This is a genomic window from Streptomyces sp. NPDC101227, assembly GCF_044767545.1.
In the GTDB taxonomy this organism is placed as follows: domain Bacteria; phylum Actinomycetota; class Actinomycetes; order Streptomycetales; family Streptomycetaceae; genus Streptomyces.
Window position 1 is genome coordinate 168,403 of sequence record NZ_JBIWOD010000014.1, and the last position, 56,667, is coordinate 225,069.

Here is a 56,667-nt window from a genome sequence, read left to right on the forward strand (position 1 = left end):
CTCGGCGAGCACCGCCATCTCATAGCCGACCAGGCCCAGTTCGCCGGTGCTGTCGGCGAGGACGCCCAGGCAGCTGCCGTCCCGGATCGCGGAGACCAGCAGAAAGCCGCGGCCCATCTCGATCATGATGAGCTTCACGCCGTCGAACTCGTAACGGCGCGAGGCGCTGCGCGCCAGGCTCGAGAGCCCGGAGACCACGGCCGCCAGATGGTCGGCGTCGGTACGGCCCAGGCCCTCCGACACCGCGATCAGCAGGCCGTCCGACGAGACCGCCACGGCGTCGCGCACCCCGTCCGTCTTGCGGACGAAGCTGGCCAGCAGCCAGTTGAAGGTCTGGGAATCGTTGTGGAGATCGACGCTCACTTCTGCTCACCCTTCTGTGCGGCCCCCGCCGCCCGCTCCGGCTGCCGGTCCCGGCCCGGCTCCCCGGCCTGCCCCTTCTCCTTCTCCCGCGCCTTCTCCCCCGCCTTTTCCCGCTCCTTCTCCTTCTCCCTCTCCTTCTCCATCTCCACGCTGATCCCGCCGCGCATATGGGCGCTGCGGAGCGTGGCGAGCATCCCGGACACCTCGTCGGGGCTGCGGTCCGGCGTCGGGGCGGCCTCCTGCTGCCAGCGCGGCGGCCCGGCCTCGTTCACCGCGGACTGGATGGAGCTGCGCCTGGCGCGCTTGACCAGACCGTTGCGGGTACGCGCGGCGGAGGAGCCGCGCGGTCCGGCGGGCGCACCCGGCTCGGCGCCGGTGGCCGTACGGGGGCGGGGCGGCGCCTCGGCGGACCCGGTGCTCCCGGATCCGGATCCCGGCCCGGTAGCCCCGGCCCTCTCCCCCTTCCCCGCCTCACCGGCGCCCTCGGCCTTCCCGGCCGCCTCGTCCGGCACCACGGGCTCCCCCTTCTCTCCTGCGCCCTTCTTCCCTGCCTCCTTGTCCCCTGCGCCCTTGTCCCCTGCGCCCTTCTCTCCTGCGGCCGGCTTCTTCCGTACGTCCGGCGCCTGGGGTACGGCCGGTGCCGCGGCCGAGTCCGCGAGGAGGGTGGCGGGGATGAGCACCCGGGCGACGGTGCCGGCGGCCGGCGCCTCGCCGAGCCGTACCTCGATGCCGCATTTACGGGCCAGCGCGCCGACGACGAAGTGGCCCAGGAACCGGGTGGGTTCGGCCATGAAGCTGGCGCTGCCGGAGAGCCGGACATTGGCCTCGGCCATCGCCTGGGTGCCCATGCCGGTGCCGTGGTCGACGATCGCGACGAGATAGCCCGCGCTGGTGCGGCGGCCCTCGATCTCCACCTCGGTGTCCGGCGACGAGAAGCTCAGCGCGTTCTCGACCAGCTCGGCGAGCAGATGGGCGATCTCGGAGACGACCGTGCCGCTGACGAACCCGGCATCGACCCGGCGCAGCTTGACCCGGCGGTACTCCTCGACCTCGGAGAGCGCCGCGCGGATGACATCGGTGACGGACAGCGGGGTGGCCCAGGTGCGCGGGCTCGCCTCGCCGGCGAGGACCAGCAGGCTCTCGGCGTTACGGCGCATCCGGGTGGCGAGGTGGTCCAGCTCGAAGAGGTTGGCGAGGGTGGCGGGGTCGGCGTCCTCGTGCTCCAGCTTGTTGATGAAGCTGATCTGACGACGTACCAGGTTCTGGTTGCGACGGCCGAGGTTGACCAGCGACTCGGTGGCGTTGCGGCGCAGTACGGCCTGCTCGGTGGCCAGGTCGTAGGCCACCTTCTGCATCTGGTCGAAGGCGTCGGCCATCATCCGGACCTCGGTGCCGGCGCCGCGCGGGACGGCGAGCGGGCCGAGCGGTGCGGGCCGGCCGGACTCGGCCTGGACCCGGGCGACGGCGGCGGGCAGCCGGGTGGTGGCCGCGTCGCGGGCCTGCCGGGTGAGGGCGCCCAGCGGTCCGGAGACCGAGCGGGCGGCGCCGACGGCGAGCCCGCCGAGGGCCAGTACCGAGCCGAGGGCCAACAGTCCGAAGAGCACCAGGGTGCGGGTGGCGTCGTCCTGGAGGACGTGCGCACGGTCCTTGATGTCCTTGCCCAGGGCGCTCTGGACGGTGCGCAGCCCGTTGAGGGTGGCGGTCGCCGAGTCGTACCAGGCGGTCGGCGGCACCTCGCCGGCGCGGGGCAGCCGGCCGCGGCCGGCCACGATGTCCTTCTCGTATCCGAAGACCTGCTGGGCGGCCGGGGTCGTCAGCGCGCCCTCGAGCTCGCGTCGCTGCCGGGCGTCGGCCCACTGGGGGTAGGCGTCCAGGGCGGAGAGCCGTCCGGACCGGGCGGTCATGAAGCGGGTGTAGTCGTCGCCGTGGAACCGTCCGGCGTGCAGCGAACCGAGCACGACGGCGCGCTCCTGGCCGAGGAACTCCTTTGCGCTGCCCAGGACTTGGAGGGCCTGGTAGTCGGAGCGCAGGGCGCCGTCGCGGACCTCGACGAGGCCCAGGCCGAGGCGGTTCAGGGCGACATTGGTGTCGGTGTAGTAGTCGTACGTCCGGGTGACCTCGCCGGAGCCGTTGTCGGCGGCGGCGCGGATGCCCTGGAGGGCATTGACCCGCACCAGGGCGCCGCGTACGGCGTCGGCGGCCCTGTCCTGACGGCCCGCCAGCTCGCGGTCCACCTTCTTGCGCGCGGCGTCGGTGAGCTCCCGCTGGGCGTGCATGCGGCCGCGGAACTCCCGGATGCCGCCGACATAACCAGTGGTCAGGCCGCGTTCCTTCTGATGTTCATGGATGAAGCCCTGGAGGGCCTCGGAGAGATGGGCGTCCTCGGCGGTGGTGCCGGCGTTGTCGTAGTCGCCCACCTGCCGGGCCGCGGAGAAGCCCAGCAGCGCCAGGAGGATCACCAGGGACACGGCGAGGATGCGGATGAGCTTGGCGCGGATGGTGCGGGGCGCCACGACGGTGGCCGTGAACGCCGTTCGGAAGCGCTGGGACCTGGCTTCCGTGGTCTGAGTTTCCACGTCCTGATCTTTCGGAGGGGATCTTTCGGGATGCAGAAGTCGATCTGCATCCGTGTCAACGACCCTCCAGTGGGCCAGTCACCCGATGATCGGCCTATATCCCGGGCGCGCCTCGGCCTCGTCGACATCTGCCCTGGTCCTATGCCAGAACCGACTCCAGGGTTGGATTCGCGTTCTTGTGACCACTTGTCGACATCACCGGTCCGTACCGACCGTGATGTCCATCGCACTGTCAGTTCCTTTTCGGGGCGCGGGAACTGACGACACGCCACCCTCTTTGCACCAGATGTGTCACGAACCCCCCGTGCGGCGGCTATCCACTTGGCACACCCTCCGCATCATGCACGACGATAGGGGGCGGAACACGGAAAGACGGAACACCACCGCGGGTGAGAGGAGGCGTCAATGGGATCGGTGCGCAAGGCGAGTGCCTGGCTTGGCCTCGTCGACGACAACGATGACGAGCGCTACTACGACGACGACTACGCCGAGGGACCTGGGTCCGCCGCCCCGGCCGGCGACTCCTGGGTGACCGACCCCCGGGTCCAGGTGGCCGACCGGACCGCGCACGACCAGGGCACCCGTATCGCCACCGTCACCCCGGAAGGCTTCGGCGACGCCCGCGGCATCGGCGAGCTCTTCCGCTCCGGCGTCCCGGTGATCGTCAACCTGACGGCCATGGACCCCGGCGACGCCAAGCGCGTGGTGGACTTCGCGGCCGGCCTGATCTTCGGCCTGCGCGGCTCGATCGACCGGGTGGCCACCCGGGTGTTCCTGCTCACCCCGCCCGACTACAAGGTGGTCAGCGGGGGGCAGGAGGGGCACCGCAACGGGGGGTTCTTCAACCAGAGCTGAGCGGGTGGTGGTGTTACCGGCCGACGGTCCGCCGGAGGTGATCCGGTGGCGGGCATTCCGGCCGGTGGGTGTTCCGGGGCCGGGGGTCCGGGGGTCGCTCCCCGGACGTGCGGCAACCAGAGCTGAGCGCGGTGGTGGTGTTCCGGCCGGGGGTCCGCGCTCCCGGGGCCGCGCTCCCGGCCCGGGGACCTGTGACGCCTGGGCTTGCGACGCCGCGGACTTGAGGCCGGAGGACTTGAGGTCTGCGGACTCGGTGGCGGCGGACTCGGTGGCGGCGGACTCGACGTCCGGGGAACTCGGAGTCCGGGGAACTCGGGGGCCGGGGCCGGGAACAAGCCCCGGCCCCGCCGCGTTGTGGCCCCGCAGGGGGCGCTCGCGTCCCTTAGGGGATGCGTTCGACGGCCCCCAGGGGAACCCGGGCCGCCTACCGGAAGGCGTCCAGCCCGGTGAGCGCCTTGCCCAGCACCAGCTGATGCATTTCGACGGTGCCCTCGTAGGTCAGCACCGATTCGAGATTGGTCGCATGCCGCATCACGGGGTACTCCAGCGAGATCCCGTTGGCGCCCAGGATCGTCCGGGCGGTGCGGCAGATCTCGATGGCCTCGCGGACGTTGTTGAGCTTGCCGAAGCTGATCTGCTCGGGGCGCAGCCGCCCCGCGTCCATCCGCAGCCCGAGGTGATGGGCCAGCAGAATCCCCTTGTGCAGCTCCACCGCCATATCGGCCAGCTTGGCCTGGGTGAGCTGGAAGCCGCCGATGGGCTTGCCGAACTGCTCGCGGGTGCGGGAGTAGTCGAGCGCCGCCTCGAAACAGGCGCGCGCGGCGCCCATCGAGCCCCAGACGATCCCGTAGCGGGCGTGGCTGAGGCAGCGCAGCGGGCCGCCGAGGCCCTGGGCTTCCGGCAGTACGGCATCGGCCGGCAGCCGTACGTCGTCCATGACGAGCTCGCTGGTGACCGAGGCACGCAGGGACCACTTGTGCGTGATCTCGGGCGCCGAGAAGCCGGGGGTGTCGGTGGGGACGGCGAACCCGCGGATGCCGTCGTCGGTCTGGGCCCAGACCACGGCGACCCCGGCCACCGAGCCATTGGTGATCCACATCTTGCGCCCGTTGAGCACCCAGTCGCCGCCGTCCTTCTTGGCGTACGTCCGCATGCTCGCCGGGTCCGAGCCATGGTCGGGCTCGGTCAGGCCGAAGCAGCCGATGACCTCGCCGGCCGCCATCCGCGGCAGCCACTGCCGCTTCTGCTCCTCGGACCCGAAGCGCCAGATCGCGTACATGGCGAGCGAGCCCTGGACGGAGACCAGCGAGCGGATGCCGGAGTCGGCGGCCTCCAGTTCCAGGCAGGCCAGGCCGTACTGGACCGCGGAGGCGCCCGCGCAGCCGTAGCCGGTCAGGGACATGCCCAGTGCGCCGAGGGAGCCCAGTTCGCGGGCGAGGTCTCGGATGCCGGGCAGTTCGCCGCGCTCGTACCAGTCGGCGATATGGGGCAGGACGCGGTCGGCCGCCCACTGGCGGACGGTGCCGCGGACGGCGCGGTCCTCGTCGGTGAGCAGGTCGTCGATGCCCAGCGGGTCGGCGGGGTCGAACGGCGGGAGCTTCGAGGACAGCGGTGCGGACATGCGGGGCCTCCGGCAGGTTCAGCGCTCGCGCGTAAAACTAGCAGTGGTAGTTATTGCCTGTCCGACGGTACGGCCCACGGCGCCGCCCAGCAAGGGTCGGCGCCGTGCGGCGGGGGGCGGGGCGAAGGAGTCGCCGGGGCGGTCAGCCGGTGGAGCCGGCGGGAGCCGGTGCGCTGTCGCAGCCGGGGCCCGTCGCCTGCTCGCCCGCGGCGGCCTCGCCCTCGGCGCGCTCGGTGGATTCCGCGGCCCGGCGGGGCAGCCGCAGCGCGATCCCGGCGCCGACCAGCAGCAGTACGGCGCTGGCGACGAGGGTGACATGCAGCCCGTGGACGAAGGAGTCGCGGGCGGCCTCGCGCAGCGCGGACCTGGCGGAGTGGCCGAGGCCCGCGGCCACCTTGTACGCCTCGCCGAGCGAATGCGACGCCGCGGCGGAGGCACGGGCGGGCACGCCGTCGACATGGCCGAGGCCGGGCGCGTAGGCGGCGTTCATGACGCTGCCGAGCAGGGCGACGCCGATGCCCGCGCCGAGCTGGTAGGAGGTCTCCCCCAGGGCCGCGGCGCCGCCCGACTGCTCGGCGGGCGCCTCGCTGAGCATCGACTCGTAGGCGCCGAACAGCGTGGACTGGAAGCCGAAGCCGAGCAGGACGAAGCCGAGGGATAGCAGCCAGGGGCGGTCGTGGTCGCTCATCATCGTCAGACACAGCACCGCGACGGCGGTCAGGGTGAAGCCGAGCGAGACCATGGCCCGCGGGCCCAGCGCCTGCAGCATCTTCGAGCCGGTGAGTCCGGCGGCCATGGCGGAGAACACCAGCGGCAGCATCCGTACGCCGGTCTCCAGGGGCGTCAGCCCGAGCACGAGCTGGAGGTACTGGACGGCGATCAGCTGGAGGCCCACCAGGGCGAGCATGGCCAGCACGATGCAGCCGACGGAGGTGCCGAAGGCGGGGCGGGCGAAGAGCCGCATGTCGATCAGCGGATGCTCGCGGCGGTGCTGGCGGCGGACGAAGAGGATCAGCAGCAGGGCGCCGACGAGGATCGGGCCGAGCGTGGTCGCGCTCAGGACGGCCGTGCCGCCGCCGATGCGCTTGACGCCGAGGACGATGCCCAGCACGCCGAAGGCCGCGATGACCGCGCCGACCACGTCCCAGGGGCCGTTGCGCTCACCCCGCGACTCCGGCAGCAGCCAGCGCCCTATCAGCAGCATCGCGGCCATCATCGGGATGTTGATGAGGAAGACCGAGCCCCACCAGAAGTTCTCGACGAGGAAGCCGCCCAGGACCGGGCCGACGGCGGCGCCGACCGCGGCCACCGCGCTCCACACTCCGATGGCGACCGCGCGTTCGCGCCGGTCGGGGAAGACCTGGCGCAGGATCGACAGCGTCGCGGGCATGATCATCGCGCCGCCGATGCCGAGCAGCGCGCGGGCCGCCATCAGGATCTGCGGGTTGGGCGCCAGCGCCGCGGCGGCGGAGGCCACGCCGAAGAGCCCGTAGCCGAGGAGGAGGATGCGCCGGCGGCCGACGCGGTCGCCGAGCGTGCCGAAGAGGATCAGCAGGGACGCCGCTATCAGCGGATAGACATCGACGATCCACAGGAGCTCCACCGGGCCCGGCCGCAGGTCCTCCGTCACGGAGGGCACCGCCACGTACAGGATCGTGGTGTCCAGCGCGACGAAGAGCAGGCTGACGCAGAGCACGATCAGCACGGTCCAGCGGTTCGCGCCAGCGCGTGTAAGCCGGGTAACACCAGCCGTCCGTCCACTGCCGGACGCGGTCGTCCCGGACATGCAGTTCCTCCTGTCATGCTCTCGCGGCCGTGGATCAGGGCGCGAAAACGCCCCGGGGAAACCGGCGGCACGGGCGAGTTGAGTCGTCAGACTACGCGAGTCACCCAGCGTGCCGCGTGGCCCACCTCACGGTGAGACGCTCATCGCAGCGCCCGGCGTTCCCCCGGTGTTTGCCCGTCCGCCGCCGATGGTCGTTCTTCGGCCACCCGGATCATCATCGATAATCGTCCGAATGAACGATCTTGCCTCCGCCGCAGTTCCCGGCCGGATCCGGGCCGCCGCCTTACAGGCCGCGCTGCGCCGTGCCGCGCCGGCGCTCGCGGCGTACGCGGCGGTCCGGCTGCTGGGCGTGGCCTTGCTCGCCGTCTGGTCGGCGGCGAACGGCAAGGACTGGCACACGCTGCTGACGGCCCGCTGGGACTCGCTCTGGTACACCCGGGTCGCCGAGCAGGGCTACGGCTACGCCGTCCATCTGGCCAACGGCGATGTGCACTCCAACCTGGCGTTCTTCCCGCTGCTGCCCTGGCTCGAGCGCGGCCTTTCGGCCGTCTCCCCGCTGTCGGCCGCCGACGCGGGACTGGCGGTCGCCTGGCTCGCCTCCCTGGCCGCCGCCTGGGCGCTGTACGCGACGGGTGAGCGGCTGCACGGTCCGCGGGCCGGCGTGGCGCTGGCCGCGCTGTGGGCCGCGCTGCCGGTCGGCATCGTGCAGTCGATGGCGTACTCGGAGTCGCTGTTCACCGCGCTCGCGGCCTGGGGCGTGTACGCCGTGCTGACCGGCCGCTGGGTGTGGGCGGGCCTGCTGGCCTCGCTGGCCGGGCTGACCCGGCCGGTGGGCGCCGCGGTCGTCGCGGCCGTGTGGGTCGCCGCCGCGGTGGCGGTGTGGAACGGGCGGGCCGGCGGGGTACGGCTGCGCACGACGCTGCGTACCCACCCGGGCATGGCGGCGGGCGTGCTGCTCGCGCCGCTGGGCTGGTGCGGCTACTTCCTGTGGGTGGGCGCGCGGCAGGGCAGCCTCACCGGCTATCTGGACGTCCAGGGCGGCTGGGGCAACGGCTTCGACGGCGGCCTCGCCTTCGCCCGCTTCCTGTGGCAGCTGCCGCCCTTCGCCGGGCTCGGCCTGCTGGCCGGCGTCGCGCTGGTGGTCTGGCTGTACGTGCGCGGCGTACGGCAGGGCCAGCCGGTGCCGCTGGCCGTCTACGGCGGGGTCGTCCTGCTGCTGGCGCTGACCGCCAAGGGCTACTTCGGCTCCAAGCCGCGGCTGATGATGCCCGCCTACCCGCTGCTGCTGCCGCTGGCGGCGGGGCTCGCGAAGTGGCGGCCGGTGCGGTCCTGGCTGGTCGTCGGGCTGGTCGCGGCGGGGTCGGCGGTCTACGGGGCGTTCTGGCTGAACGGGTCCGGCCCGCCGTGAGCGGCGGGGCGCGGGGCGACCGCAGCGGGACCGGAAGATCTTCCTCCGTGAAGTCCGCGGAAGGGAAACTTCCCGCGACGCCCGGGGAAATCGACGATAAACTCCTCCGGAGAAAAACAGATAAGCACGCGTAGTGACGACACGCGGACGCCCGGAGGTGAATCGGAAACGCGTCGAATTCTCTTCCAAATCCCGGCGTCGACGCTCGGCTTGAGACCCATTCCACATCACATCGTCATTACAAAGCGCACAGTTTGACCAAGCGCCTACATCACACGCGGTAACGTCGATTGAGTGCGTACCGATGACAAGCTCGACCAGATGGAGGAGCGCCCGACCGACCGCGTTCAACCACCCCAGATGACCCGGACCCGCCTGTGGCTGTTCGGCGGCACGCTGGCGGTGTACATCGCGATCGTGGTCGCAGTGCTGGTCTCTTCATGGCTGGTCACCTTCGACTGGCAGGTCATGTTCTTCCGGCCCTACAAGCAGTGGCCGGAGATCCATGCCTTCCTCGACTACTTCGTGGTCCTGGGCCAGCGCGGCCCGACCGCGGTGGCGGTGGCGGCCTGGCTGGGCTGGCGCTGCTGGCGCCAGCGCAATCTCCACCCGCTGCTGGTGCTGGGCGCCTCGCTGCTGCTGCTGAACATCACGGTGGGCGCCGCCAAGCTCGGAATGGGCCGGCTCGGCCCGCACTACGCGACGACGGTCGGCGCCACGGAGATGTGGCTGGGCGGCGATATATTCCCGTCGGGTCACACCGCGAACGCCGTCGTCACCTGGGGCGTCCTGGCCTACCTGGCGACCACTCCGCTGCGCCGCCGCACCCTGTCGGTGATCGCCGCGCTGGGCGCGCTGGGCGTCGGCATGACCACCGTCTACCTCGGTACGCACTGGGTCAGCGATGTGCTGCTCGGCTGGGCCGCGGGCCTGCTGGTGCTGCTGGCGATGCCGTGGCTGGAGCCCGGGGTCACCTGGGTGGAGGACCGCCTCATGGGCATCATCCTGCGGCTGTGGCTGCGGCTGCGCCCCGATTCGCTGCGCGGTCCCCTGCCGGTGGGCGCGCTGGCCCCCGGGGTCTCCCGTCAGCGCGTCGCCCCCGAGGGCGAGGTACTGGTACGCGAAACCATCGGAGCAGCCGCCGGTGCGGGCGGCCGCACCGGCACCCGCCCCCAGGACGGCTGGCCGCACCACCCCGCGCGTCCGTACACGATCCGTTCCGAGCGCTCCCCGGTCACGCCCGCGGGCAGCCGGCGGCCGCCGCACGCCGACCGCGTCCCGCGCACCACGCCGCTGAGCCCGACCTCCGGGCGCGGCCGCAACGGGACCGGCTGACCGCCCCGCAGGCCACGGGGCCGGTACGCACACCCGCTGCCCCGTGACGAAGGCCCCGGCCGCTCCTCCGAGCGGCCGGGGCCTTCGTCGTGGAAACGCGCCGTCAGCCCCGCCAGCTGCGATGCACCTGGCCGTCCTTGACCTCGAAATTGAGCCGGCCGACGAGGTATTCCATGGTGATGATCGCGCCCGGCGCCAGCGACCGGACGGTGGTCCAGCCGCGCTCCCTGGCGCGCTCCTCGGCGTCCTGTCGGTCGAGGCCGACATAGGCCTCTATGTCGTCCTGGGGTTCGTTCGGAAGATCGGGTAGCGGTGCCATGACAGCCACCGTAGGCGTCCGTAACGATGGGCGGAAGGCCCGTCCGGCGCACATCCCGGTGTCCGCCCGGTACTTCATTGGTCACACTTGTGTCACAGCGAAGGCCGCCGCGTTTGCAGTAACGTCCGTCACCCGTACGTGCCGGGTGATGGCGCAACCGGGTGGAAAACAAAGCGGCCGGAATTCCGCCTTGATCGACGGCAAATCGGGGTACGGTCACCACGTCCTGGGGGATGGGCCGGCGTCCCGAATTCCCGCCGCACCGGACGAGGATTCCGTATACCCGACGCCTTTTACCGGCCGCCGGGAAATCGCCCGACGAGACACAGTCCACACACATTTCCCGCACATCGCCCGCCGCCGGGCCGTGCGGGGTGGGGTGCCGCGGGGCGGTGCGCCGTTTCCCCGCCCGTCCGCCGGCTCTCCCGGTCCCTGAGCGCCGTGCTCGCCCGTCGACCGGCTCCGCCTCCCGGCGAGCCGCGTGGCGGCGCTCGGCCGCCGCGGACGGCCACGGTCCGCGGGGCGCGGCGGCCGGCCGGATCAGCCCGCCGCGCCGAGGGCCCCGACCAGCCAGGCGTGCGCGGCCCCCATCGTCGGGTACGCGCCGCCGGTCGCCTCGTCGACATGGCGCCAGTACGCCGCCATCCGCGGGTCCTCGCCCGCCCGTACGGTCCCGCGCAGCCCGGCGCGGAAGGCGTCGCAGTCCCGCGCCCCGTAGGCGCGGGCGTGCGCCGCCACGAAGGCGTCCAGCTCGGCGCCGGGTGCGGGCGGACGGCCGGCGCCGGCGGCCGCGGCGGCGAGCGCATAGGCCTCGCCCAGGCCCTGGTAGAGGGCGACGGTGTCCGTACGGTCCGGGAGCGCGGCCGCGGCCCGGGCCCGGTCGCAGCGCCCGGCGGCGCTCATCCGGGCCCGGGTCGTGAAGGCGTACAGCCGGGCGTAGCCGACCGCCCGGGCGGGATCGGGGTCGGCGGGCGGGGCGGGCACCGCTTCGTCGAGGATGCCCGCCAGCAGGGGCGGCGGCAGCTCGCGGGGCAGCAGGCGGCGCCAGAAGCGGACCGGCGCCTCGCTGGTCGGCGGCTGCGGCACGGCGCCCAGCAGCCGCAGCAGCCCCGGGCGTTCGGCCGCCGGGGCCTCGGTGACCGCGCGCAGGGCGGCCTCCCGCCAGCGCAGTGCGGCCAGCCGGCCGCCCACGTCCCGGAGCCGTTCGGCCAGGGCGGCTTCCAGTGAGCCGCCCCCGAGGGCGTCGGCGACGGCGGGCAGCGACAGCCCGAAGGCCCGCAGATCCCGGATCCGGTGCAGCCGCTCCAGCGCCTCGGGGGCGTAGCGCCGATGGCCGCCGCCGCTGCGCCCGGCGTCCGGCAGCAGCCCCTCCTCGGAGTAGTGCCGCACGGTCTTGACGGTCACCCCGGCGCGGCGCGCCAGCTCCCCGATCGTCAGCAACTGCGGCCGCCCGGCCGCCCGTTCCCGCTCGCTGCGCTCCATCCGCCTCACGTTAGCCGCCGCCGTCAGGCGCCGTGCATCGGCCGGCGTACGTCAGGCGCCGTACGTCAGGCGTCCTCTTCCGGGCCCGCGACCCGTATCGCCAGGTCGTTGTCGAGGGTGTAGTACGGGCCGACCCGGACCTGCGCGGCGGCGGCCTGCACCGGGAGCGCGGGATAGCTGAAGACCTGTTTCTTGTCCGGTACGTCGTCCAGGAGGCGGGCGATGCGCACCGGCCGGGCGCCCTCGGCCGGGCGCAGCCACAGGTCCCACGGTTCGCTGCCGCGCCGCCAGCTGCCGGCCAGCTCCTCGTAGGGCAGCGTGAAGGTGAAGTCCGGGCCCTCGACGGCCAGCGGGACGGTGACGGTGGCCGGGGCGGCGCCCGGGGACCGCGGGGAGCGCCGGGCGCGGGCCTCGGCCTGGGCGCCGGCCGCCGGGGCGGCGCCGTAGAGGCGGCCGGAGACCGTCATGCCGTCGGGCGTCACCAGGATGTCACCGGCCTCGGCGTGCGGGCCGCGCAGCCAGCTGCGCAGCGCGAGGTTGTCGTACTTGGTGGCGTAGGGGATGCGCACGCCGAGCCGGCCGATGCCCGCCAGCGGGCGGCGGTCCACCAGGGAGCGCAGGTCGTTGACGCCCGGCAGCAGGCGTCGGGGGTCGCGGCCGTCGCCCAGGTCGGCGTAGGCGTTCCAGCGGCCCTCGGCGAGCGCGACGGTGCTGGGCAGCACCGCGCGCAGCCGCCCGGCGCCGTTCGGCCCGAGCGGCAGGCGGACCTCGTCGTCCGCGCCGTCGCCGCCGCGCAGCCGCAGCACCAGGGCGGCGTTCCAGGAGGTGTGGGTGTCCGCGGGGGCGTTCAGGTCGAAGGTGAGGCCGCCTGCGGAGTCGGCGATGCAGTCGGCCCGCAGCTCCACCGGGGCGGGCCGTCGGCCGCGGTCCGGTACGGCTGCCGGAACCTTGGGTTCCTGATCGATGGCCGAGCGCTCCCTCTGCGTCGATGGGGTCGTCGACGTCGGCCTCGGCGTCGGCGACGACCGGTTCGTCGCGGTTGTCGTGGTGGTGGTCGTGATGGGCACGGTGGGCGTGCTGGTCCGGGCCGTGGCTTGCGCCGTGGTGTGTGCCGTCGATCCGGTCGCGGGCGGCCGCGTTGAGGCGTTCATGCCGTCCGTACCCCTCCCATCGCGGCGCGCGCCGCGTCCTTGGTGGCGTACGCGCCGCTGAGCAGCGCCCCCCGGGTGCGGTGCCAGGTGCCGCGCAGGCGGTTGTCCCGGCGGCGCGCGAGCAGCTCGTCGAAGAGCGTTTCGTAGCGTCCGGCGACCATGGCGGGGTCGAAGCGGGCGGACGCGGCGAGCGCGGCGCGGCCCATGCGCTTGCGGGCGTCGTCGTCGTTGATCAGGTCCAGCAGCGAGGCGGCCAGCGCCTGCGGATTGCCGACCGGCACCAGCCTGCCGTCCACCCCGTCCTCGATGATCTCGCCGGGGCCGTGCGGGCAGTCGGTGGCGACCACCGGCAGGCCGCAGCGCATCGCCTCCACGATCGTCATCCCGAAGGATTCGAGGCTGGAGGAGACCGCGGCGATGGAACCCTTGGCCCACTCGGGCTCCAGGGGGTTGGCCGGACCCATCAGGAAGACGTGGTTGTACAGGCCGAGTTCCTCGATCAGGGCGCGCAGCGCGGTCTTCTCGGCGCCGCCGCCGTAGATCCGCAGCCGCCAGTCGGGGCGCCGGGCGACGACCTCGGCGAAGGCGTGTATCAGGACGTCGTAGCGCTTGACCCGGGCGAGCCGGCCGGCCGCTACGACCCATTTGCCGCTGCCGTCGGCGGGCTGCAGGCCGGGCTCGGGCACGCTGTTGGGCACCGCCTCGACGCGGACGCCGGGCAGCCGCAGCGTCCGGCGGTAGGCGCGGGCGTCGGCCTCGGTGACGGTGGTGACCGCGTCCAGGCGCGGATAGGCGCCGCGCAGCGCCAGCTTGAGCTCCCGGGGGTGGGTGTCCAGGGTCAGATGCTCCTGCCCGATGCGCACCGGGCCACGGCGGGCCTGCCGGGCGATGTGGACGTTCAGTCCGGGCCGGGTGCCGACCACCACGTCCGCCTCGATGCGGCGCAGATGCTGGGCGATGCGGCGGTCGGTGAGCTCGCTGTACTGGGCGAAGCGGTTCTCGGCGGCGGGGAAGACCTTGGCGGGGCGGCGGTAGGCGGCGTCGTAGCCGGGGCTGGTCTCCCTGATGTCGACGAGATGCCGCAGCGCGACGGCGGGGCCGAGGTCGAAGACCGGGGTGTCGCGGTGCCGCAGTACGGAGACGATCTCGACGTCGTGGCGTTCGGAGAGCGTGCGGGCCAGGTTGAACGTCGTCCGGATCGTCCCCCCGATCCCGTACGCGTTGTGAATCAGGAATGAGATGTGCATCCGTCCCCGTGTCCCCTGGTCTCCGGTCGTGCCTGGTCGGCCCATGGACCATGCCGCGCGCCCCCGGCGGCGTCATGCATCCGACTGCCGAACGGTAGGACCGCGAAACCGGGTTCCGGGTTGAGGGGATTCGCCAAGTTGTTCCGAAAAAGTTAGGCGATCGGTAGCGACGTCATGGAACCTCCCGGCCCCCGATCGCATCGCCGGTCAGCGATCGGGGCCGGTGGGCAGCCGCCCGGCGAGCAAGCGGGCGATCGGGGGGTACATGTCGTCCGGGAGGTCCGGGTCGAGGGGGTCGGGGCGCGGGACGTACGACTTCCCGGTGAGGCCGTAGCGCTTGGAGCAGGCGGGCCAGGCACGCCAGCCCTGCGACGCGAGGACCTTCTCGGCGATCGCGATCTGCTCGTCGCGGGTGGCGAGGTCGGCGCGCCGTGCGTAGTCGAGGCCGCCGTAGCCCTTCCAGGTCGGCTGCCCGAACTGGAGGCCGCCGTAGTAGCCGTTGCCGGTGTTGGCCCGCCAGTTGCCGCCGCTCTCGCACTTGGCGACGCAGCCCCACGGCCACTGGTCGCCGGCGCAGGCGTAATCGACCGTTCTCCCGTCGTCCCAGCCCTCGTCGCGCGGCGCGGCGGCGGATGCGCCACCGGGCAGGCACAGCACCAGGGCCGCGGCCGCCGCGGCCAGCACACCCGTGACGGCGGCGCCGCGGCGCCGGGGCACCGAGAAGTCGTCGGACATAGCCGGTCACGTTAGGCAGCCGTCCGCCGCGGACCCGCCCGCCGCGCCCGTGGGCCGGCCGGCTCCACCCGGTCCGGCGTAGGAAACGCGGCCATCTGCGTCACGCTCCCCCGCGGAAATCCACCGCTTGCGACCGCTGCCCGAAGGCTTCCCGCCGTTCGCCCGTGTGCGTCGCTCGGTTCGATTCTGTTCCCGTCCGCGCGTGACTCCGGCCGCAGGTCACCCGTTGTCCATGTACGAGCCGGGAGACCCCCCGGCAACCGCTCACAGATCGAGGAGCCACCCGTGCCGCGCATGCTCGACGTCAGCGACGACGTTCGCGCCGAGATCGGCGACGAAGAAGCCGACCGCCTGCTGGCCGGTGGCGACGCCCCCGGCAGCTACGACTGCACCTCTTGCCGCACCCCAGGCGACAGCGAGCAGGAGCACACCAGCACCGTCCTGTTCGTGGGCGAGGAGACCGCGGTGCTCGCGTTCGCGCACGCGACCTGCATCCCCTCGCAGGTCGTCCCGGTATCGGAGGAGCAGCTCCAGGGAGCCGTACGCTCCATCACCGGCGAGGACGCCGCCCGCACCCCCGCGGCGGTCCCCGCCCCGGGCGCCCACGCCCCCGCCGCCGAACGCCAGGCGACCCTGGGGATCACCTGCGGTCTGGTGCTGGTCGAGGGCGACCTGCGCCCGGCCCTGGTCGTCGAGCCCAACGGCCCGATCGCCCGCCCCGGCTCGACGCGGCCGGGCGACGACTTCCTGCCGCTGCTGCGGGAGCAGGGCTTTCGCGATGTGCGGGACATGAACCAGCTCCCCGCCCCGAACCCGGGCTGGTCCGCGCTGCTCGCCATGGGCAAGCTGCACGCCGTCCTTCAGCCGGGCGCCGGCAGCAGCCAGGCCGCCTGGTGGCAGGCCCATCAGCCGCTGGCCGTGTCCGACGGCTGGCGGACGGCCGCCAACAAGGCGAAGACCGTGCTGATGTACGCCGCACCCGTGGGCACGATCGGCCACCAGCCGAGGGAGGACCTGATGCGCCAGGCACTGGAGCAAGCCGCCGCGCGGGGCGTCCTGGTGGCCGCGGCGATGCCGCTGGCCGGCACCTGAGCCGAGCGGCTGGACCGATCGCGGGAGCGGCACCGCCCGATGGGCGGTATTGCCCCCGCGATCAGCCATTTCCGGCCGAAAGCCGCATCCCGCGGGCATCAGGGTCGTTGGCAGATACGTGCACGCATACGACCCCTCCCCTCGCGCCCAGTACCCCCACCCGATCCCCGGCATGCGCCCGTCGCACGAGCCCGGGGCGACGCGCACCGCGGACCGCGCCTCGGCCACACCGATCTATGACGCGCTGTACGCCGAGTACCGCCGCTCCTTCAGGGCACTGCCCGGGGACCGTACGGACGAGCCGGAGATCCCGGAATCGCTGCGCGGGAGCTGGGGCCGGACGACGGCATCGACCGGCCACTGGGAGGTCGTGGGGCGGCAGCCGTACCACCCGCGCGGGCATGTCCCGGCGGCGCTGCCACCCGGACAGCGGGACGCCCGGTCGCAGGGGCGCTGAGCCCCCGCGCCGGGCGCCGTCACCGCTACTTCTTCTTGTTGGCGCCGCGCTTCTCGCGCACCCGCACCGAGATGTGGATCGGCGTCCCGTCGAAGCCGAACTCCTCGCGCAGCCGCCGCTCGACGAAGCGGCGGTAGCCGGCCTCCAGGAAGCCGGAGGCGAAGAGGACGAAGCGCGGGGGCTTGGTGCCGGCCTGGGTCCCGAAGAGGATGCGGGGCTGCTTGCCGCCGCGGATCGGGTGCGGGTGGGAGGCCACGATCTCGCCGAGGAAGGCGTTCAGCCGTCCGGTGGGGATGCGGGTCTCCCAGCCGCTCAGCGCGGTCTCGATGGCCGGGACCAGCTTCTCCATGTGGCGGCCGGTGCGCGCGGAGACGTTGACCCGCATCGCCCACGGGATCTGGACCAGATCCCGCTCGATCTCCCGCTCCAGGTAGAAGCGGCGCTCCTCGTCGAGGGTGTCCCACTTGTTGTACGCGATGACCAGGGCGCGCCCGGCCTCCACGGCCATCGTGATGATCCGCTGGTCCTGGACGCTGATGGACTCGCTGGCGTCGATCAGGACGACCGCGACCTCGGCCTTCTCCACGGCGGCCGCGGTGCGCAGCGAGGCGTAGTAGTCGGCGCCTTCCTGGAGGTGCACCCGGCGGCGGATACCGGCGGTGTCCACGAACTTCCAGGTCTTTCCGCCGAGTTCGATCATCTCGTCGACCGGGTCGCGGGTGGTGCCGGCGATCTCGTTGACGACCACCCGCTCCTCGCCGGCGACCTTGTTCAGCAGCGACGACTTGCCGACGTTCGGGCGGCCGATCAGCGCGATCCGGCGGGGACCGCCGATGGCCGCGCCGAAGGTCTGCGCGGGCGCCTCGGGCAGCGCGTCGAGCGCGGCGTCGAGCATGTCGCCGGTGCCGCGGCCGTGCAGCGCGGAGATCGGGTGCGGTTCGCCGAGGCCCAGCGACCACAGCATGGCGGCGTCGGCCTCACCGGACGGGCCGTCGACCTTGTTGGCGACCAGCACCACCGGCTTGCCGGAGCGGCGCAGCAGCTTGACGACGGCCTCGTCGGTGTCGGTCGCGCCGACCTTGGAGTCCACGACGAAGACGACCGCGTCGGCGGCCTCGATGGCGAACTCGGCCTGCATCGCCACGGAGGCGTCGATGCCGAGGACGTCCTGCTCCCAGCCGCCGGTGTCGACGACCTTGAAGCGGCGGCCGTTCCAGTCGGCCTCGTAGGTGACGCGGTCGCGGGTGACGCCGGGCTTGTCCTCGACGACCGCTTCGCGGCGGCCGATGATGCGGTTCACCAGGGTCGACTTGCCGACGTTGGGGCGGCCGATGACGGCGAGGACGGGCAGCGGGCCGTGGCCGGCCGCGGCGATGTCGCCCTCGACCTCCTCGGGGTCGAAGCCCTCTACCGCGGCGAGCTCCATGAACTCCGCGTACTCGGCGTCGCCAAGCGCACCGTGCTCGTCGCCGGTGTGGGTCTGGTCGTTCATGAAGTCCGTTCCTCGTTCATCATCGGTGGGCCGTTCGTACACGGCCCACTACTCACGTTGTGGGTCAGCGCCCGGTGAGGCGCCTGGCCTGGGCCAGGTGGGCGGTCAGCCGCTCCTGGATCCGTACGGTCGCCTCGTCCAGCGCCTTACGGGTGCGCCGCCCGCTGCCGTCGCCCGCTTCGAAGGCGTCACCGAAGACGACGTCGACGCGGCCGCGCAGCGGCGGTATGGCCGGGGTCAGCCGGCTCCTGCGGTCGGTGCTGCCGAGCACCGCGACGGGCACGACCGGGGCGCCGGAGCGCACCGCGAAGTACGCCAGCCCGGCCCGCAGCGACGCGAAGTCGCCCTCGCCCCGGGTGCCCTCGGGGAAGATCCCGAGTACCCCGCCGCGCTCCAGCACCCCGAGCGCGTCGGTGATGGCCTTGCGGTCGGCGGTGCTGCGGTCCACCTTCAGCTGGCCGATGCCCCGCAGGAACGGGTCCAGCGGCCCGACGAAAGCTTCCTTCTTGATCAGGAAGTGCACCGGCCGCGGCGCGGTGCCCATCAGCATCGGGCCGTCGATGCCGTGCGAGTGATTGACGGCGAGGATCACGGGACCGGTGGACGGAACCCGCCAGGCGCCCAGCACCCGCGGCTTCCACAGCCCGTACATCAGGCCGATGCCGATCCGCCGGCCGACCGCGGCACCGGCCGGGCTCGGGGCCCGGTGCGCTGCCGGGCCCCGGACGGCGCGCGTCCCAGGCGCCTTGCCGCTCTCGGTCACCGGGCGAGCCCCGCCTTTTCGGCGCTCGCGCCCTCGATGAGGGTGACCACGCACTCGATGACCTGCTCCAGCGTCAGCTCGGTGGTGTCCACCTCGACCGCGTCGTCGGCCTTGGCCAGCGGGGAGGTCTTACGGGAGGAGTCGGCGGCGTCCCGCTTGATCAGCGCCTCGCGGGTGGCAGCGAGGTCGGTGGCTTCCTTGCCCTTGAGCTCGCCGCTGCGGCGGGCCGCGCGGGCCTCGGCGGAGGCGGTGAGGAAGACCTTGAGATCGGCGTCCGGCAGGACCGTTATGCCGATGTCACGGCCCTCGACCACGATGCCGTTGGGGGCCTCGGCGGCGATGGTGCGCTGCAGGTCGGTGATCCGGGCGCGCACCTCGGGGACCGCGCTGACGGCGCTGACCGCGGCGGTGACGTCCTGGGTGCGGATCGGGCCCGCGGCGTCCAGGCCGTCGACCGAGATGGTCGGGGCGGCCGGGTCCGTGCCGGAGACGATGTGGGGCTTGGCGGCGGCATCGGCCACGGCGGTCGCGTCCTGGACGTCGATGCCGTTGGTCAGCATCCACCACGTGATCGCGCGGTACTGGGCGCCGGTGTCGAGGTAGCCGAGCCCCAGCTTGGCGGCGACGGCCTTGGACGTGCTGGACTTGCCCGTGCCTGCGGGGCCGTCGATGGCGACAATCACTGCAGCCGGGGCGGTCCGGATGGCGGTTTCCACGGTGACGAACACCTTTCCTGTGCACGGGGCGGCGGTCCAAGGCCCACAAGGGCCTCGGACAAGGTTACTGGCTCACCCGCACCGCCCCGTCCACGGTCTCACTGCCGGATCGACCAGCCCCGCTCCCGCAGCTCGGCGGTCAGCCCCGGCACCGCCGCCGGCTCGACCGTGAGCTGGATGAAACCGGCCTGCTGACCGGTGGCGTGCTCGATGCGGACGTCCTCGATGTTGACCCCGGCCCGGCCGGCGTCGGCGAAGATCCGGGCCAGCTCGCCCGGCTGGTCACCGATGTACACGGCGACGGTCTCGTACGCGGCCGGGGCGGCGCCGTGCTTGCCCGGCACCCGCTCGCGCCCGGCGTTGCCGCGCCGCAGCACGTCCTCGATGCCCCCGGCGCCCACGCCGCGCTTGTCGTCGTCGGCGGACTCCAGGGCGCGCAGCGACCGTACGGTCTCGTCCAGATCGGCGGCGATCTCGGCCAGCACATCGGCGACCGGGCCCGGATTGGCGGACAGGATGTCGATCCACATCGCCGGGTCCGAGGCCGCGATCCGTGTCACATCGCGGATGCCCTGGCCGCAGAGCCGTACCGCGGTCTCGTCGGCGCCCTTGAGGCGGGCGGCGACCAGGCTGGAGAGCAGCTGGGGGGTGTGCGAGACCAGGGCGACGGCGCGGTCGTGGGCGTCGGCGTCCATCACCACCGGGACGGCCCGGCACAGCGCGACCAGTTCCAGGGCGAGGTTGAGGACCTCGGTGTCTCCGTCGCGGGTCGGGGTGAGCACCCAGGGCCGGCCCTCGAAGAGGTCGGCGGTGGCCGCCAGCGGTCCGGAGCGCTCCTTGCCGGCCATCGGGTGGGTGCCGAGGTAGCCGCTCAGGTCGCAGCCCATCGCCTGCAGCTCGCGGCGCGGGCCGCCCTTGACGCTGGCGACGTCGATGTACGCGCGGGCCGCGCCGCGCCGGATGGCGTCGGCCAGCGCCGTCGCGACATGGGCGGGCGGCACCGCCACGATGGCCAGATCGACCGGGCCGGGCGGCGCCTCCGCGATGCCCGCGCCCAGGGCGGCGGCCGTCAGGGCCTGCGCCTGGTCGTGATCCTTCAGGTAGACCTGGACGCCCCGGGCGTTCAGCGCGAGCGCGGCCGACGTCCCGATCAGGCCCGTTCCGATGACGAGTGCGGTTCTCACTGTGCGATGTCCTTCCGCAGCGCCGCGGCCGCGCCGAGGTAGACATGGGCGATCCCGGCCTTCGACAGCCCGGTCTCGACATGGGCGAGCACCCGCACCACCCGCTCCATGGCGCCGGTCACCGCCAGCTCCTGGGCGCAGATCAGCGGCACATCGGTGATCCCGATGCCGCGCGCGGCGGCCGCCGGGAAGTCGCTGTGCAGGTCGGGAGTGGCGGTGAACCACACGCTTATCAGGTCGTCCGGCTCCAGGTCGTTGCGCTCCAGGATGGCGAGGAGCAGCTCGGCGACCTGCTCCCGCATGTGCTGCGCGTCGTCCCGCTCCAGCTGGACGGCCCCCCGGACCGCTCGTACCGCCACGTCACCGCTCCCCTGCGTCCTGTGCCGCACACGCCTGTGCGTATGCGCTGCGTAGGTATTGCCAACGCAATAGATTCAGCGTAACCAGCGGCACTGACACCCATGCGCCGAGGCGTCGTAAATCCCGTGGCAGTCGCCGCCCCGACCAGCGACAATCGCCCGCATGCCGACCGATCGCGCAGGCCATGACCTGGTTACCGAGCACACCGTGTACGCGTGTGTGATGGGCTCGCGCGCCTTCGGGCTGGCGACGGCGGACAGCGACACCGACCGGCGGGGTGTGTATCTCGCCCCCACCTCACTCTTCTGGCGCTTCGAGAAGCCGCCGACGCATGTGGAGGGGCCCCGCGAGGAGGAGTTCTCCTGGGAGCTGGAGCGCTTTTGCGAGCTGGCTCTGCGGGCCAATCCCACCGCCCTGGAATGCCTGCACTCGCCGCTCGTCGAGCGCATCGACGACACCGGCCGGGAGCTGCTCGCGCTGCGCGGCGCGTTTCTGTCCCGGCAGGCGCACCGCACCTTCGCCGGCTACGCCGCCGGCCAGCTCAAGCAGCTGCAGGCGGATGTACGGCAGCGCGGGGCGCCCCGCTGGAAGCACGCCATGCACCTGCTGCGCCTGCTGGCGAGCTCGCGCGATCTGCTGCGTACCGGCGTCCTCACGCTGGACGTGGGCGAGGCCCGGGAGGACCTGCTCTCGGTCAAGCGGGGCGAGATCCCCTGGGCCGTCGTCGAACGGCGGATGGCGACGCTGTCGGAGGAGGCCGGGGCGGCGGTGTCCGGCTCGCCCCTGCCGGCCGGGCCGGACCGGGCCCGGGTGGCGGACTTCCTCTTCCGGGCCCGGCGCGCGTCAGCAGTCGGCTGAGGGCCTTCCGAGCCGGGTCCGGACGATGAGGTCGTGCAGCGCGTCGCGGGCCCCGGGGGCATCCGGCAGGGCAGTCGCGGCCTGGGCGGCGTCCAGCCGGACGTGCAGCGCCTCGATGTCCGTACGCAGCCGCGCCGGGTCCACCACCTCCCCCGCCGCGCCGTGTTCGGCCGCCTCCTTGGCCGCGATCAGCTCCGGCACGTAGGCGGGCGCTTCCACCTCGCTGACGAGGGTGGGCAGATGGGGCTGTACCCGGCCGCCCGCCATCAGGTGGATGCCGGTGAGCAGCACCCGCAGCGTGTACAGCAGCGGCTTCAGCTCGCCGGTCTTCTCGAACAGTCGCCACTGAGTCGTGGCGAAGCCGCGGTAGTGGTGGGCGTGGTGCGCGGTGAGCAGGCCCGGGGCGAGCGCGATCAGCTCCTGGTGGGCCTCGGTGGTGCGCACGACCAGGGGTGACAGCAGCTGCTCGAGTACGTAGCCGTTGCGGCGTAGCAGGAGCCGGGCGAACTTCCGCAGGTCGTGCGTGACCAGATCCATCTCCAGGCCGTCGCGGTCCCACATCCGGGTCCGGGTCTCGTCCGGCTCGTGCAGGCCGACCAGCGCCGCCGCCGGCAGGAGATGGACACCGCGCAGGTCGACGTCGGAGTCGCGGGAAGGGAAGCCGTACAGATGGGCGCCGGAGACCGTCGCGAAGATCAGCGGGCCCTCCTGTTCCGCGACCACGGCGCCGAGGTCGACGTCCGGCAGCCCGGCGGTTCGCAGGCCCAGCGGCGGTTCGATGCCGAGGCGAGCCGGGGCCTCGGGCGTCTCAGACATCCCAGGCCTCCCCCAGCGTCACCAGCTGCTCCCGGTACTCGATGCGTCCGGCCCATTCCTCCGGCCAGGCGGCGGCTCCGAGATGGGCGCCCGCGAAGGCGCCGGTGAGGCAGGCGATCGAGTCGGAGTCGCCGGAGGTACAGGCGGCGCGGCGAAGTGCGGTGAGGGGTTCGTCGGGGAAGAGGAGGAAGCAGAGCAGGCCGGTGGCCAGCGCCTCCTCGGCGATCCAGCCGGCGCCGGTGGCCAGGCAGGGGTCGGTCTCCGGGTCCGGGGCGGCGAGTGCGGCATCGAGCCGGTCCAGTACGCCGAGGCAGTCGTCCCAGCCGCGGGCGGTGAACGTCGTCGGCGTCGGGTCCTGGGAGCGCTGCCAGAGGTCGCCGAGCCAGTCCTCCCGGTAGTCGGTGCGGTGGGCGTGGGCGTGGGCGCGCAGCAGGCCGGGCAGCTCGGCGGGACGGGCGCCGTCGGCGAGGGCGCGTACGGCATGGGCGGTCAGGTCGCTGGCGGCGAGCGCCGTGGGGTGGCCGTGGGTGAGCGCGGACTGGAGCTGGGCGGCGCCGGAGCGCCGGCTCGGGCTCAGCCCCGGTATCAGTCCGATGGGTGCGACGCGCATGTTGGCGCCGCAGCCCTTGGAGCCGATCTGGCTGGCCGCGGCCCACGGCCGGTCCTCGTCGCTGAGCAGCTGGCAGGCGCGCAGACAGGTGTTGCCGGGCGCCCGGTTGTTGTCCGGGGAGCGCCACCAGTCCACGTACTCCTCCCGTACCGGGCGCTCGAGGCTCTGCGGTGTGAGGTCGCCGCGCTCCATGGCCGTACGCAGGCCGCGGCCCAGGGCCAGCGTCATCTGGGTGTCGTCGGTGACGATGGCGGGGCGGGGCAGGGGCATCTCCCGCCAGGGCCCGCATTTGGCGAGGATCGCCGGTACGTCGTTGAACTCGGTCGGGAAGCCGAGCGCGTCTCCGAGCGCCAGCCCGATGAGCGAGCCGGTTGCCGCGGACCTGTTGTGCGTCATGGTGTCCCCCATGAAAACCACCCCTTAACGTCATGATGACGTTAAGGGGTGGCGAGGCCGTATCGCAAGCGGTTCGGGCTAGAGCTCGACCTCGCGCATCAGCATGCCGACCTCAGTGTTGGTCATCCGGCGCAGCCAGCCCGACTTCTGGTCGCCCAGCGCGATCGGGCCGAAGGCCGTACGGACCAGCTTGTCGACCGGGAAGCCGGCCTCGGCGAGCATCCGGCGCACGATGTGCTTGCGGCCCTCGTGGAGGCTGACCTCGACGAGGTAGTTCTTGCCGGTGTTCTCCACGACCCGGAAGTGGTCGGCGCGGGCGTAGCCGTCCTCCAGCTGGATGCCGTCCTTGAGCTGCTTGCCCAGGTCGCGCGGGAGGGGGCCCTGGATGGCCGCCAGGTAGGTCTTCTTGACGCCGTAGCGCGGGTGGGTCAGCCGGTGGGCCAGCTCGCCGTGGTTGGTGAGCAGGATGATGCCCTCGGTCTCGGTGTCGAGGCGGCCTACGTGGAAGAGCCGGGTCTCGCGGTTGGTGACGTAGTCACCGAGGCACTGGCGGCCGTCGGGGTCCTCCATGGTGGAGACGACACCGGCCGGCTTGTTCAGGGCGAAGAAGAGGTACGACTGGGTGGCGACCGTCAGGCCGTCGACCTTGATCTCGTCCTTCTCCGGGTCGACCCGGACGCCCTGCTCCGTGACGATCTTGCCGTTGACCTCGACGCGCGCCTGGTCGATCAGCTCCTCGCAGGCCCGCCGCGAGCCCATACCGGCCCTGGCCAGCACCTTCTGCAGGCGCTCGCCCTCCTGCTCGGCGCCGGGGAAGGTCTTGGGGGTCTTGACCGCCGGCTTGTTGTGGCGGGCGCGGTTGCGCTCCTCGATCTGGGCGTCGTACTCACGGGGCCGCGCGGGGGCCTGGCCGCGGCCGCGCTGCGGGCCGCCGCTCTTGGCACCCGGACGGGACGCCTTGCCGGCGGCGCCCGTACGGGGGCCGCCCTTGGCGCCGCCACGGGCCGCCGCGCCCCGGCTGCCGCCGCTCTTGGGGCCGCCGCGCTCGTCCCTGCGGTCCGCGGAGCCGCCGGAGCCGCCGGAGCCGCCGGAGCCGCCGGAGCCGCCCACGTCGTAGCGGCGCTCCTCGGGGCGGGGGCGGCCGCTGCGCTGCTGCTTGTCGTCCCGCTTGTTGCCGGCACCGCGGTAGTTGCCGCGCCCGCCGTCCCTGTCGTTCCTGCCGCTGCTTCGCATCAATGATCCGTCTGAGAGTCGCCGCTGTCGTCTACGTCGAACGACGGGATACCTTCCGGGGAGTCGCCCTCGACCGCGTCCGCCTCCGGGAGGAACGGTGCGAGCTCAGGGAGCTCGTCCAGGCCGCGCAGGCCCATCCGCTCCAGAAAGTAATTCGTCGTCCTGTACAGGATCGCACCTGATTCAGGTTCCGTCCCCGCCTCCTCCACCAGGCCGCGCTGGAGGAGCGTGCGCATCACACCGTCACAGTTCACGCCGCGTACGGCCGAGACGCGGGAACGGCTGACCGGCTGACGGTACGCGACCACGGCCAGAGTCTCCAATGCGGCCTGGGTCAGCCGGGCCTGCTGGCCGTCCAGGACGAAGCTCTCCACGGCGTCCGCGTACTCGGCGCGGGAGTAGAAACGCCAGCCGCCGGCCACCAGGCGCAGGTCGAAGCCGCGGCCCTGGCGGGTGTAGTCGTCGGACAGCTCGCGCAGCGCCAGGGCCACCGCCCGGCGGGGGCGCTGCAGGACCTTCGCCAGGTGTTCCTCGGTCGCGGGCTCGTCGACGACCATCAGGACGGCCTCCAGGGCGGGCTTGAGCGCCAGCTCGGCGACGCCGAGCGCTCCGGTGGGCGCCGGGGCCCCGGGCGCTTCGGCGTCGGCCTCCTGGACCTCGTAGGCGTCGCCGTAGGACTCGTCCACGCTCATTCCGCCGCCTCCTGTTCCTGTGGCTCCACGGCCGCCTCCTGGTCGAACTCGTCCGTCACCACCGGCACGGCCCCCTCCGCGCCCGTCCAGCGCACCGTCAGCGCCCCCAGAGCCTCCTCCTGGTCCAGGGTGACCACCCGTTCCCGGTAGAGCTCCAGCAGGGCCAGGAAGCGCGCCACGACGGTGAGGGTGTCCGGGGCGTCCGCGACCAGTTCCTGGAAGCCGGCCTCGCCCGCCGCGCGCAGCCGCGCCATCACGACCTCGGCCTGCTCGCGCACGCTCACCAGCGGCGCGTGGATGTGGTCGACGTAGACCTGCGGTTTCGCCTTGGGCCGCATCGCCTTGACGGCCAGCTTGGCGAAGCCCTCCGCCCCGATGCTGATGACCACCTCGGGCAGCAGTTCGGCGTGTTCCGGCTCCAGCCCGACCGTACGGGGATACCGGCGCGCCTCGTCCGTCAGCCGCTCGCTGAAGATGTCCGCGATCCGTTTGTACGCGCGGTACTGCAGCAGCCGCGCGAAGAGCAGGTCGCGGGCCTCCAGCAGCGCGAGGTCGGCCTCGTCCTCCACCTCTGCGGCGGGCAGCAGCCGGGCGGCCTTCAGGTCCAGCAGGGTGGCCGCGACGACCAGGAACTCGGTGGTCTGGTCCAGGTCCCAGTCCGGTCCCATGGCCCGGATGTGCGCCATGAATTCGTCGGTGACCTTCGACAGCGCGACCTCGGTGACGTCCAGCTTGTGCTTGGAGATCAGCTGCAGGAGGAGGTCGAAGGGGCCCTCGAAGTTGTCCAGCCGGACGGTGAATCTGCCGTCACCGGGGCCGCTGGGCTCGGTGGCGGGGGCGCCAGTGACGGGAGCGTCGGCGGCGGGGGTGTCCGCGGCGTCCGGTACGGCGGCGTCCTGGTGCCCGGCCGGGGCCGGCGGTTCGTCCTGGGGGGCCGGCGGCCGCGGGGGCGCGGCCGTATCGTCCGCCGGGACCTCGGGCGGCTCCTGCGCCGGACCCGTCCCCGGGCCGGGCCCCAGAGGGCGGCGGGCGCGGGGAGCGGGGGCGTGGTCGTTCGTCGTCGGCATCTGAGGGGCAGGCTATCGGGTGCGCGCCTAGCGCCCGCGCAGCCGCCGCACCAGGATGCTGGCGTCGCCGCGCGACTCCAGGTCGGCGAGGACGACGGCGACCGCCTCGCGGACGATACGGCCGCGGTCGACGGCCAGGCCGTGTTCGCCGCGCAGCACCAGGCGGGCGTGTTCGAGGTCCATGAGCTCCTCGGCGGAGACATAGACGGTGATCTTCTCGTCGTGCCGTTCGCGGCCGCTGGGGCGGCGGTTGGCGCCCCGCCCGCCGCCGCGGCGGCGGGCCCCCGCGCCGTTCTGCGCGACCGCCGCGGCCGCCGCTGCGGCATCCTGGCTCGGCTGTCCCGACTGCGGCCGGTGGCCCTTGGGGGCCTCCGCGTCCGCCGCGCGGCCGCTGTGCTCGGCCGGGGCGGCCGGCGGGGGCCCGGCCGGGGCCTCGGCATGCCGTACGGCGGTGGGTGCCCGATCCGGCTCGGCGGCCGGATCGGACTCACCGGCCGGTGCGGGTACCCGGGGTGCATCGCCGGCCACCTGGGAGCCGCCCGCCGGGGAGCCGTTCGCCGGCCGGCGGGGCGGCGAGGACTGCAGGCCCGTCCCCCCGGTGGTGCGGAACAGTTCGTCGGCTCCGGGCAGACTCACTCGGCGTGACACCGGGCGAGCACCTCCCTGGCGAGCTGGCGATAGGCGGCGGCACCAACGGAGTTGGAGGCGTACGTCGTGATCGGCTCGCCCGCGACGGTGGTCTCCGGGAAGCGGACCGTACGGCCGATGACGGTGTGGTAGACGTGATCGTCGAAGGCCTCCACGACGCGCGCCAGGACCTCGCGGCTGTGCACGGTGCGGGAGTCGTACATCGTCGCCAGGATGCCGTCCAGCTCCAGTTCGGGGTTGAGCCGTTCCTGGACCTTCTCGATCGTCTCGGTCAGCAGCGCGACACCGCGCAGCGCGAAGAACTCGCACTCCAGCGGCACGATGACCTTGTGAGCGGCCGTCAGGGCGTTGACGGTGAGCAGGCCGAGGGAGGGCTGGCAGTCGATGACGATGTAGTCGTAGTCGGCCAGCAGCGGCTTGAGGGCGCGCTGCAGGGTCGACTCGCGCGCGACCTCGCTGACCAACTGCACTTCGGCCGCTGACAAATCGATATTGCTGGGCAGCAGGTCCATGTTGGGGACCGCTGTCTTGAGGAGGACCTCGTCGGCCGACATGCCCCGCTCCATGAGCAGGTTGTAGACCGTCAGGTCGAGCTCCATCGGGTTGACGCCGAGTCCGACCGACAGGGCTCCCTGCGGGTCGAAGTCGACGAGCAGCACCCGTCGTCCGTATTCGGCGAGTGCGGCGCCCAGGTTGATGGTCGAGGTGGTCTTGCCGACCCCGCCCTTCTGGTTGCACATCGCGATGATTTTGGCGGGGCCGTGTTCGGAGAGCGGTCCCGGGATGGGGAAGTACGGGAGCGGGCGCCCGGTCGGGCCGACGCGTTCGCGGCGCTGGCGGGCCGCGTCGGGCGCGAGCGTCGCCGCGTACTCGGGGTCCGGTTCGTACTCCGCGTCCGGATCGTAGAAGTGCCCCTCGGGCAGGTCGTCGTAGTCGGCGAGACGGGCGGGATCTCCACTGCCCCGGTCGCCGGCCATGGCGTTCACGTGATGGCCGTCCATACTCTGGTGGGCTGTCGAGGAAGTGCTCTGGTGGGCTGCGAAGGTGTGGACCGCGACGGAGCCGACAGCCTCGAGCCCCGAGGGACCCTGGCCCCGTGCAACCGCTCCTGGCCGACCGCCTCCGGGAGAAAATGTCGACTCATTCACAAGTCGTCTTACCTCCTTGGATGTGACCAGGAAACTTATCGATAGGTCAGCGTGGCACCATGCCGACGGTTGGCGACTCTATGGCGTGTCGGGCGTTCGCAGCAACACAATCCACCGGACCCGGCACGATGTGTCGGTAACCGAACCCCTCAATGTCAAGGGCGCAGGCGGTATCCGCCCGATGTTTCGGGGGGTCGCGAATCGGTTAAAGGGTTACGTTCACGGCGAGTTGGGAGCCCGTCGGCCGACGGCCGGTCCTCGGCGTGTCGCACATACGACCGGCCGGGCCTTGTCGACAAGGCCCGGCCGGATGTACAGCGGTTTGACGCGCTTGATTGACGCTTTATCAGCCGAGGAGCGTGCGCAGCTCCACCGACTCGAGGCCGTGCGCCTCGGCGACCTCGGGGTAGACGACCTTGCCGTCGTGGGTGTTGAGACCCTTCGCCAGCGCCGGGTCACGGCGCAGCGCCTCGACCCAGCCGCGGTTCGCCAGCTCCACGATGTAGGGCAGCGTGGCGTTGGTGAGGGCGTAGGTGGAGGTGTTCGGCACGGCGCCGGGCATGTTGGCGACGCAGTAGAAGACCGAGTTGTGGACCTGGAAGGTCGGCTCGGCGTGCGTGGTGGGACGCGAGTCCTCGAAGCAGCCGCCCTGGTCGATCGCGATGTCGACAAGGACACTTCCGGGCTTCATCTTGGCGACGAGCTCGTTGGTGACCAGCTTCGGGGCCTTGGCGCCCGGGATCAGGACCGCACCGACGACGAGGTCGGCCTCGACCACGGCCTTCTCCAGCTCGAAGGCGTTGGAGACGATCGTCTGCACCTTGGTGCCGAAGATCTTGTCGGCCTCGCGGAGCTTGTTGATGTCCCTGTCGAGCAGGGTGACGTGGAAGCCGAGGCCCACGGCGATCTGCACGGCGTTCCAGCCGGAGACGCCACCGCCGATGACGACGGCCTTGCCCGCCTGGACACCCGGGACGCCACCCGGGAGCACGCCGCGGCCACCGGCCTGGCGCATCAGGTGGTACGCGCCGACCTGCGGGGCGATGCGGCCCGCGACCTCGGACATCGGGGCGAGCAGCGGCAGCGCGCGGCCGGCCGTCTCGACGGTCTCGTAGGCGATGGCGGTGGTGCGGGACTCCAGGAGGGCGTCCGTGCACTCCTTGGAGGCGGCCAGGTGCAGGTAGGTGAAGAGCGTCTGGTCCTTGCGGAGGCGGTGGTACTCCTCCGCGATCGGCTCCTTGACCTTCAGCAGCAGGTCAGCGGTGCCCCAGACCTCGTCGGCGGTGTCGAGGATGGCGGCGCCGGCGGCGACGTACTCCTCGTTCGTGATGGACGAGCCGAGACCGGCGTCCTTCTCGATGACGACCTGGTGGCCGTGGCGGACGAGCTCGTGGACTCCGGCGGGCGTGATGGCCACGCGGAACTCGTTGTTCTTGACCTCGCGGGGGATACCGACCTTCACGTCGATCACGGTCCTTGAAAGAGAGCTTGCAGGAGGAATTATCCCCTCATGCGATGCATGACGGAACTGACCGCGCCGAACGCGGCCCACCCAGTCTATTGAAGGAGCTCTTCTTGTCTAGCCTTGTAAAGCAATAATTCTTGCGAGTGCCACTACCGATTTCGTAGGTCAGTCGGGTTGATCTGCGAGAAGTCGCTCTCCAGCGGCACGGTGGAGCCGTGCCGCGGCTGGGTCGCCGAGCCGCTCGAGGGTGTCCGCAATCCGTAGTTGCAGTGCCGCCTCCAGGTGTCCATCGCCCGCTTTCCGGACGGTTTCGAGGGCCTCGCGGGCGGTCCGCAGCGCTTCCTGGGGCCGGCCCGCGCACTCCTGCACGTGGGCCAGCTCACCCGTCGCGCGTGCCTGGCCCGCGAGATCGCCGGCCCGGCGGTAGGTGCGCGCGGCGGTCCGCCACTCCCTGAGCGCCTCGTCCCACCGGGCCACCTGGGCGTGCGCGCCGCCGATCCGGCCGTGCAGCCGCGCCGCGTCCACCCGCTCGCCCCGGGCGAGCCGCAGCTCCAGCGCCCGGCCGTACCAGTCCGCGGCCCGCTGCCAGTCGCCCAGCTCGCCGTACATGCCGCCCAGCGACTCCAGCGCCCGTCCGGTGGCCACCGGGTCGTCCGCCGCGCGGGCCGCCTCCAGGGCGCCGCGGTAGCGGGTGAGCGCCGCGGCGGTGCGTCCGGCGTGGGCGTCCAGGTCCGCGAGATTGAGCAGCGCGGCGGCCATTTCGCGCGGCAGCCGTCGCCGCTGGGCGACCTCGAGGACGAGGCAGTGCAGCGCATAGAGGTCGGGGGCGGCCTCCTCGGGGCTCTGGTGGGCGAGCAGCGTACGGGTCAGCGCGGCCATCAACCGCCGGTCCAGGGTGTCCAGTTCACCGTCCGCGACGGCGATCCGGGCGGCGTCCAGCAGTACGGCGCGCCGGCCGCGCAGCCAGCGCGCGGCGGCGGCCCGAGAGGGGAAGCGCAGCGAGCGCGGCAGCCCCGCGACCTTCTGGCGCGCGGGCGATCCGGGCTCTTCGCTCATCGCCCGGCACGACACCAGCAGCCGCACGGTGCGCTGCAGCATCCGGGCGCGGGCCAGCTGGATGTCGGCGGGCCGCTCGTACTCCTCGAGCAGGGTGGCCAGCAGCGGGGCGAGGCAGCCGGGCACGCGGTACTGGGGGTGTCCGGCGGCGCCGTCGGGCGCGGCGTCCTGCCCGCCTCGCTCCAGCAGGGAGCAGGGCGGTGTACCCGCGTCGGGCCGCAGCAGGCCCAGTGCGGCGAACTCCGCCAGCGCCGCCCCGGCCGTGGAGACCGAGCAGCCGGCCAGCGCGGACGCGGTGGGGGCATCCACCAGGCAGCCCGGGGCCAGCACGGTCAGCCGCAGTATCCGGGCGGCGGGCGGCGGCAGCGCGTCGTAGACGAGCTGGAAGGCGCGGACCAGCGGGCGGGCGCCGCTGGAGATGTCCGCGGGCAGCGGCACCGCGGCCAGCGCCTGGTACAGATCGGCGAGCGAGGACTTGGGCCGGTCGGCGAGCCAGCCGCCGGCCAGCACCAGGGCGGCGGGCTGGCCGGCGCACTTCTCGGCGACGGCGTCGGCGGTGCGCGGGTCGACGGTGATCCGGGTCGGCCCGGCGTAGCGGGCGAGGATCTCGACGGCGGCCGCGGTGTCCAGGCCGCCCAGGGTGCACGGCCGGACGTCGGGGATTCCGGTCAGCGGCCCCTGGGAGACCACCACGACCAGGCAGTCCGGGGCGTCCGGCAGCAGCGGCTCGACCTGTTCGGCGCCCTGCGCGTCGTCCAGGAAGAGCAGCGCACGGCGGCCGGCGAGCGCATCGCGCAGCAGCTCGCTCAGCTCGTCCTCGGGGGCGCCGGGCGGGGCGGTGGTGCCGAGCGCGTCGAGCAGTTCACGGGCGATGGCCTCGGGGGCGGCCGCCTCGCCGTCCCGGCCGGTGAGGGCGGCGCGCAGCACCCCGTCGGGGTAGTCGGCGGCGAGCTCGCGCAGCAGCGCCTCGGCCAGCGCCGTGCGGCCGGAGCCGGGCCGGCCGGCGATGAGCAGGACGCGGCTGCGGGTGCCCCGGCGGCCGGTGAGGGTGTCCAGGCCGGTGCGTTCGATGTCGGCGCGGAGCGCCTTGAGCTCACGGCGGCGGCCGGCGATCCGGCCGGCGGTGGGCGGGGCGGCGGGCGCGGGGAGGGTGGCGCCGTCCCGGCGGGGCCCCGATGCCCGCCGGGACGGCGCGGCCATGGCACCCCCGGCCGGCCGGCTGGTCGCCTCCGGCGGGAGCTGCCCGCCGCCCACCGCCTGATCCGTCACCGGCCACGCTCCCGTCCACCTGCGCGTACGATCCCGCCACGATCGCCGACGGGATCACAGCCGAGCGTAGTTCACGATCCGTCACCGACCGCGCCCAGCAGGGCGGTTGAGTCACTCGATCGGAACAACAGATCATCAGACCGGTCGGAAGGGGCCGAATGCCGGCCGGTCAGGCCTCGAAGGGACGGGCTGGCCACGGCGCGTCGGCCGGCCGCAGCGCGTCCAGGCCCGCGCCGCTCCGGGCCGCGGCCAGCGCCAGCACCCCCACCACCAGGCAGTTGTTGTGCAGCTCACCGGCGAGAGCCCCGCGCACCAGCTCGTCGTGCGCAACCCTCGCCAGCTCCATGTCGGCCTCTTCCTCGGAGACCGCGAACCGCTCCCCCTCCGCCTCGGACAGATCCCGGGCGAGGAAGATCCGTACGGCCTCGTCGCAGCCGCCGGGCGTGGTGTAGACGTCGGTAAGCACCCGCCAGTCCCCGGCCTTGACGTGCGCCTCCTCGTACAGCTCGCGCTGGGCGGCGTGCAGCGGGTTCTCGCCGGGGATGTCGAGCAGCCCGGCGGGGATCTCCCACAGCCTCTGGCGTACGGGGTGGCGGTACTGGCACAGCACCAGCACCCGTCCCTCGTCGTCGAGGGCGAGCACGGCCACCGAGCCGGGGTGGACCTGGTAGTCGCGCTTGACGGTGCCGCCGTCGGGCATGACGACGTCGTCGGTGCGCACGCTGGTCTTGTTCCCGGTGAACGGCGTCGTGGTCGCGGTGACCGTCCACTCCTCCGGGGTGTCCTTGATCGCCATGGCCCGTCCTCCTGTATGTGCCGTACCAACGCAGAAACCGGGGCACGACCTCGAGAACGAGGCGTACCCCGGCAACCGTATCCGGCGCGCGGTCCGCTACTTCGCGGCACCCGTCTTGCGCGCGACCGCGGCCTTCACCAGTCCGGCGAAGAGCGGGTGCGGGCGGGTCGGGCGGGAGCGCAGCTCCGGGTGCGCCTGGGTGGCGACCAGGTAGGGGTGCACCTCGCGCGGGTACTCGACGTACTCGACGAGCTTGTTGTCCGGGGAGGTGCCGGAGAACTGCAGGCCGGCCTGCTTCTCCAGCTCGCCGCGGTAGGCGTTGTTGACCTCGTAGCGGTGGCGGTGGCGCTCCTCGACGTACGGCGCATCGCCGTACACCTCGCGCACGATCGAGCCCTCGGCGAGCTTGGCGGGGTACATGCCCAGCCGCATCGTGCCGCCCATATCGCCCTCACCTGCGACGATGTCCATCTGCTCGGCCATCGTGGAGATCACCGGGTCGGCGGCACCGGGGTCGAACTCAGTGGAGTTCGCGCCCTTGATACCGGCGAGGTTCCGGGCCGCCTCGATGACCACGCACTGCAGCCCCAGGCACAGGCCCAGCAGCGGCACCTTGCTCTCACGGGCGTAGGTGATGGCGCCGACCTTGCCGTCCACGCCGCGGTCGCCGAAGCCACCGGGGATGCAGACCGCGTCGCAGTCGGCGAGCTGCTCTGCGGCGCCCTGCGCCGTCTTGCAGTCGTCGGAGGTGACCCACTTCAGCTTCACGCGGGTCTTGTTGGCGAAGCCGCCGGCGCGCAGCGCCTCGGTGACCGAGAGGTAGGCGTCCGGCAGGTCGATGTACTTGCCGACCAGCGCGACCTTGACCTCGTGGTCGGGGTTGTGGACGCGGTCCAGCAGGTCCTCCCACTGGGTCCAGTTCACATCGCGGAAGGGCAGGTCCAGCTTCCGTACGACATACGCGTCCAGGCCCTCGGTGTGCAGGACCTTGGGGATGTCGTAGATGGACGGCGCGTCGATGGCCGCGACCACCGCCGCCTCGTCGACGTCGCACATCAGCGAGATCTTGCGCTTGATGGCGGTCGGCACCTCGCGGTCGGCGCGCAGCACGATCGCGTCGGGCTGGATGCCGATGTTGCGCAGCGCGGCGACGGAGTGCTGGGTCGGCTTGGTCTTGAGCTCACCGGACGGGCCGATGTAGGGGAGCAGCGAGATGTGCACGACGAAGACGTTGTCGCGGCCGACCTCGTGGCGCACCTGGCGGACGGTCTCCAGGAACGGCAGCGACTCGATGTCGCCGACCGTGCCGCCGACCTCGGTGATCACGACATCGACGTCGTCGGTCGCCATCCGGCGGATTCGGTGCTTGATCTCGTTGGTGATGTGCGGGATGACCTGCACGGTGTCGCCGAGGTACTCGCCGCGCCGCTCCTTGGCGATCACGGTGTTGTAGACCTGGCCGGTGGTGACGTTCGCGGAGCCGTCGAGGTCGACGTCCAGGAATCGCTCGTAATGGCCGATGTCCAGGTCGGTCTCGGCGCCGTCATTGGTGACGAAGACCTCACCGTGCTGGAACGGGTTCATCGTTCCCGGGTCGACGTTCAGGTACGGGTCGAGCTTCTGCATCGTGACCCGCAGGCCGCGCGCCTTGAGGAGCGCGCCCAGGCTGGAGGCGGTGAGCCCCTTGCCGAGCGAGGAGGCGACGCCCCCGGTGACGAAGATGTGCTTGGTCGTCGTGGCTGCATTCATGCGAGAAGCAGTGGGCGGCATGGCCAAGAGGGGGCTCCCGTGGTCGCGAGGTGGAGAGGTGCGAGGCGGCCGACCTGGTGTTTCAGGGGTGCCGTCGCTGCGGTTCGGGGGTTCTCGTGCCCACCGGTCCACGGGGTACCAGGCTATCAGCGACCGGGCATGGTCGCTCCCGGCCACGCATGGCCGATTCCATGTGACGGCCATGTAACGCCTGCCACCCGATCGGACCACCCCACTCCTCGCGAGCGTCGCGCGGAACGCTCATCTGCGTCGTATCCTGCTCGGACACTCGCTTACGAGCCGCCCGGGAAGGCACCACCCCCGCCCGATTTCCGGTCCCGCAGCTCGGCGCAGTTTCATGGGCAGGACGGACAGCACACACGTCCCATGGGGGGCGTCACTCCAGTTCGACGGGAGATGCACGTGGCCGGGCGCATCGAGGACTACGCACTCATCGGCGATATGCAGACGGCCGCTCTAGTGTGCCGCGACGGCACCGTCGACTGGCTGTGTCTGCCCCGCTTCGACTCGCCCGCGGTCTTCGCCGGGCTGCTGGGCACCGAGGAACACGGATTCTGGCGGATCGGTCCGGCCTACGGTCCCGGCGCCGGTCCCAAGCCCGCCGACCGCCGCCGCTACCGGGGCGACTCCCTGGTCCTGGAATCCGAGTGGGACACCCCCCGCGGCACGGTACGGGTGATCGACTTCATGCCGCCGCGCGACGGCGCCCCGCAGGTGATCCGCATCGTGGAGGGCGTCAGCGGCCGCGTGCCGATGCGCTCGGAGCTGCGGATGCGGTTCGCCTACGGCTGGGTGGTGCCCTGGGTCCACAAGGTCGACGGCCGCACCGTCGCGGTCGCCGGGCCCGACTCCGTATGGCTGGACACCGAGGCCGAGACGTACGGCAAGGACCTGACGACGTACTCCGACTTCACCGTCTCGCCGGGCGACCGGATCGCCTTCACCATCAGCTGGGAGCCCTCGCACAAGCAGCCGCCCGCCCTGGCCGAGCCGGAGTCGTCGCTGGTGGCCACCGAGGACTTCTGGCGCGAGTGGGTCGAGCACTGCACGTACCACGGCCCCTACCGCGATGCCGTGGTCCGTTCCCTGATCACCCTCAAGGCGCTGACCTACGCCCCCACCGGCGGCATCGTCGCCGCGCCGACGACCTCCCTGCCCGAGTGCATCGGCGGCGTCCGCAACTGGGACTACCGCTTCACCTGGCTCCGCGACGCCGCGATCACCCTCTCCTCCCTCCTGCGCACCGGCTACCGCGAGGAGGCCCGCGCCTGGCGCGAATGGCTGCTGCGGGCGGTGGCCGGCGACCCGGAGAACCTCCAGATCATGTACGGCATCGCCGGCGAGCGGGAGCTGGGCGAGAACGACCTCAACTGGCTTCCCGGGTACGAGAATTCGCAGCCCGTACGGGTCGGCAACGGCGCCGCCGGACAGCTCCAGCTGGACGTCTACGGCGAGGTCACCGAGGCCCTGCATCTGGCGCACATGACCGGGCTGGCCCGTAACGACTACGCCTCCCTCCTCCAGCTCAAGCTGATCCAGTGGGTGGAGAAGCACTGGGACGAGCCCGACGAGGGCATCTGGGAGGTCCGCGGCCCGCGCCGGCACTTCGTCCACTCCAAGGTCATGACCTGGGTCGCCGTCGACCGCACGGTCAAGCTGATCGAGTCCGGCGATGTCGACGGGCCGCTGGAGCGCTGGAAGGACCTGCGCGAGACCATCCACCGGGATGTGTGCGAGAAGGGTTACGACAAGGAGCGCAACACCTTCACCCAGTCCTACGGTTCCCAGGAACTGGACGCCTCGCTGCTGCTCATCCCCCAGATGGGCTTTCTGCCGCCGGACGACAAGCGCGTCATCGGCACCATCGAGGCGATCCAGCGCGAACTGTCCACGGAGGACGGCTTCATCCTGCGCTACCCCACCTCCGGTGCGGACGACCTCGGCGTCGACGGCCTGGAGGGCGAGGAGGGTGCGTTCCTCGCGTGCTCCTTCTGGCTCGCCGACGACCTGGCGATGATCGGCCGGGTGGAGGAGGCCCGCAAGCTCTTCGAGAAGCTGCTCTCCCTCCGCAACGACCTGGGCCTGCTCGCGGAGGAGTGGGACTCCCGGCTCCAGCGGCAGGTGGGCAACTTCCCGCAGGCGTTCAGCCATGTCCCGCTGATCGACACGGCGCTGCGGCTGACGGCGAGCGGGGCGTACGGGGGCGGGTAGGGCTGGGGGCTGCGGGTACGGCTGAGGAACGGGTGCGGCTGAGGGGCCGGTGGTCCGCGGCGAATGCCCGCGCCTCCGCGGGAATACCTCCCTGCCACGGAATACCCCCCGCCCCCGCCGCGTTGTGGCCCCGCAGGGGGCCCGCGCACCCCCTACGGGATCCGTTCGACCGCCCCCCAAGGGTCCGCAGGCGCCCCGCCCCCGTACCGGGACGACCGGCCAGGCCCTCGGGCGGCGCCTCAGCTCCGCGGTCGCGGGGCCAGTGCGAGGGCGATGACCGGCAGGATCAGCAGCACCACGGTCGCGTTGAGCCCCCCGTAGCCGATGAGTGCCACGATGCCCCCGGCCAGCGCGCCGCCGCCCGCGCCGGCGAGATTCATGAGGGTGTCGGCGAGGCCCTGGACCTCGGAGCGGTGCGCGGCCGCGGTCGACTCGGTCAGCAGCGTCGAACCGGCGACGGAGGCGCAGGACCAGCCCAGGCCCAGCAGGAACAGCCCGGTGACGACGCCCCCTTGGCTGCCTCCGGCGGTGCCGGCGACGGCGACCGCGCACAGCAGTACGACCTGTCCGGCGAGGATGACGCGGATCCGGCCGATCCGGTCGGTGAGCCAGCCGACGAGCGGCGAGAGCGCGTACATCCCGGCGATGTGCAGGCTGATGGTGAAGCCGACCACGCTCAACTCCGCGCCGTGGTGGGCGAGATGGATCGGCGTCATGGTCATCACGGACACCATGGAGGCATGCCCGAGGATGACGGCGACCAGACCGAGCCGCGCCCCGGGGGCCGCGCGTACGTGCCGGAGGGCGGCGGTGAGACGGGCGGGGAACGAGGCGGCCGGTGCGGGCGCGGCGCCCGACGTCGCCGTCGTACGGCCGAGGGCCGGTGACGTAGTGCGGGCGGCCGCCGCGGTCCGCGCCGTGGCGGCCGCGAGCAGCAGCGGGTCCGGGCGCAGCAGCAGCGAGATCAGCGCCCAGCCGATCAGGAACGCCCCGACCGAGAACACAAACGTGCCCGCCTCTTCGGGCAGGCCCAGGGCGCGGGCGACGGGCTCGCCGGGGCCGCTGAGGTTGGGGCCGATGACGCTGCCGGCCGTGGTGGCCCAGACGACGAGGGACAGAGCGCGCGCCCGGTGGGCGTCCTCGGCCAGATCGGCGGCCGCGTAGCGGGACTGGAGGTTGGCGGCGGTGGCGGACCCGATGAGGAGCATGCCGACGAGCACCAGCGGGAACCAGCCGAGCCGGGCCGCGACCAGCACCAGCAGCGAGCCCGCGGCGCCGAGCAGCCAGCCGGCGCCGAGGCCGGCGCGGCGGCCCCGGGAGCGGGAGAGCGCGGCGAGCGGGATGCCGAGGAGCGCGGCGCCGAGGGTGATGAAGGTGGTCGCGAGGCCCGCAGCCGCCTCGGATCCGGTGAGCCGGCCGACCAGCAGGGAGCCGGAGGAGAGCATCGAGCCCATCCCGATCCCGGCCACGACCTGCGCGGACATCAGGACCCGGACGGTGCGCCGCTGCACGGTGGCAACGGTCGCGGGGTCCGGGTCCTGACCTATGGGGTGCCGGGGTATCGGGCTCTCGGCCATGGGGGGCCGGGTTGCGGGGGCCTGGGCTGCCGCGTCCTTGGCTGCGGTGCCCTGGGGTGTGGTGTCCCGGGCTGTGGTGTCCCGGGCCTTTTGCGCGGGCTCGCCGTCCGGAGATCGTCCGCCGGCGGGACACTCGCCGTCGGCGGGATCGCCACCGTCGGCGGGGCCATTGCGGGTTTGCGCGGTACCTGACATACGGCACAGGGTACGGAGGCGCGGGCCCGCGCGGGGGTGCCTTGAAACGGCGGTGCCCCGGAACGGCGGTGCGTCAGAACGGGGTGAGCGTGAGGGTGAGCTCCTTCGGGGCGCCGTCCTCGATGTACGAGGCGAACCCGGCGACGTCGTCGAAGGCAAAGCCGTACGCCTTGCCGTCCTGGGTCGCCGCGTGCATGGCCCGCGCGTAGTGGTTGGTGAGCCGCTGCTGGTAGAAGGCCGCCGGGTCGGTGGTGGGCTGGGCGGCGTGCGTGGTGAGCGTGGAGCGGTTGAGGGCGGCGCCGAGGATGGCGGCGACCGGGCCGAGGGTGCCGTCGTTGGGGGCGGCGAGGGTCCCGTCGCAGAAGAGGACGTCGCGGGTGGACGGTTTGTCGAAGGTGACCGTGCCGGGCCCGGTACAGGTGAGCTTGCCGCCGCGGACCCGCCCGGTGAACGTGCCCGCGTTCGTCGTCACCGCCAGGTCCTTGGACTCGTACAGGGACCAGGCCTCGTCGATGGCGGGCGCGAGATGGTCCTTGCCGAACAGTCCGCTGTCCAGGCCGTGCCCGGGAGCGATCACCCGCCTGTCCCCGACGACCAGACGGTCGAACCCCTCGGCAGCCTTGACGTCCGAGAAGACCTTGGCGCGGGCACCGTCCTTGAGCGTGCCGGTGGTCTGCTCCTTGGCGCCGCTGAGCTTGATCGCGAGCGGCACGCTGAACATGTCGACCATGGTGGTGTTGCAGTACATCCCGCCGGCGTTGTACGTGAACTCGGCGCAGTCGTGCAGCACGTCGTAGTTGGGGTCACCGGAGACCCAGCCCGCCGGATAGGCGAGCGCCGCCTTGCCGTTGCCGTCCTCGACGGCCTTGAACTTGAGCTTGCCGCCGAGCGCGGTGTAGATCCGCCCGGACATCCGGGGCAGCTGGAGGGTCGTGGTGCCGCTGCCGGCGAGGGGTATGGCGTAGTCGGTGAACCCGTCCGGGCCGTTGTCGGCGAGGGCGACGGGCCTGAGCTCGCCGTCGGGTGTGACGTGCACCTGCTGCGTGCCGTCGTTGCCCACGATGTAGACCCATACCGAGGAGTTCGCGTACTCCCCCGTGTTGTTGACGACGTGCAGGGGCAGGCCGGCGGCGGCCCGGAGGCCGGGGGCCGGGGTGCCGAGGGCGCGGCCGGCGAGGGTCAGGCCGGACGCGGCGGCGGCACCGGCGGCGAGGCCGCCGAGGAGGGTGCGGCGGGTGATCACGAGGCGGCTCCTTGCCGTGCGGGACGGGCGTGGGCGGACCGGGCACGGCCGGATGGGGCCTGGTCGGACCGGGCGCGGCCGGATGGGGCGCGAGCGGGCCGGGCGACGGATACGGCGACATGGTCGACGAGCAGCGAACCGCCGGGACGGGTCGCGTCGGTGGGGGTGGGGGTGCCCGCGACGCCGTCCGGGAAGGCGCCGCCCATGGCGAGGTTGAGCAGCAGGAAGTGGCCGTGGTGGGTCGCCTTCGCCCAGGTGCCGGCGTCCATCTCCGAGGCGTTGACGGTGTGGAACCGCCGGCCGTCCACGTACCAGTTCAGCGATTCCGCGGCGCCGTCGGTGCGGTCGAGCTCCAGCGCGTACGTATGGAATCCGGCCTGGCAGGCGGTGTCCGGGCACTCGCGTGCGCTGCCCTTGCCCTGGGTCTCGTTGCACGGCCCGCCCGGGTTGACGCCGCAGTGCAGCGTGGCCCAGACCTTGTTGATGCCGTTGACGCTCTCCATCACGTCGAATTCGCCGATGCCCGGCCAGTTCTGGTAGTTGCCGCGGTAGGCGTCGCCGAGCGTCCAGAACGCCGGCCAGTAGCCGAGCGCGGCGTCGCCGGAGACGGCGGGCATCCGGATGCCCGCCTCGATGCGCAGCTTGCCGCCGGCCGGGGCCGCGAAGTCGGTGCGGCGGGACTCGATCCGGCCCGAGGTCCAGTTGCCGCCGGCGTCCTCGAGCGCGGTGATCTTGAGATGGCCGGCGCCGTCGAGCTGGAGGTTCTCGGTGTGGTCGGTGTAGGTCTGGCGCTCGCCGGTGCCCCAGTTGGGCGGGCCTCCTGGGTAGCCGGTGCCGGTGTCGGTGATCCAGTCGTCGGCGGCGGGCGGCGACCCGGCGGCGCCGTCGAAGCCGGTGCGCCAGACCTCCTCGAAGGGGGCGGGGGAAGCCGCCGCGGCGGCCGATGGCGTCGGCGCGGTGAGGGACGACGCGCCAAGGAGTGCGGCGCTCGCGGCAAAGAGCACCGCTCTCGCGGATCTTCTGCCCGCGCTCGCGCTCCGACTCACACTTCTGCCGATTTTCATGCCCATGACATTCTCCTCGCACGGTGGGGGGTAGTGAGGAGTTCTGAGGGATCCGCGGCGTGAGAGCGCTCTCACGCCGCAGCCAAGGGGAACCCTGCCGACTCGGCGGCATACCGTCAAGTCATCCCAGAGAAAAAGGAGTTGGAAGGTGCCGGATGACCTCTGAACCCAACGGTTCCCCTACGACGCACGGCCCCCGGCCGACGCTGGAGGCCGTCGCGGCGCGCGCCGGGGTCTCCCGGGCGACGGTCTCCCGCGTGGTCAACGGCGGCCGGGGCGTCCGGGCCGCGGTCCAGGAGCGGGTCCGCCAGGCGGTGGCCGAGCTGGGATACGTACCGAACAGCGCGGCCCGTTCCCTGGTCACCCGCCGTACCGGCGCGGTGGCCGTGATCATCGCCGAGCCGGAGACCCGGGTCTTCTCCGACCCGTTCTTCGGCCGCCAGCTGCGCGGCATCAGCCGTGAGCTGTCCGCCGCCGACACCCAGCTCCTGCTGCTGTTCGTCGAGCACCGCGACGACTTCGCCCGCATCGGGCGCTATCTGGCGGGCGGACATGTCGACGGCGCGCTGATGTTCTCGCTGCACGGCGACGACCCGCTGCCCGCCCTGGCCCAACGCGCCGGACTGCCCACGGTCTACGGCGGCCGCCCCGGCTGGGCGGGCGCCGACCGCGCACCGGGGCCGCTCTACGTCGACACCGACAACCGCGACGGCGCCCGTCAGGCCGTACGCCATCTCCTGACCCGCGGCCGCCGCCGGATCGCCGTCATCACCGGCCCCCTCGACCAGACGTCCGCGCTGGACCGCCTGGACGGCTACCGCGACGCCCTGGGCCTCGCGGAGCCGGATCCGCGGCTCGTCGCGGACGGCGGATTCACCGCCCGGGGCGGCGAGCGCGCCATGACCGAACTCCTCGATGCCGCGCCCGATCTGGACGCCGTCTTCGTCTGCTCCGACCTGATGGCGAACGGCGCGCTGCGCACCCTGCGCTCCCGTGGCCGCCGGGTGCCGGACGATGTGGCGGTGGTCGGCTACGACGATCTCGAGCCCGCGGTGTGGGCGGATCCGCCGCTGACCACGGTGCGGCAGGACGTCGAGGAGATGGGCCGGCTGATGGCCCGTCTCCTGCTGCGGCGGCTGGGGGGCGGGGTGCCGGAGACCGGGGAGCTCGCGCCGGTGATCATGGAGGCGACGCTGGTGGTACGCGAATCGGCGTGAGGGCCCGCCGCCCCTTCCTGGCGTGCTGCCATCCGGACGATGCGACTCCGAATAGTGGACTACGGGTACCGTTCGTCGCCATGGGGCCGGAAGCAAAAGTCGAAGCCGAGATCACGGTACGCAGGGCACTGGAGCTGCCCGCGCTGCGGCGCGGCCTGCCGGAGGTACTGGCCGGTGAGGACCGGCTGGACCGGCCGGTGCGCTGGGTGCATGCGGGCGAGGTGCCGCATATCGCCTCGCTGCTCAAGGGCGGCGAGCTGCTGCTGACCACCGGCCTGGGGCTGGGCACCCGGCCGTCGGAACAGCGCGCCTTCATCCGGAAGCTCGCCGACCGCGAGATCGCCGCTCTCGTTGTGGAGCTGGGATCTCGTTTCGAATCGCTGCCCTCGGCACTGATCGACAGCGCCCGGGCCTGCGGCCTGCCGCTGATCCAGCTGCACCGCGAGGTCCCGTACGTCACCGTCACCGAGGCCATCCACACCGAGATCATCAACAGCCACTACGCGCTGCTGCGCCGGGCCGACGAGATCCTGCGCCGCTGCACGGACGTCCTGCTGCGCGGGGGCGGCGCCCCCGAGGTGCTCCGGCTGCTCGCCGTCTTCACCGGCAACCCCCTCTGCCTGGAGGCCCCCGACGGCAGCCCGCTCTACGCGGCGGGGCCGGGCACCGGCGACGAGGACGGGCCCGCCGAGGCCGACCCCCTGCTGGCCTGGGAGGGCCTGCGCGAGACCGGCGTACGCATCGACATTCCCGGCGGCGGCCACGGCCCCGACGCCGTCCGCGCCCGCCTGGTCCTGCTCCCGGTCAACGCCCCCCTGGCACCCGTCCACCGCATCGCCGCCGAACGCGCCGCCGACCTCCTGGCCGTGGTCATGCTCCAGTCCCGCCAGGAGGAGGTGCTGGCCGCACGGGGGCGCGGCGACTTCCTGGCCGATCTGGCCGAGGGCCGCATCTCCGCGGCCGAGGCCCCCGCGCAGGCCCGCCTGCTCGGCTTCCGCCCCGGCGCGGAACCCGTACTGCCGGTCGTCATGCGGCTGCCCGCCGGCCTCCCCACCCCCGGCAGCTGGGCGCTGCTCGCCCAGGCGCTGCGCGAGGAACTCGCCGCCCCCGGGGTGGCCGTACTCCTGGGCGTACGGCCCGTGGAGAGCCGCGTCCCGATGCTCGTCTCCCTGCGCGCGGGCCAGGACCGTGACGCGCTCGCCGACCGCATCGCCGAGGCGCTGCGCGCCGGAGTCGTCCGCGCGGGCCTCGACCGCCCGGCGGGGCACCGCCCCGTGGTCGTCGTCGGCACGGCGGGCGATTGGGCGGCGGCCGGTCCCGGGCTGCGGCACGCGGCGGAGGCGGCGGCCGCGGCCCAGGGCCTGCCCGAGCAGCCCTGGTACGACGCGCGCCGCCTGGACATCGAGCTGCTGCTGTGGCGGATGCGCGAACAGGGCGAAGAGGGCGTCCTGGCCGACTTCGTGGACCGCGCCATCGGGCCCCTGCTCACCCACGACCGCGGCGCCCGCCAGCCGCTGCTGCCGACCCTGGAGGCCTACCTGGCCAGCGCGGGCCGCAAGGCGGAGACCGCGCGCGACCTGAACGTCAACCGCCAGACCCTCTACGACCGTCTCGCCCGCATCGCGCAGCTCCTGGGCACCGATCTGGACGACCCCCAGACGGTCCTGGGCCTGCGGCTGGCCCTCCGCGCCCGGCGCCACACGGACAAGCCGTAGGCCCGCGCCGCCGGGCCCGGTCCTGCGTCCGTGCCGGGCGCGGGCCCCGGGGGCGCGCTACCCCGCGACCGTCTCGGCGGCGGTGCCGAGGCCGAGCGCCAGCAGCACCCCGCCCGTGGTGCGCTCCAGATTGCGGTGGACGCGGGGCCGCCGCAGCCGGTCCAGCAGGCGGCCGGCGCAGCCGACGACCAGCAGCAGCCAGCCCGCCGCTATGAGCGCGTCCACGGCCCCCAGCAGCAGCGTCGTTCCCAGGACCGAGTGCCCCTCGGGCAGGAACTGCGGGACCACGGCGACGAAGAAGATGCCGACCTTGGGGTTGAGCAGGCAGCTCAACAGCCCCTGGCGGAACGCGCGTACGGGGCCGAGCCGCGCGGCGGTACGGCCCTGCGCCTCCGTCAGGTCGTCCGCGGCCGCGTGCCCGGCCGCCGTCCCGGACCGGCGGTGGGCCCACAGCGCCTGTCCGCCCAGCACCGCCAGATAGGCCGCACCCGCCAGCCGTACGACCGTGAACGCCGCGTCCCACCGCTGCAGCGCCGCCGCGAGGCCGACCGCCGCGGCGGCCGCCCAGGCGAGCGACCCGATCGCGGCGCCGAGGGCCGTGGCGGCGCCGGTACGCCGTCCGCCCCGTACGCAATTGCGCAGCACCAAAAGGGTGTCGGGGCCGGGAGTCACCGTCATGAGCAGGGCGAACAGCGCAAACCCCATTACCGCAGCCGGCATGGCGATCTCCTGTCGTACGAGGGTCCGGTTCCACCGACCCTATAAGCCGGCGTCCCCGCAGGGCAGCCGTGGTGGACGGCCGTCGCGGCGCTCGCGCTGCGGGCCTCAGCGCGCCCGCAGCGGCTCGGTCAGCTCGTCGTAGACGCTCAGGACCTGCGCGACCGTGTCGTCCTCGCTCGGCCAGCCGGCCGCCTGGAGGCGGCCCGCCTCGGCCAGCGCGTCCCGCCGTACGGGGTCGGCGAGGAGGCCGAGGACGCTGCGGGCGAGGGCCGTGGCGTCCCCGTAGGGGACGAGTTCCGCGGCCGGGCCGACCAGTTCGCGGGTGCCCCCGGTGTCGGCGGCGACCAGCGGGACGCCGGCCCGCAGCGCCTCCTGAGCGATCAGGGACCGCGCTTCCCAGCGGCTGGGCAGCACCACCAGGTCGGCGGCGGCGAGAAGTTCGGGAACATCGTCGCGTCGGCCCAGCAGCTGGACCGGCAGCCGCTCGGCGTCGATGCGGCGCTGCAGCTCCGCCCGTTGCCCGCCTTCGCCGGCGATGGCCAGCAGCGGCTGGGGGTCCAGCGAGGACCAGGCGTGCGCCGTGTCCAGCAGCAGGTCATGGCCCTGATGGCGGTCGAGGCGGCCGACCGCGAGCAGCAACGGCCGGTCCACCGCACCCAGTTCGGCCCGTTCCTTGCGCCGCATCCGGTCATGATCCTCGGGCTCGGACGACGCGCGGGCGGGGCGGGGGCGCGGGATCGCGACCGGCGCCAGGCGGGCATCGCGCGCGCCCCGCTCGCGCGCCCGGTCCACCAGGTCGGAGCAGGCTCCCAGGACGACGGCGGCGGCGCGGGCCACCCTCCGCTCCATCAGATGCACAAGCCCGGCCCGCGCGCCCTCGGTGTGCGCCTTGGTGTGCCAGGTGATGACGAGGGGGACCCGCGCGCCCCGGGGACCGCGCAGCCCGCGCAGGGCCATCGAAGCGCGCAGCCCGGCCCGCAGACCGTGCGCATGCACCAGGTCGGCGTCCCAGCAGGCGCTGCGCAGCGAGGCCACGGCCGCCGGGTCCATCCGGGGGCTGACCTGCGTGAACCGTGCTCCCGCCGTGGTGAAGCCGTAGGTCTCCTCGGCGTCGGCCGTGGCGCAGACCGTCACCCGCACGCCGCGCGCGACCAGCCCTTCGGCCAGCGAGCGGACATGCGCCGCGCTGCCGGCGCTGCCGTACCCGAGCACCTGGACCGTGCGCAGCGGCGACTGCCCGTGCGACGAGGTCGGGGTGCTGGTCACGTGGTCGGGGCTCCTGGGTCGGGGGTCGGTACGGACCGTACCGGTGGTGCGGTCCGAGTACTACAAGGCGCTGCGGCACGCTGCCGGTGGATGCGCGCGACGTCCCCCGACCGGGCGGGAGGCGGCGAGCGCGCCCGGTACCCCGCACCGCCGCCCAGGATGCCAGCCCCGCGGCACCGGTTCGGCACGGTGGCGGCGCCGTTCCGGTGGAATGTCTCGTCCTCGCCGCCGAGGGATCACCCACATGGGCGACAAATGCCTTGCTCTCCGGCTGCCGCGGGACTGAGCGGTCGGCCGAAAGTCGTCGGCCCGGGGGGCGGGTCGGGTGTCCCGGGGGCTGAATCCTGCGGCCCGCGTGAGGCGCCCCCCTGCGGGCCGCTGCCCGCGCCCGCCGGCGCCGACGCGCCGCCCCGTGGCGGCCGGCCTCAGATCGCGGCCGCCGCCCGGCTGACGCGGTCCCCGGCCGCCGCGGCGGCGACCAGCCCCGCGGCGTGCGCGGCCAGGCCCTTGCGCCCGTTCCCCGCGACGATGGCGACGCCGAGGGCCGCGCCGAGCGCGTGCGCCCCGGCGTCCCCGAGCATCGTGCGCTCCGCGAGGTCGTCGCCGACCACCGCGGCCGCGGCCCCCATGGGCGCGGCGGACAGCGTTCCGGCCTCTCCGCGGCGCAGCAGCCCCGGGGCGCCGATGGCCAGTACGGCGCCGGTCGCCCGGCCCGGCCGGACGTCCAGGAGGTTCACCAGGTGGGCCGAGCCGGCGATCACCACGCCGGCCAGCAGCTGGTCGGCCGGGCGCCGCTTGAGGAGGGCGCCGGCGGCGAGCCCCGCGGCGCCGATACCGAACAGCTTCACCGCCCCGCTGGTGACCTCCCCTTGGCGGAGCGCCGAGAGATGCGCCCGGAAGCCGCGCCGGGCGTCGTCGGCGCCGAATACGTCGTCGTACGCCCCGCAGCCTCCGGCGGCCAGCACCGCGAGCGCCGTGGCGCCCCGGGTGCGGGCGGACAGTCCCGGTGCGGTGGCGGCGGCGAGCGCGGTGCCGGTGGCCGTGGCGAGTCCGGCGTGCAGGTCGACGGTGCGCCCCGCGTAGTTCTTCCGGTCCCACAGGACGGCCCCGCCCGGCGGACGACTGCGCAGCGCCCCGTACGCGGCCCGGGTCGCCCCCGCCGCCCCGAGGAGCGCCGCGATCCGCCCGAGTATCTTGCCGTCCGCCACCGTGCCGCTCCCCCGTCCTGCCACCGTGCCGCTCCCCTTGCCTGCCGCCACGCCGCTCCCACCCCCCGGCACCGTGCCGGGCTCAACTCCCGCCACCCTAGAGGGCGTCCTGTCGGGCACGTCGCGGGCCACGGGGAACACCGCCGGCACCCGGCACGTTGTGGCCCGCAGGGGGCGCTCGCAACCCCTACGGGATGTGTTCGCCCACCCCCTAAGGGGCTCAATCCCCCACAATCCGCGGACAAGTTACGCAATTCCGCCAGCCAGCAGCGCACTCCGCGCGGCCGCCGCGCCCCCGGCCCCGTAGGCGCCGCCCATCCGACGCTCTCAAGGCGCCGCGCCCCGCGACCGGGCCCAGCGCCCCGTAGGCGCCGAAGGCTCCGCCCCCGTACGCGCCGCGCCGCTATCGCCCCGTACGCGCCGTCTCCAGCAGCTCCTCGGCGTGTGCCCGGGCCGTCTCGGAGTCCTCCTGGCCGGCCAGCATCCGGGAGAGTTCGCGGACCCGCTCCTCGCCTTCCAGGACCGTGACGCCGCTCCTGGTGACCGAACCGTCGTGGGTCTTCTCCACCAGGAGCTGCCGGTCCGCGAACGCCGCGACCTGCGGGAGGTGCGTGACGACCACGACCTGCGCCGACCTCGCGAGCCGGGCCAGCCGTCGGCCGACCTCGACGGCCGCCTTGCCGCCGACACCCGCGTCGACCTCGTCGAAGAGGTAGGTCGGTACGGGGTCGGACCCGGCGAAGACCACCTCGACGGCGAGCATCACCCGGGAGAGCTCACCGCCGGACGCCCCCTTGGCGATGGGGCGGGGCGGGGTGCCCGGGTGCGGGGCCAGCAGGAGCTCGACCTCGTCGGCGCCGGACGGGCCGTAGGCCACCACGCGGCCGCCGACCTCGATGCCGTCGGCCTCGTCCGCCGCGTCGGGCAGCTCGGTCTGCCGGATCTGCACACTCACCCGGGCATGCGGCATGGCAAGTTCGGCGAGCTCGGCGGTGACCGCGTCGGCAAAGCGCTTCGCCGATGCCGTCCGGGCGTCGGTCAACTCCTGTGCCAGATCGCCCAGTTCGCCGCGGAGTGCGTCCCGCTCGGCGGTCAGCTCGCCGATGCGGTCGTCGTCGCCGTCCAGCTCGGCGAGCCGTGTGGCACTCTCCTCGGCCCAGGCCAGGACGCCCGCGATGTCCTGGCCGTACTTGCGGGTCAGATGGCCGAGGGCGGCGCGCCGCTCCTCGACCGCGGAGAGCCGGAGCGGGTCGGCGTCCAGGCCGTCCGCGTAACTGGCCAGCTCGCCCGCCACATCCGCCATCAGGATGCCGATCTCGCCGAGCCGGTCGGCCAGCGCGGACAGCGCCGGGTCGTGGCTGCGTACGGAGTCCAGGGCGCGGTGGGCGCCGGCGACCAAGGTGGAGCCGTCGACGTCTTCGGGGTCCTCGGGGTTGCCCGCCAGCGCGGCGTGCGCGGCGGTCGCGGCGGAGGCCAGTGCCTCGGCGTGGCCCAGCCGCTCCGCCTCGGCGGCGAGCTCGGTGTCCTCGCCCGGCTGCGGCTCGGCGGCGGCGATCTCGTCCAGGCCGAAGCGCAGCAGATCGGCTTCCTGGGAGCGTTCGCGGGCCCGGGTCGTCAGCTCCTCCAGCTCGGCGGCGACGGCGCGCAGCCGCTTGTGGGCGGCGGTGTACTTGGCGAGCGGGACGGCGACCGCGTCCCCGGCGTAGCGGTCCAGGGCCTGGCGCTGGCGGGCCGGGCGCAGCAGGCCCTGCTGGTCGGTCTGGCCGTGCACGGCGACCAGGTCGTCCGCCAACTCCCCCAGCAGGCCGACCGGGACGGACCGGCCGCCCAGATGCGCGCGCGAGCGCCCTTCGGCGGAGAGGGTACGGCTGATCAGCAGCGCCCCGTCGTCGAGCTCCGCGCCGGCCTCCTCGGCCCGTACGGCCGCCGGCGCCTCGGGGCGGATGGTGACCCTGCCCTCGACGACCGCCGACTTGGCGCCGAGCCGCACCAGGGCGGGGTCCGCGCGCCCGCCGAGCAGCAGGCCGAGGCTGGTGACGACCATGGTCTTGCCCGCACCCGTCTCGCCCGTCACCGCCGTGAAGCCCGGGGACAGCTCGACAACGGCATCGTCAATGACGCCCAGGGACCGGATCCGCATCTCCTCCAACACGGATACGACCTTACGAGGTCCGGGGGCCGCCCCGCGACGGCCTCCCCCTGTCTCCCGCTGTCTCCTGCCCGACACCTGCGGAAAACCCCACCGGAATCCTGCGGGATTCCTCATGGTGCGGGTTCGCACCCATCCGTCACGCTGAGTCACGAAAGAAAGCGACAGATACCCAACAGATGTCAAGCAGACGTCCAGCAGACGTCCACAGGAAAGCGACGGTGTCTCCGTGGAAACGCATGGTGTCCCTCTGAAAGACGTCCTCCCGCGCTGCGCCGCGCGCCGCCGCTCCCGCCGCCCCGGCCGGGCGCCGCTGCTCCTCACCGGCATGGCCGTCCTGGCCGCCCTCGCCACCACCGCGGCGTGCGCAGCCCCTGGCGGACCGTCCCGAGAGAGGGGCTCGGACAGGCACGCCCGCGGCTCGGCCGGTCCCCCGGCATCGGACGGCTCCCTCGAGGGCGTGTGGCGGATGGACGGCTACGGGACCCTGATCGCCATCAAGGGCCGCGGTCTGCGGACATACGAGACAACGGCCCGCAGCTGCCTCCCCGGCTCCGTCACGGGTACCCGCGCGGGCGCCCCCGACGCGGCCGGCAGCAGACGCTTCACGGTCCCCGATGCCGCCCCCGTCACGGTGTCACCGGACGGCGCCGGCCGCGCCGGACTGACCATCGAGGACGACGTCGGCCGGCGCACCCTGCACCGCATCGACGCGCTGCCCGCCCGCTGCGCCGAGCGACCGCCCCACGACCCCCGTGCGGTCTTCGACGTCTTCTGGCAGACCTACGCCGAGAACTACCCGTTCTTCCGCGCGAAGAAGATCGACTGGGCGGCCGTCCGCGACCGCTACCGCCCCCGCATCACGGCGAAGACCACCGACGGCGAGCTCTTCGCGGTGCTGCGCGCGATGATCGAGCCGCTGCACGACGCGCACACCAGCGTCGTCGCCGGCCCCGATCGGCACTACGCCGGCAAACGCCCCGGCACGGTCCTGCCCACCCCGGAATCCACCGCCCGGATCGACAAGGCCATCGCGGCGAACCTCGGGCCGGGAGTCACTCAGCGCCACTGGGCGAACGGCAGGCTCTCCTACGCCGATCTTCCCGGCCGCGTCGGCTACTTCCGCATCACCCAGTTCGCCGACTACACCGAGAAGGGCGACCACGCCGGTGATGTCGCGGAGCTCGACCGCGCCCTGAACTCCGTCTTCACCAAGGCCCGTACGCAAGGCCCGGCAGCCCTGCGCGGCCTCGTCGTCGACGTCCGGCTCAACGGCGGCGGCGCGGACCCGCTCGGCCTGCGGATCGCCTCCCGGCTCACCGGCCGCCCGTATCTCGCGTACGCCAAGCGGGCGCGCAACGACCCGTCCGACCCAGGGAAGTTCACCCCGCCCCGGCCGATACGGATTCACCCGCACCGGGGTCCCGTCTTTACCGGCCCGCTGACGGTCCTCACGGGGCCGCTGACGATCAGCGCGGGCGAGACCTTCACTCAGTCACTGATGGGCCGGGCCCCCTCACCCACCCGGATCGGGCAGCACACTCAGGGCGTCTTCTCCGACGTCATGGACCGCGCCCTCCCGAACGGCTGGAGTTTCGGCCTGCCCAACGAGGAGTTCCTGACCGCCGACGGCCGCACCTTCGACGGCCCCGGCATCCCCCCGGCCCTCCGTACCCCTGTCTTCACCGAAAGGGAGCTCGATGCCCACCGCGACTCCGCCCTCACCCGTGCCCGCACGCTCCTGGGCCGGCCCGCGCACACGCTCCTGGGCCGGCCCGCGCAAGGGGGCGGGGCCGGTGCCGGTGCCGTACGGCCCTAGTGCGGCGCCCCCCGCCACCCGGCCACCGGCAGGGCGAACTTCGCCACCAGACGGTCGGTGAAGGAGGCGTGATGCAGCCGCGCCAGGCGTACGGGCACGGCGCCGCGGCGGACCTCCACGCGGGCGCCCGCGGGCAGTTCTACGCTGCGGCGGCCGTCGCACCACAGCACACCGTGCGGGGTCTTGGGCTGGACCTCGACCGCCAGTACCGACCGCGGGGAGGTGACCAGCGGCTTGGCGAACAGCGCATGGGCGCTGATCGGGACCATCAGCAGGGCTTCGACCTCGGGCCAGACCACCGGACCGCCCGCCGAGAAGGCATACGCGGTCGAGCCGGTGGGGGTCGCGCAGACCACGCCGTCGCCGCCGAAGCGCGAGACGGGCCGGCCGTCGACCTCGGTGACGACCTCGAGCATCCGCTCCCGCGCGGCCTTCTCGACGGACGCCTCGTTGAGGGCCCAATCGGTGTGCACGACGCTGCCGTTGTTGCGTACCAGGACATCGAGGGTCATCCGCTCCTCGACCTCGTACGCGCGGGTGACGACCCGGTCGACGACCTTGTCCAGGTCGTCGCGTTCGGCCTCCGCGAGGAAGCCGACCCGGCCGAGGTTGACGCCGAGCATCGGCACGCCGGAGGTGCGGGCGAAGTCCGCGCCGCGCAGCAGTGTCCCGTCGCCGCCGAGCACCACGATCAGTTCGCAGCCCTCGGCCGCGCACTGCTCGGACTCGACGCGCTGGACCTCCGGCGGCAGCGGCAGGTCCGCGGCCTCCTCCGCGAGGACCCGCACGCCGATGCCGCTGCGCAGCAGCCCCTGGACGACGAGTTCGGCGCTGCGGATGGCCGCGGGGCGGCCGGTGTGCGCGAGCAGGAAGACCGTCCGCCTCGCGTCGTTGTGTTCGTGTGCTGCGCTGCCTTCAACTGCCTTGGTTGTGGTCAACGAGGCCCCTCCGCCACTGCACGGTCGACATCCGCCGGGTCGAGTGCTGGCGCCCCGGCGCGCAGCCACAGAAAGTACTCGACATTACCGGAAGGTCCTGGCAGCGGGCTCGCCGTCACGCCACGTACGCCGAGCCCGAGCGCGGCGGCGCGGGCCGCGACACCGCGTACCGCCTCGGCGCGCAGTTCGGCGCTGCGCACCACTCCGCCGCTGCCCAGCCGCTCCTTGCCCACCTCGAACTGCGGCTTGACCATCAGGACGAGGTCGGCGTCGGGGGCGGCGCAGGCGACGAGCGCGGGCAGGACGAGGCCGAGGGGGATGAAGGAGAGATCGCCGACGACGAGGTCGACGGGCTGCGAATCGATGCCCTCCAGCGTCAGTTCGCGGACGTTCGTACGGTCCTTCACGGTGACCCGGTCGTCGTTCTGCAGCGACCAGGCGAGCTGGCCGTAGCCGACGTCGACGGCGACCACATGGCCGGCTCCGGCGCGCAGCAGGACGTCGGTGAAGCCGCCGGTGGAGGCGCCGGCGTCCAGGGCCCGCCGGCCCTTGATCTCCAGGCCGAGCGGGACGAAGGCGGCGAACGCGCCGGCGAGCTTGTGGCCGCCGCGCGAGACATAGCCGGGGTCCCCGGCGTCCTCGCGTACGACGACGGCCGCGCCGGTCTCGACCTGGGTGGCCGCCTTGGTCGCGGTGGTCCCGCCGACGGTCACCCGTCCGGCGGCGATCAGCTGGCTCGCGTGTTCGCGCGAGCGGGCCAGCTTGCGGCGCACCAGCTCCGCGTCGAGTCGGCGTCGTGCCACTCCTGCCACCTGTGGTTCAGCTCCTGTTGTCGTGCGGCGTCGAGAAAGTCGGGGAAGGTGTGGGCGGCCCGGGGCGCTGGTCGAGAGCGGCCAGCGCATCGCGCAGCCCACGGTGCACATCCTCGTACACCTCGAGGTGGCCGCTCGCGGGGAGGTGGTCGGCATCGGCGAGACGCCGCAGCCGGGCGTCGACCGCCGCCTCGCCGGTGGGCGTGATCGCGACCCCGAGCGGCTGCGGCCCGGCGGGCGTCGCGTCGGGCGCCTCGGCAGCCCCCGCATGCTCCCCCGGCCCGGCGCCCGCCGGCTGCCCGGCCCCTGCGGGCTCCGCGGCTCCGGCCCTGGCCACGGCCCCCACGGGTTCCCCGGTCGCGTCCCCCGCGGCTGCCTCCGGCCCCTGGCCGGACGTCGGCTCTTCCATACCCCCGACGCTACCTCGGACGACCCGCCGGCCGCCCGGACACCACCGCTCGGCCGGAGGCGCGCGCGTCGCCTCTTCCGGCTCGCCGACGGCGAACGGGGCGCCCGCGTCCTGGCGTATCGTCGCTCCCGATGGCAACCCTCGACCAGTGCCGCGCCGCGCTCGACCGGCTGGCCCAGAACATGACCACGGCGGACGGCAACGTACGCAGCGCCGCCGCACTCGACCGCTCGCTCAGCTGCCGCATCACCGACCTGGACGTGACCTTCCTCGGCCGCCTGGCCGACGGCACCATCAAGGACGTCACCCACGTCCCTGGCAAGCCGCCGCACCGGGCCGAGATCCGGCTGTCCATGGCCGGCGACGATCTTGTCGCGGTGGTGGACGGCAGACTCAACTTCGCCAGGGCGTGGGGCAGCGGCCGCATCAAGCTGGAAGCGAGCCTGCGCGACCTGCTGCGCCTCAGGACGCTGCTGTAGCCGCCACGGCCGCCGCCTTACGGGGCTTGCGCGCCGCCGGGACGACCAGCGGGGTGCCGGTCTCCGGGTCGTCGATGACCTGGCAGGACAGCCCGAAGACCCGCTCCACCAGCTCCGCGGTGACGATGTCGCACGGCGCGCCCTCGGCGATGACGGCGCCGTTCTTCATGGCGATGAGGTGGGTGGCGTAGCGGGCGGCGTGGTTGAGGTCGTGCAGCACGGCGACCAGGGTGCGGCCCTGTTCCTCGTGCAGTTCGGCGCACAGGTCCAGGACCTCGATCTGATGCTGGATGTCCAGGTATGTCGTCGGCTCGTCCAGCAGGAACAGCGGGGTCTGCTGGGCCAGTGCCATGGCGATCCAGACGCGCTGCCGCTGCCCGCCGGAGAGTTCGTCGACGTAGCGTCCGGCCAGTTCGCCGACGCCGGTCGCCGCCATCGACTCCCGGACGATCCGCTCGTCCTCGGCCGACCACTGCCGCAGCAGGCCCTGATGCGGGTAGCGGCCGCGTGCCACCAGGTCCGCGACGGTGATTCCGTCCGGGGTGATGGAGGTCTGCGGCAGCAGCCCGAGGGTGCGGGCGACCTTCTTGGCGGGGAGCGAGGAGATGGCGGAGCCGTCCAGCAGTACCGATCCGGAGCTGGGTTTGAGCATCCGTGACAGGGCGCGCAGCAGCGTGGACTTGCCGCAGGCGTTGGGGCCGACGATGACCGTGAAGGAGTGGTCGGGGATGGCGACCGAGAGGTTTTCGGCGATGACCCGCTGGTCGTAGGCGAGGGTGACGTTCTCGGCCGTGAGACGGCTCACTTCGAGGCTCCTGGGATTGTCGTGATCACTGCTGTTGTCGGGCCGGCGTCCGGCGTGCCGCTGCGGGTGGCTCTCACATCCGCCCCGCCCTGCGCTCGGTCGCCAGCAGCCACAGCAGATAGCCGCCGCCGAGGACGCCGGTCAGCACGCCCACCGGCAGTTGGTCGGCACCGAAGAGGCGTTGCGAGGCCCAGTCCGCGGCGACCAGGAGCAGGGCGCCCATCAGGGCGGCGGGCAGCAGGTTGGGGCCGGGCATGGGGGCGCCCGCCGTGGCCGTGAGCCGGCGGGGGAGCCTCAGGCGGCGGGCGAGCTGGGGCGCGGTGAGGGCCACGAAGGCGATGGGTCCGGCCGCGGCGGTGGCGGAGGCGACGAGCAGGACGGCGGCCAGCAGCGTCACGATGCGGACCCGGCCGACCCGTACGCCGAGTGCGTACGCGGCGTCGTCGCCCATCTCCAGCATCCGCAGCGGGCGTGCGTGGAGCAGGAGCAGCGGGACGAGTACGGCGCAGACCGCGGCGAGCGGCCAGACCTGGGACCAGTCGCGGCCGTTGAGGGAGCCGTTCATCCAGGTGGTGGCTCGGGTCGCCTCGACGATGTTCGCCTTGGTCAGGAGGTAGAGCACGACGGCGTAGAGCATCGCGCCGGCGCCGATGCCGACGAGCACGAAGCGGTAGCCCTGGATGCCGCGCTTCCAGGCGAGCAGGAAGATGGCGATGCCGGTGACCACGCCGCCGACGACGGACCCGGCGGCGACCGCGAGGGTCCCGCCCTGGAAGAAGACGATGACCACCAGGGCGCCGACGGACGATCCCTGGGCGAAGCCCAGTACGTCGGGGCTGCCGAGCGGGTTGCGCGAGACGGTCTGGAAGACCGCGCCGGAGATGCCGAACGCGGCGCCGACCAGCAGCCCCACCAGGACGCGCGGCAGTCTCAGGTCCTGGACGATGAATTGCTGGCCGGGGTTGCCGCCGCCGGTGAGCGTGCGGAGCACCTCGGCCGGGGTCATCGGATAGTCGCCGGAGCCGATGAGCGCGATCGCGGCGGCCAGCGCGAGGGCCGCCAACAGCAGGCAGACGGCCACGGCCCGTACGTCCAGCCGGAACGAGAGCCCGCCCTTGGTCCGTACGGACAGCGCCTGCCGGGCGGCCGGCATCTCACGGCTCGCGCCCTTGCGGGGCTTCGTGGTCGCGCTCACAGCTGGGCCATCCTCCGGCGTCGTACGAGGTAGATGAAGACGGGGCCGCCGATGACGGCCGTGACGATGCCGACCTGGAGTTCGCCCGGCCGGGCCACCACCCGCCCGAGGATGTCCGCGCCGAGCAGCAGCACTGGCGAGAGCACCGCGGCGTAGGGCAGGATCCAGCGCAGATCGGGCCCGGTGAGGGCGCGTACGGCGTGCGGCACCATCAGGCCGACGTAGACGATGGGGCCGCAGACCGCGGTGGCGCCGCCGCACAGCAGGGTGACCGCGAGCATCGCCAGGACGCGGGTGCGGGTCAGTTTGGTGCCCAGGGCGCGCGCCTGGTCGTCGCCGAGCGCGATGGCGTTCAGCGGCCGGGCGAGCAGCAGGGCGAGGACGGCGCCCACGGCGAGGAACGGCGCGATCTCGGTGACCGTCGGCATGGTGGCGGTGGCCAGCGAACCGACCGTCCAGAAGCGCATCTTGTCGAGCGCCGCGGTATCCATGAGGTTGACGGCGTTGAGGTAGCCGGTGAGGACGGCGGTGAGCGCGGTGCCGGCCAGGGCGAGCCGTACGGGTGTGGCGCTGCGGGTGCCGCCGAGGATGTAGCCGGCGGCGGAGACCACCGCGGCCCCGAGGAAGGCGAACCACACATATCCGGTCAGCGAGGTGACGCCGAGAAAGCTGATGGCGGAGACGACCGCGGCCGAGGCACCGGCGTTGATGCCGAGAACTCCCGGGTCCGCGAGGGGATTTCGGGTCAGGGCCTGCATGACCGTGCCGGCCAGGCCCAGGGCGGCGCCGACGATGACGCCGAGCAGGGTGCGCGGCAGCCGTACGTCGCGGATGACGACGTCGGTGTCGGAGCCGGAGTAGTGGAACACCCCGTGCCAC

General features: G+C 73.2%; 49 protein-coding genes (2 of these 49 cut by a window edge). 11 read left to right on the plus strand and 38 right to left on the minus strand.

What is annotated here, in order from left to right:
• Together ACIRPT_RS28945 and ACIRPT_RS28950 are read right to left on the minus strand one after the other, a co-directional pair.
• Positions 1 to 363, minus strand: the 5' portion of a protein-coding gene (locus ACIRPT_RS28945; protein ID WP_393541555.1) for a roadblock/LC7 domain-containing protein. The gene continues 63 nt to the left of window position 1, outside the view; only the first 363 of its 426 coding nucleotides appear in the window; the start codon lies at positions 361 to 363; its stop codon lies beyond the left edge, outside the window.
• Positions 360 to 2,939, minus strand: a complete 2,580-nt coding sequence (locus ACIRPT_RS28950) for a nitrate- and nitrite sensing domain-containing protein (protein ID WP_403832324.1) — start codon at positions 2,937 to 2,939, stop codon at positions 360 to 362. The genes ACIRPT_RS28945 and ACIRPT_RS28950 overlap by 4 nt, the downstream gene beginning before the upstream one ends.
• A 405-nt stretch (positions 2,940 to 3,344) precedes the next feature.
• On the opposite strand from ACIRPT_RS28950, the gene ACIRPT_RS28955 reads away from it, so the two are divergent.
• Entirely contained in the window at positions 3,345 to 3,794 is a 450-nt protein-coding gene (locus ACIRPT_RS28955; RefSeq protein ID WP_403503946.1) for a cell division protein SepF, read from the plus strand.
• Between the two features lie 424 nt (positions 3,795 to 4,218).
• Here ACIRPT_RS28955 and ACIRPT_RS28960 read toward each other — a convergent pair whose 3' ends face one another.
• Entirely contained in the window at positions 4,219 to 5,415 is a 1,197-nt protein-coding gene (locus ACIRPT_RS28960) for an acyl-CoA dehydrogenase family protein (protein ID WP_403832327.1), read from the minus strand.
• Positions 5,416 to 5,557: 142 nt separating this feature from the next.
• A complete protein-coding gene (locus ACIRPT_RS28965; RefSeq protein WP_403503941.1) occupies positions 5,558 to 7,201 on the minus strand; it encodes an MFS transporter in 1,644 nt (547 codons plus the stop codon).
• A 232-nt stretch (positions 7,202 to 7,433) separates the two neighbouring features.
• On the opposite strand from ACIRPT_RS28965, the gene ACIRPT_RS28970 reads away from it, so the two are divergent.
• Together ACIRPT_RS28970 and ACIRPT_RS28975 are read left to right on the plus strand one after the other, a co-directional pair.
• Positions 7,434 to 8,609: a hypothetical protein gene (locus tag ACIRPT_RS28970; RefSeq protein WP_403503939.1), complete on the plus strand. Its 1,176-nt coding sequence runs from the start codon at positions 7,434 to 7,436 to the stop codon at positions 8,607 to 8,609.
• 294 nt (positions 8,610 to 8,903) lie between these two features.
• Positions 8,904 to 9,944: a phosphatase PAP2 family protein gene (locus ACIRPT_RS28975; protein WP_403832330.1), complete on the plus strand. Its 1,041-nt coding sequence runs from the start codon at positions 8,904 to 8,906 to the stop codon at positions 9,942 to 9,944.
• Positions 9,945 to 10,047: 103 nt separating this feature from the next.
• Here the strand turns inward: ACIRPT_RS28975 and ACIRPT_RS28980 are convergent, their stop codons facing one another.
• The 5 genes from ACIRPT_RS28980 to ACIRPT_RS29000 all read right to left on the minus strand — a co-directional run bounded on the left by ACIRPT_RS28980 (position 10,048) and on the right by ACIRPT_RS29000 (position 14,878).
• The gene (locus tag ACIRPT_RS28980; protein ID WP_403832332.1) at positions 10,048 to 10,263 is read right to left on the minus strand and encodes an I78 family peptidase inhibitor; all 216 of its coding nucleotides are present in this window, start codon (positions 10,261 to 10,263) and stop codon (positions 10,048 to 10,050) included.
• A gap of 540 nt (positions 10,264 to 10,803) precedes the next feature.
• Entirely contained in the window at positions 10,804 to 11,745 is a 942-nt protein-coding gene (locus ACIRPT_RS28985) for a MerR family transcriptional regulator (RefSeq protein ID WP_403832334.1), read from the minus strand.
• A gap of 65 nt (positions 11,746 to 11,810) precedes the next feature.
• A complete protein-coding gene (locus ACIRPT_RS28990; RefSeq protein ID WP_403832422.1) occupies positions 11,811 to 12,710 on the minus strand; it encodes a hypothetical protein in 900 nt (299 codons plus the stop codon).
• A gap of 182 nt (positions 12,711 to 12,892) precedes the next feature.
• Entirely contained in the window at positions 12,893 to 14,143 is a 1,251-nt protein-coding gene (locus ACIRPT_RS28995; protein ID WP_403832337.1) for a glycosyltransferase family 4 protein, read from the minus strand.
• Positions 14,144 to 14,350: 207 nt separating this feature from the next.
• On the minus strand, positions 14,351 to 14,878 hold the full coding sequence (locus ACIRPT_RS29000) for a transglycosylase family protein (RefSeq protein WP_403503925.1): 528 nt from the start codon (positions 14,876 to 14,878) through the stop codon (positions 14,351 to 14,353).
• Between the two features lie 285 nt (positions 14,879 to 15,163).
• Between ACIRPT_RS29000 and ACIRPT_RS29005 the strand changes: the two genes are divergently transcribed.
• Both ACIRPT_RS29005 and ACIRPT_RS29010 read left to right on the plus strand, forming a co-directional pair.
• Entirely contained in the window at positions 15,164 to 15,970 is an 807-nt protein-coding gene (locus tag ACIRPT_RS29005) for a hypothetical protein (protein ID WP_403832340.1), read from the plus strand.
• 172 nt (positions 15,971 to 16,142) lie between these two features.
• Positions 16,143 to 16,427, plus strand: a complete 285-nt coding sequence (locus tag ACIRPT_RS29010) for a hypothetical protein (protein ID WP_403832342.1) — start codon at positions 16,143 to 16,145, stop codon at positions 16,425 to 16,427.
• 25 nt (positions 16,428 to 16,452) lie between these two features.
• On the opposite strand, the gene der is transcribed toward ACIRPT_RS29010, so the two are convergent.
• The 5 genes from der to aroH form a co-directional block, all read right to left on the minus strand.
• The gene (der, locus tag ACIRPT_RS29015; RefSeq protein WP_403832344.1) at positions 16,453 to 17,919 is read right to left on the minus strand and encodes a ribosome biogenesis GTPase Der; all 1,467 of its coding nucleotides are present in this window, start codon (positions 17,917 to 17,919) and stop codon (positions 16,453 to 16,455) included.
• Positions 17,920 to 17,983: 64 nt separating this feature from the next.
• Positions 17,984 to 18,571: a lysophospholipid acyltransferase family protein gene (locus ACIRPT_RS29020; protein WP_403832424.1), complete on the minus strand. Its 588-nt coding sequence runs from the start codon at positions 18,569 to 18,571 to the stop codon at positions 17,984 to 17,986.
• A 107-nt stretch (positions 18,572 to 18,678) separates the two neighbouring features.
• On the minus strand, positions 18,679 to 19,398 hold the full coding sequence (cmk, locus tag ACIRPT_RS29025) for a (d)CMP kinase (protein WP_403832346.1): 720 nt from the start codon (positions 19,396 to 19,398) through the stop codon (positions 18,679 to 18,681).
• Between the two features lie 98 nt (positions 19,399 to 19,496).
• Positions 19,497 to 20,582 carry a prephenate dehydrogenase gene (locus tag ACIRPT_RS29030; protein ID WP_403832348.1) on the minus strand — a complete coding sequence of 362 codons (1,086 nt, stop codon included), beginning with the start codon at positions 20,580 to 20,582 and terminating at the stop codon, positions 19,497 to 19,499.
• A complete protein-coding gene (gene aroH / locus ACIRPT_RS29035; RefSeq protein ID WP_403503907.1) occupies positions 20,579 to 20,941 on the minus strand; it encodes a chorismate mutase in 363 nt (120 codons plus the stop codon). The genes ACIRPT_RS29030 and aroH overlap by 4 nt, the downstream gene beginning before the upstream one ends.
• Positions 20,942 to 21,104: 163 nt before the next feature.
• Between aroH and ACIRPT_RS29040 the strand changes: the two genes are divergently transcribed.
• Entirely contained in the window at positions 21,105 to 21,800 is a 696-nt protein-coding gene (locus tag ACIRPT_RS29040; protein WP_403832350.1) for a DNA polymerase beta superfamily protein, read from the plus strand.
• Here ACIRPT_RS29040 and ACIRPT_RS29045 read toward each other — a convergent pair.
• The 11 genes from ACIRPT_RS29045 to ACIRPT_RS29095 form a co-directional block, all read right to left on the minus strand.
• Entirely contained in the window at positions 21,786 to 22,616 is an 831-nt protein-coding gene (locus ACIRPT_RS29045; RefSeq protein WP_403832352.1) for a DNA polymerase beta superfamily protein, read from the minus strand. The genes ACIRPT_RS29040 and ACIRPT_RS29045 overlap by 15 nt on opposite strands.
• On the minus strand, positions 22,609 to 23,634 hold the full coding sequence (locus ACIRPT_RS29050) for an ADP-ribosylglycohydrolase family protein (protein WP_403832354.1): 1,026 nt from the start codon (positions 23,632 to 23,634) through the stop codon (positions 22,609 to 22,611). The genes ACIRPT_RS29045 and ACIRPT_RS29050 overlap by 8 nt, the downstream gene beginning before the upstream one ends.
• A 66-nt stretch (positions 23,635 to 23,700) precedes the next feature.
• The gene (locus ACIRPT_RS29055; protein WP_403832356.1) at positions 23,701 to 24,855 is read right to left on the minus strand and encodes a pseudouridine synthase; all 1,155 of its coding nucleotides are present in this window, start codon (positions 24,853 to 24,855) and stop codon (positions 23,701 to 23,703) included.
• Complete coding sequence (gene scpB / locus ACIRPT_RS29060) at positions 24,855 to 25,547, minus strand: SMC-Scp complex subunit ScpB (protein WP_403503892.1); 693 nt, start codon at positions 25,545 to 25,547, stop codon at positions 24,855 to 24,857. The genes ACIRPT_RS29055 and scpB overlap by 1 nt, the downstream gene beginning before the upstream one ends.
• Positions 25,544 to 26,614, minus strand: coding sequence for a segregation and condensation protein A (locus ACIRPT_RS29065; RefSeq protein WP_403832358.1), 1,071 nt, complete (start codon positions 26,612 to 26,614; stop codon positions 25,544 to 25,546). The genes scpB and ACIRPT_RS29065 overlap by 4 nt, the downstream gene beginning before the upstream one ends.
• Before the next feature lie 27 nt (positions 26,615 to 26,641).
• Positions 26,642 to 27,250: a hypothetical protein gene (locus tag ACIRPT_RS29070; protein WP_403832427.1), complete on the minus strand. Its 609-nt coding sequence runs from the start codon at positions 27,248 to 27,250 to the stop codon at positions 26,642 to 26,644.
• Positions 27,247 to 28,263, minus strand: a complete 1,017-nt coding sequence (locus tag ACIRPT_RS29075) for a ParA family protein (RefSeq protein WP_403503883.1) — start codon at positions 28,261 to 28,263, stop codon at positions 27,247 to 27,249. The genes ACIRPT_RS29070 and ACIRPT_RS29075 overlap by 4 nt, the downstream gene beginning before the upstream one ends.
• Before the next feature lie 493 nt (positions 28,264 to 28,756).
• Positions 28,757 to 29,872, minus strand: coding sequence for an alanine dehydrogenase (ald, locus tag ACIRPT_RS29080; RefSeq protein WP_403505073.1), 1,116 nt, complete (start codon positions 29,870 to 29,872; stop codon positions 28,757 to 28,759).
• 168 nt (positions 29,873 to 30,040) lie between these two features.
• On the minus strand, positions 30,041 to 32,200 hold the full coding sequence (locus ACIRPT_RS29085; RefSeq protein WP_403832360.1) for a tetratricopeptide repeat protein: 2,160 nt from the start codon (positions 32,198 to 32,200) through the stop codon (positions 30,041 to 30,043).
• Positions 32,201 to 32,369: 169 nt separating this feature from the next.
• The gene (locus ACIRPT_RS29090) at positions 32,370 to 32,996 is read right to left on the minus strand and encodes an NUDIX domain-containing protein (RefSeq protein ID WP_403832362.1); all 627 of its coding nucleotides are present in this window, start codon (positions 32,994 to 32,996) and stop codon (positions 32,370 to 32,372) included.
• Between the two features lie 96 nt (positions 32,997 to 33,092).
• On the minus strand, positions 33,093 to 34,766 hold the full coding sequence (locus tag ACIRPT_RS29095) for a CTP synthase (protein WP_403832365.1): 1,674 nt from the start codon (positions 34,764 to 34,766) through the stop codon (positions 33,093 to 33,095).
• A 396-nt stretch (positions 34,767 to 35,162) separates the two neighbouring features.
• On the opposite strand from ACIRPT_RS29095, the gene ACIRPT_RS29100 reads away from it, so the two are divergent.
• Entirely contained in the window at positions 35,163 to 36,977 is a 1,815-nt protein-coding gene (locus tag ACIRPT_RS29100; RefSeq protein WP_403503870.1) for a glycoside hydrolase family 15 protein, read from the plus strand.
• Positions 36,978 to 37,216: 239 nt separating this feature from the next.
• Here ACIRPT_RS29100 and ACIRPT_RS29105 read toward each other — a convergent pair whose 3' ends face one another.
• From ACIRPT_RS29105 to ACIRPT_RS29115, 3 genes are all read right to left on the minus strand, one after another.
• The gene (locus ACIRPT_RS29105) at positions 37,217 to 38,749 is read right to left on the minus strand and encodes an MFS transporter (RefSeq protein WP_403832367.1); all 1,533 of its coding nucleotides are present in this window, start codon (positions 38,747 to 38,749) and stop codon (positions 37,217 to 37,219) included.
• Between the two features lie 73 nt (positions 38,750 to 38,822).
• Positions 38,823 to 39,992, minus strand: coding sequence for a beta-1,3-glucanase family protein (locus ACIRPT_RS29110; protein WP_403832369.1), 1,170 nt, complete (start codon positions 39,990 to 39,992; stop codon positions 38,823 to 38,825).
• Positions 39,989 to 40,996: a glycoside hydrolase family 16 protein gene (locus ACIRPT_RS29115; protein ID WP_403832371.1), complete on the minus strand. Its 1,008-nt coding sequence runs from the start codon at positions 40,994 to 40,996 to the stop codon at positions 39,989 to 39,991. The genes ACIRPT_RS29110 and ACIRPT_RS29115 overlap by 4 nt, the downstream gene beginning before the upstream one ends.
• A gap of 215 nt (positions 40,997 to 41,211) precedes the next feature.
• Here ACIRPT_RS29115 and ACIRPT_RS29120 point away from each other — a divergent pair, with 215 nt between their 5' ends.
• Positions 41,212 to 42,273, plus strand: a complete 1,062-nt coding sequence (locus ACIRPT_RS29120) for a LacI family DNA-binding transcriptional regulator (protein WP_403832373.1) — start codon at positions 41,212 to 41,214, stop codon at positions 42,271 to 42,273.
• 80 nt (positions 42,274 to 42,353) lie between these two features.
• The gene (locus tag ACIRPT_RS29125; protein WP_403832375.1) at positions 42,354 to 43,988 is read left to right on the plus strand and encodes a PucR family transcriptional regulator; all 1,635 of its coding nucleotides are present in this window, start codon (positions 42,354 to 42,356) and stop codon (positions 43,986 to 43,988) included.
• Between the two features lie 57 nt (positions 43,989 to 44,045).
• On the opposite strand, the gene ACIRPT_RS29130 is transcribed toward ACIRPT_RS29125, so the two are convergent.
• The 4 genes from ACIRPT_RS29130 to recN all read right to left on the minus strand — a co-directional run bounded on the left by ACIRPT_RS29130 (position 44,046) and on the right by recN (position 49,322).
• Entirely contained in the window at positions 44,046 to 44,708 is a 663-nt protein-coding gene (locus ACIRPT_RS29130) for a LysE family translocator (protein ID WP_403832377.1), read from the minus strand.
• A gap of 105 nt (positions 44,709 to 44,813) precedes the next feature.
• A complete protein-coding gene (locus ACIRPT_RS29135; RefSeq protein ID WP_403832379.1) occupies positions 44,814 to 45,974 on the minus strand; it encodes a glycosyltransferase family 4 protein in 1,161 nt (386 codons plus the stop codon).
• Positions 45,975 to 46,399: 425 nt separating this feature from the next.
• A complete protein-coding gene (locus ACIRPT_RS29140) occupies positions 46,400 to 47,206 on the minus strand; it encodes a hypothetical protein (protein WP_403832381.1) in 807 nt (268 codons plus the stop codon).
• A gap of 379 nt (positions 47,207 to 47,585) precedes the next feature.
• Entirely contained in the window at positions 47,586 to 49,322 is a 1,737-nt protein-coding gene (gene recN / locus ACIRPT_RS29145; RefSeq protein ID WP_403832431.1) for a DNA repair protein RecN, read from the minus strand.
• A 337-nt stretch (positions 49,323 to 49,659) separates the two neighbouring features.
• On the opposite strand from recN, the gene ACIRPT_RS29150 reads away from it, so the two are divergent.
• Entirely contained in the window at positions 49,660 to 51,150 is a 1,491-nt protein-coding gene (locus tag ACIRPT_RS29150) for a S41 family peptidase (protein WP_403832434.1), read from the plus strand.
• Here ACIRPT_RS29150 and ACIRPT_RS29155 read toward each other — a convergent pair.
• Genes ACIRPT_RS29155 through ACIRPT_RS29165 form a run of 3 tightly spaced genes read right to left on the minus strand, consistent with a single transcriptional unit; the run spans position 51,147 to position 53,309 of the window.
• The gene (locus ACIRPT_RS29155) at positions 51,147 to 52,088 is read right to left on the minus strand and encodes an NAD kinase (protein WP_403832384.1); all 942 of its coding nucleotides are present in this window, start codon (positions 52,086 to 52,088) and stop codon (positions 51,147 to 51,149) included. The genes ACIRPT_RS29150 and ACIRPT_RS29155 overlap by 4 nt on opposite strands.
• Positions 52,085 to 52,900, minus strand: a complete 816-nt coding sequence (locus ACIRPT_RS29160; RefSeq protein WP_403832386.1) for a TlyA family RNA methyltransferase — start codon at positions 52,898 to 52,900, stop codon at positions 52,085 to 52,087. Before ACIRPT_RS29160 ends, ACIRPT_RS29155 begins: the two co-directional genes overlap by 4 nt.
• Positions 52,901 to 52,907: 7 nt before the next feature.
• On the minus strand, positions 52,908 to 53,309 hold the full coding sequence (locus tag ACIRPT_RS29165; protein WP_403832388.1) for a hypothetical protein: 402 nt from the start codon (positions 53,307 to 53,309) through the stop codon (positions 52,908 to 52,910).
• A 131-nt stretch (positions 53,310 to 53,440) separates the two neighbouring features.
• Here ACIRPT_RS29165 and ACIRPT_RS29170 point away from each other — a divergent pair, with 131 nt between their 5' ends.
• A complete protein-coding gene (locus ACIRPT_RS29170) occupies positions 53,441 to 53,788 on the plus strand; it encodes a sterol-binding protein (protein ID WP_403832390.1) in 348 nt (115 codons plus the stop codon).
• Here ACIRPT_RS29170 and ACIRPT_RS29175 read toward each other — a convergent pair.
• The 3 genes from ACIRPT_RS29175 to ACIRPT_RS29185 form a co-directional block, all read right to left on the minus strand.
• Positions 53,772 to 54,593: an ABC transporter ATP-binding protein gene (locus ACIRPT_RS29175; protein ID WP_403832392.1), complete on the minus strand. Its 822-nt coding sequence runs from the start codon at positions 54,591 to 54,593 to the stop codon at positions 53,772 to 53,774. The genes ACIRPT_RS29170 and ACIRPT_RS29175 overlap by 17 nt on opposite strands.
• A 73-nt stretch (positions 54,594 to 54,666) precedes the next feature.
• Positions 54,667 to 55,746, minus strand: coding sequence for a FecCD family ABC transporter permease (locus tag ACIRPT_RS29180; RefSeq protein WP_403832437.1), 1,080 nt, complete (start codon positions 55,744 to 55,746; stop codon positions 54,667 to 54,669).
• 38 nt (positions 55,747 to 55,784) lie between these two features.
• Positions 55,785 to 56,667, minus strand: partial view of a FecCD family ABC transporter permease gene (locus ACIRPT_RS29185; RefSeq protein WP_403832396.1) — the 3' portion only. Its footprint extends 167 nt past the window's final position; 883 of the gene's 1,050 nt are visible here — the last part of the coding sequence; its start codon lies off the right edge, out of view — the gene reads right to left on this strand; the stop codon is at positions 55,785 to 55,787.

What these genes read in the sequence shown, in the direction of transcription:
- ACIRPT_RS28955 (WP_403503946.1), top strand. Translation starts at nt 3,345, where the DNA reads ATGGGATCGGTGCGCAAGGCGAGTGCCTGGCTTGGCCTCGTCGACGAC.
- ACIRPT_RS28960 (WP_403832327.1), bottom strand. Translation starts at nt 5,415, where the DNA reads ATGTCCGCACCGCTGTCCTCGAAGCTCCCGCCGTTCGACCCCGCCGAC.
- ACIRPT_RS28965 (WP_403503941.1), bottom strand. Translation starts at nt 7,201, where the DNA reads ATGTCCGGGACGACCGCGTCCGGCAGTGGACGGACGGCTGGTGTTACC.
- ACIRPT_RS28970 (WP_403503939.1), top strand. Translation starts at nt 7,434, where the DNA reads ATGAACGATCTTGCCTCCGCCGCAGTTCCCGGCCGGATCCGGGCCGCC.
- ACIRPT_RS28980 (WP_403832332.1), bottom strand. Translation starts at nt 10,263, where the DNA reads ATGGCACCGCTACCCGATCTTCCGAACGAACCCCAGGACGACATAGAG.
- ACIRPT_RS28985 (WP_403832334.1), bottom strand. Translation starts at nt 11,745, where the DNA reads ATGGAGCGCAGCGAGCGGGAACGGGCGGCCGGGCGGCCGCAGTTGCTG.
- ACIRPT_RS28995 (WP_403832337.1), bottom strand. Translation starts at nt 14,143, where the DNA reads ATGCACATCTCATTCCTGATTCACAACGCGTACGGGATCGGGGGGACG.
- ACIRPT_RS29000 (WP_403503925.1), bottom strand. Translation starts at nt 14,878, where the DNA reads ATGTCCGACGACTTCTCGGTGCCCCGGCGCCGCGGCGCCGCCGTCACG.
- ACIRPT_RS29010 (WP_403832342.1), top strand. Translation starts at nt 16,143, where the DNA reads ATGCGCCCGTCGCACGAGCCCGGGGCGACGCGCACCGCGGACCGCGCC.
- der (WP_403832344.1), bottom strand. Translation starts at nt 17,919, where the DNA reads ATGAACGACCAGACCCACACCGGCGACGAGCACGGTGCGCTTGGCGAC.
- ACIRPT_RS29020 (WP_403832424.1), bottom strand. Translation starts at nt 18,571, where the DNA reads ATGTACGGGCTGTGGAAGCCGCGGGTGCTGGGCGCCTGGCGGGTTCCG.
- ACIRPT_RS29040 (WP_403832350.1), top strand. Translation starts at nt 21,105, where the DNA reads ATGCCGACCGATCGCGCAGGCCATGACCTGGTTACCGAGCACACCGTG.
- ACIRPT_RS29045 (WP_403832352.1), bottom strand. Translation starts at nt 22,616, where the DNA reads ATGTCTGAGACGCCCGAGGCCCCGGCTCGCCTCGGCATCGAACCGCCG.
- ACIRPT_RS29050 (WP_403832354.1), bottom strand. Translation starts at nt 23,634, where the DNA reads ATGGGGGACACCATGACGCACAACAGGTCCGCGGCAACCGGCTCGCTC.
- ACIRPT_RS29055 (WP_403832356.1), bottom strand. Translation starts at nt 24,855, where the DNA reads ATGCGAAGCAGCGGCAGGAACGACAGGGACGGCGGGCGCGGCAACTAC.
- scpB (WP_403503892.1), bottom strand. Translation starts at nt 25,547, where the DNA reads ATGAGCGTGGACGAGTCCTACGGCGACGCCTACGAGGTCCAGGAGGCC.
- ACIRPT_RS29065 (WP_403832358.1), bottom strand. Translation starts at nt 26,614, where the DNA reads ATGCCGACGACGAACGACCACGCCCCCGCTCCCCGCGCCCGCCGCCCT.
- ACIRPT_RS29075 (WP_403503883.1), bottom strand. Translation starts at nt 28,263, where the DNA reads ATGGACGGCCATCACGTGAACGCCATGGCCGGCGACCGGGGCAGTGGA.
- ACIRPT_RS29090 (WP_403832362.1), bottom strand. Translation starts at nt 32,996, where the DNA reads ATGGCGATCAAGGACACCCCGGAGGAGTGGACGGTCACCGCGACCACG.
- ACIRPT_RS29095 (WP_403832365.1), bottom strand. Translation starts at nt 34,766, where the DNA reads ATGCCGCCCACTGCTTCTCGCATGAATGCAGCCACGACGACCAAGCAC.
- ACIRPT_RS29100 (WP_403503870.1), top strand. Translation starts at nt 35,163, where the DNA reads ATGCACGTGGCCGGGCGCATCGAGGACTACGCACTCATCGGCGATATG.
- ACIRPT_RS29105 (WP_403832367.1), bottom strand. Translation starts at nt 38,749, where the DNA reads ATGTCAGGTACCGCGCAAACCCGCAATGGCCCCGCCGACGGTGGCGAT.
- ACIRPT_RS29120 (WP_403832373.1), top strand. Translation starts at nt 41,212, where the DNA reads ATGACCTCTGAACCCAACGGTTCCCCTACGACGCACGGCCCCCGGCCG.
- ACIRPT_RS29125 (WP_403832375.1), top strand. Translation starts at nt 42,354, where the DNA reads ATGGGGCCGGAAGCAAAAGTCGAAGCCGAGATCACGGTACGCAGGGCA.
- ACIRPT_RS29130 (WP_403832377.1), bottom strand. Translation starts at nt 44,708, where the DNA reads ATGCCGGCTGCGGTAATGGGGTTTGCGCTGTTCGCCCTGCTCATGACG.
- recN (WP_403832431.1), bottom strand. Translation starts at nt 49,322, where the DNA reads ATGCGGATCCGGTCCCTGGGCGTCATTGACGATGCCGTTGTCGAGCTG.
- ACIRPT_RS29150 (WP_403832434.1), top strand. Translation starts at nt 49,660, where the DNA reads ATGGCCGTCCTGGCCGCCCTCGCCACCACCGCGGCGTGCGCAGCCCCT.
- ACIRPT_RS29165 (WP_403832388.1), bottom strand. Translation starts at nt 53,309, where the DNA reads ATGGAAGAGCCGACGTCCGGCCAGGGGCCGGAGGCAGCCGCGGGGGAC.
- ACIRPT_RS29170 (WP_403832390.1), top strand. Translation starts at nt 53,441, where the DNA reads ATGGCAACCCTCGACCAGTGCCGCGCCGCGCTCGACCGGCTGGCCCAG.
- ACIRPT_RS29180 (WP_403832437.1), bottom strand. Translation starts at nt 55,746, where the DNA reads ATGCCGGCCGCCCGGCAGGCGCTGTCCGTACGGACCAAGGGCGGGCTC.